At 60.3% G+C, this 57,296-nt stretch carries 52 protein-coding genes (1 of these 52 only partly in view); 30 read left to right on the top strand and 22 right to left on the bottom strand.

Features of this window, described 5'->3' with window-relative positions; translation table 11 throughout:
- On the top strand, positions 1-883 hold the 3' portion of the coding sequence (locus HX873_RS14925; RefSeq protein ID WP_003210688.1) for a biotin-dependent carboxyltransferase family protein. It extends 41 nt beyond the left edge of the window; the window shows 883 of its 924 coding nt (coding positions 42-924); its start codon lies beyond the left edge, outside the window; its stop codon occupies positions 881-883.
- Positions 884-1,019: 136 nt separating this feature from the next.
- On the opposite strand, the gene HX873_RS14920 is transcribed toward HX873_RS14925, so the two are convergent.
- The 3 genes from HX873_RS14920 to HX873_RS14910 all read right to left on the bottom strand — a co-directional run bounded on the left by HX873_RS14920 (position 1,020) and on the right by HX873_RS14910 (position 4,274).
- Positions 1,020-2,198, bottom strand: a complete 1,179-nt coding sequence (locus tag HX873_RS14920) for a VWA domain-containing protein (RefSeq protein ID WP_003210689.1) — start codon at positions 2,196-2,198, stop codon at positions 1,020-1,022.
- Between the two features lie 11 nt (positions 2,199-2,209).
- A complete protein-coding gene (locus tag HX873_RS14915) occupies positions 2,210-3,055 on the bottom strand; it encodes a MoxR family ATPase (RefSeq protein WP_003210690.1) in 846 nt (281 codons plus the stop codon).
- A 142-nt stretch (positions 3,056-3,197) separates the two neighbouring features.
- Complete coding sequence (locus HX873_RS14910) at positions 3,198-4,274, bottom strand: DUF748 domain-containing protein (protein WP_087692565.1); 1,077 nt, start codon at positions 4,272-4,274, stop codon at positions 3,198-3,200.
- A gap of 123 nt (positions 4,275-4,397) precedes the next feature.
- Between HX873_RS14910 and cysK the strand changes: the two genes are divergently transcribed.
- From cysK to HX873_RS14895, 3 genes are all read left to right on the top strand, one after another.
- Positions 4,398-5,372 carry a cysteine synthase A gene (cysK, locus tag HX873_RS14905; RefSeq protein WP_087692564.1) on the top strand — a complete coding sequence of 325 codons (975 nt, stop codon included), beginning with the start codon at positions 4,398-4,400 and terminating at the stop codon, positions 5,370-5,372.
- 186 nt (positions 5,373-5,558) lie between these two features.
- Positions 5,559-6,497 (top strand): aspartyl/asparaginyl beta-hydroxylase domain-containing protein, encoded by a 939-nt coding sequence (locus HX873_RS14900; RefSeq protein ID WP_003210693.1) that lies wholly within the window; start codon positions 5,559-5,561, stop codon positions 6,495-6,497.
- A gap of 416 nt (positions 6,498-6,913) precedes the next feature.
- The gene (locus HX873_RS14895; protein ID WP_023659095.1) at positions 6,914-7,774 is read left to right on the top strand and encodes a DMT family transporter; all 861 of its coding nucleotides are present in this window, start codon (positions 6,914-6,916) and stop codon (positions 7,772-7,774) included.
- Between the two features lie 31 nt (positions 7,775-7,805).
- Here HX873_RS14895 and HX873_RS14890 read toward each other — a convergent pair whose 3' ends face one another.
- Both HX873_RS14890 and HX873_RS14885 read right to left on the bottom strand, forming a co-directional pair.
- Positions 7,806-8,702 carry a DMT family transporter gene (locus tag HX873_RS14890; protein WP_003210695.1) on the bottom strand — a complete coding sequence of 299 codons (897 nt, stop codon included), beginning with the start codon at positions 8,700-8,702 and terminating at the stop codon, positions 7,806-7,808.
- Between the two features lie 72 nt (positions 8,703-8,774).
- A complete protein-coding gene (locus HX873_RS14885) occupies positions 8,775-10,385 on the bottom strand; it encodes a methyl-accepting chemotaxis protein (RefSeq protein ID WP_371315697.1) in 1,611 nt (536 codons plus the stop codon).
- Between the two features lie 426 nt (positions 10,386-10,811).
- On the opposite strand from HX873_RS14885, the gene aceK reads away from it, so the two are divergent.
- The 6 genes from aceK to HX873_RS14855 all read left to right on the top strand — a co-directional run bounded on the left by aceK (position 10,812) and on the right by HX873_RS14855 (position 20,442).
- Entirely contained in the window at positions 10,812-12,533 is a 1,722-nt protein-coding gene (gene aceK, locus HX873_RS14880) for a bifunctional isocitrate dehydrogenase kinase/phosphatase (protein WP_177022938.1), read from the top strand.
- Between the two features lie 70 nt (positions 12,534-12,603).
- Positions 12,604-16,515 carry an ATP-dependent RNA helicase HrpA gene (gene hrpA / locus HX873_RS14875; RefSeq protein WP_177122848.1) on the top strand — a complete coding sequence of 1,304 codons (3,912 nt, stop codon included), beginning with the start codon at positions 12,604-12,606 and terminating at the stop codon, positions 16,513-16,515.
- Between the two features lie 264 nt (positions 16,516-16,779).
- Entirely contained in the window at positions 16,780-17,901 is a 1,122-nt protein-coding gene (locus HX873_RS14870; protein ID WP_003210699.1) for a beta-ketoacyl-ACP synthase III, read from the top strand.
- Positions 17,902-17,926: 25 nt separating this feature from the next.
- Entirely contained in the window at positions 17,927-18,541 is a 615-nt protein-coding gene (locus HX873_RS14865) for an RNA polymerase sigma factor (protein ID WP_177122847.1), read from the top strand.
- Entirely contained in the window at positions 18,535-18,768 is a 234-nt protein-coding gene (locus tag HX873_RS14860) for an anti-sigma factor (protein WP_003210701.1), read from the top strand. The genes HX873_RS14865 and HX873_RS14860 overlap by 7 nt, the downstream gene beginning before the upstream one ends.
- Positions 18,769-19,107: 339 nt before the next feature.
- Entirely contained in the window at positions 19,108-20,442 is a 1,335-nt protein-coding gene (locus HX873_RS14855) for an OprO/OprP family phosphate-selective porin (protein ID WP_003210703.1), read from the top strand.
- Positions 20,443-20,476: 34 nt separating this feature from the next.
- Here HX873_RS14855 and HX873_RS31805 read toward each other — a convergent pair whose 3' ends face one another.
- Positions 20,477-20,632, bottom strand: a complete 156-nt coding sequence (locus tag HX873_RS31805; RefSeq protein ID WP_157222855.1) for a hypothetical protein — start codon at positions 20,630-20,632, stop codon at positions 20,477-20,479.
- Positions 20,633-20,671: 39 nt separating this feature from the next.
- On the opposite strand from HX873_RS31805, the gene HX873_RS14845 reads away from it, so the two are divergent.
- Positions 20,672-21,796, top strand: a complete 1,125-nt coding sequence (locus tag HX873_RS14845; protein ID WP_003210704.1) for a GNAT family N-acetyltransferase — start codon at positions 20,672-20,674, stop codon at positions 21,794-21,796.
- An 11-nt stretch (positions 21,797-21,807) separates the two neighbouring features.
- On the opposite strand, the gene aqpZ is transcribed toward HX873_RS14845, so the two are convergent.
- From aqpZ to HX873_RS14820, 5 genes are all read right to left on the bottom strand, one after another.
- Positions 21,808-22,506: an aquaporin Z gene (aqpZ, locus tag HX873_RS14840; protein ID WP_008437990.1), complete on the bottom strand. Its 699-nt coding sequence runs from the start codon at positions 22,504-22,506 to the stop codon at positions 21,808-21,810.
- 179 nt (positions 22,507-22,685) lie between these two features.
- A complete protein-coding gene (locus tag HX873_RS14835) occupies positions 22,686-24,518 on the bottom strand; it encodes an ABC transporter ATP-binding protein (RefSeq protein ID WP_102605387.1) in 1,833 nt (610 codons plus the stop codon).
- An 83-nt stretch (positions 24,519-24,601) separates the two neighbouring features.
- Positions 24,602-25,165: a peptidylprolyl isomerase A gene (locus HX873_RS14830; protein WP_008437991.1), complete on the bottom strand. Its 564-nt coding sequence runs from the start codon at positions 25,163-25,165 to the stop codon at positions 24,602-24,604.
- A 3-nt stretch (positions 25,166-25,168) separates the two neighbouring features.
- Positions 25,169-25,972 carry an alpha/beta fold hydrolase gene (locus HX873_RS14825; protein ID WP_008437992.1) on the bottom strand — a complete coding sequence of 268 codons (804 nt, stop codon included), beginning with the start codon at positions 25,970-25,972 and terminating at the stop codon, positions 25,169-25,171.
- A 13-nt stretch (positions 25,973-25,985) separates the two neighbouring features.
- Positions 25,986-26,909, bottom strand: a complete 924-nt coding sequence (locus HX873_RS14820; RefSeq protein ID WP_003210710.1) for a LysR family transcriptional regulator — start codon at positions 26,907-26,909, stop codon at positions 25,986-25,988.
- A 49-nt stretch (positions 26,910-26,958) separates the two neighbouring features.
- On the opposite strand from HX873_RS14820, the gene HX873_RS14815 reads away from it, so the two are divergent.
- From HX873_RS14815 to HX873_RS14805, 3 genes are all read left to right on the top strand, one after another.
- A complete protein-coding gene (locus tag HX873_RS14815; protein ID WP_003210711.1) occupies positions 26,959-27,273 on the top strand; it encodes a hypothetical protein in 315 nt (104 codons plus the stop codon).
- Between the two features lie 151 nt (positions 27,274-27,424).
- Positions 27,425-28,024 carry an FMN-dependent NADH-azoreductase gene (locus tag HX873_RS14810; protein ID WP_177122846.1) on the top strand — a complete coding sequence of 200 codons (600 nt, stop codon included), beginning with the start codon at positions 27,425-27,427 and terminating at the stop codon, positions 28,022-28,024.
- A 203-nt stretch (positions 28,025-28,227) separates the two neighbouring features.
- Complete coding sequence (locus HX873_RS14805; protein ID WP_177122845.1) at positions 28,228-29,109, top strand: carboxylate/amino acid/amine transporter; 882 nt, start codon at positions 28,228-28,230, stop codon at positions 29,107-29,109.
- Here the strand turns inward: HX873_RS14805 and HX873_RS14800 are convergent.
- Positions 29,054-29,959 (bottom strand): LysR family transcriptional regulator, encoded by a 906-nt coding sequence (locus HX873_RS14800; RefSeq protein WP_177040345.1) that lies wholly within the window; start codon positions 29,957-29,959, stop codon positions 29,054-29,056. The genes HX873_RS14805 and HX873_RS14800 overlap by 56 nt on opposite strands.
- 153 nt (positions 29,960-30,112) lie before the next feature.
- Between HX873_RS14800 and HX873_RS14795 the strand changes: the two genes are divergently transcribed.
- Positions 30,113-30,757 carry a hydrolase gene (locus HX873_RS14795; protein ID WP_008437999.1) on the top strand — a complete coding sequence of 215 codons (645 nt, stop codon included), beginning with the start codon at positions 30,113-30,115 and terminating at the stop codon, positions 30,755-30,757.
- Between the two features lie 50 nt (positions 30,758-30,807).
- On the opposite strand, the gene HX873_RS14790 is transcribed toward HX873_RS14795, so the two are convergent.
- Entirely contained in the window at positions 30,808-32,106 is a 1,299-nt protein-coding gene (locus tag HX873_RS14790) for a mechanosensitive ion channel family protein (RefSeq protein WP_003210716.1), read from the bottom strand.
- Between the two features lie 193 nt (positions 32,107-32,299).
- Here HX873_RS14790 and HX873_RS14785 point away from each other — a divergent pair, with 193 nt between their 5' ends.
- Positions 32,300-33,646, top strand: coding sequence for a DEAD/DEAH box helicase (locus HX873_RS14785; RefSeq protein WP_063034035.1), 1,347 nt, complete (start codon positions 32,300-32,302; stop codon positions 33,644-33,646).
- Positions 33,647-33,692: 46 nt separating this feature from the next.
- Here the strand turns inward: HX873_RS14785 and HX873_RS14780 are convergent, their stop codons facing one another.
- Entirely contained in the window at positions 33,693-33,968 is a 276-nt protein-coding gene (locus HX873_RS14780) for a hypothetical protein (RefSeq protein ID WP_063032478.1), read from the bottom strand.
- A 154-nt stretch (positions 33,969-34,122) separates the two neighbouring features.
- Between HX873_RS14780 and HX873_RS14775 the strand changes: the two genes are divergently transcribed.
- The gene (locus tag HX873_RS14775) at positions 34,123-34,512 is read left to right on the top strand and encodes a hypothetical protein (RefSeq protein ID WP_003210719.1); all 390 of its coding nucleotides are present in this window, start codon (positions 34,123-34,125) and stop codon (positions 34,510-34,512) included.
- Positions 34,513-34,515: 3 nt separating this feature from the next.
- Here the strand turns inward: HX873_RS14775 and HX873_RS14770 are convergent, their stop codons facing one another.
- The 3 genes from HX873_RS14770 to HX873_RS14760 all read right to left on the bottom strand — a co-directional run bounded on the left by HX873_RS14770 (position 34,516) and on the right by HX873_RS14760 (position 36,562).
- The gene (locus HX873_RS14770) at positions 34,516-35,382 is read right to left on the bottom strand and encodes a DUF6279 family lipoprotein (protein WP_102368339.1); all 867 of its coding nucleotides are present in this window, start codon (positions 35,380-35,382) and stop codon (positions 34,516-34,518) included.
- 66 nt (positions 35,383-35,448) lie between these two features.
- Positions 35,449-36,174, bottom strand: a complete 726-nt coding sequence (locus HX873_RS14765) for a TorF family putative porin (RefSeq protein WP_003210721.1) — start codon at positions 36,172-36,174, stop codon at positions 35,449-35,451.
- A 208-nt stretch (positions 36,175-36,382) separates the two neighbouring features.
- Complete coding sequence (locus tag HX873_RS14760; protein ID WP_003210722.1) at positions 36,383-36,562, bottom strand: hypothetical protein; 180 nt, start codon at positions 36,560-36,562, stop codon at positions 36,383-36,385.
- 323 nt (positions 36,563-36,885) lie between these two features.
- Between HX873_RS14760 and HX873_RS14755 the strand changes: the two genes are divergently transcribed.
- From HX873_RS14755 to HX873_RS14745, 3 genes are all read left to right on the top strand, one after another.
- Positions 36,886-37,722 carry a S1 RNA-binding domain-containing protein gene (locus tag HX873_RS14755; RefSeq protein ID WP_076014775.1) on the top strand — a complete coding sequence of 279 codons (837 nt, stop codon included), beginning with the start codon at positions 36,886-36,888 and terminating at the stop codon, positions 37,720-37,722.
- Between the two features lie 53 nt (positions 37,723-37,775).
- A complete protein-coding gene (locus HX873_RS14750; RefSeq protein ID WP_008438163.1) occupies positions 37,776-38,183 on the top strand; it encodes a DUF2177 family protein in 408 nt (135 codons plus the stop codon).
- Between the two features lie 211 nt (positions 38,184-38,394).
- Positions 38,395-39,837 carry an NCS1 family nucleobase:cation symporter-1 gene (locus HX873_RS14745; protein WP_087694816.1) on the top strand — a complete coding sequence of 481 codons (1,443 nt, stop codon included), beginning with the start codon at positions 38,395-38,397 and terminating at the stop codon, positions 39,835-39,837.
- On the opposite strand, the gene HX873_RS14740 is transcribed toward HX873_RS14745, so the two are convergent.
- Positions 39,749-40,957, bottom strand: coding sequence for an MFS transporter (locus HX873_RS14740; RefSeq protein WP_177122844.1), 1,209 nt, complete (start codon positions 40,955-40,957; stop codon positions 39,749-39,751). The genes HX873_RS14745 and HX873_RS14740 overlap by 89 nt on opposite strands.
- Before the next feature lie 104 nt (positions 40,958-41,061).
- Between HX873_RS14740 and HX873_RS14735 the strand changes: the two genes are divergently transcribed.
- From HX873_RS14735 to HX873_RS14730, 3 genes are all read left to right on the top strand, one after another.
- A complete protein-coding gene (locus HX873_RS14735; protein ID WP_177122843.1) occupies positions 41,062-41,955 on the top strand; it encodes a LysR family transcriptional regulator in 894 nt (297 codons plus the stop codon).
- A 137-nt stretch (positions 41,956-42,092) separates the two neighbouring features.
- Complete coding sequence (locus tag HX873_RS31800; protein WP_003210728.1) at positions 42,093-42,215, top strand: PA1414 family protein; 123 nt, start codon at positions 42,093-42,095, stop codon at positions 42,213-42,215.
- 441 nt (positions 42,216-42,656) lie between these two features.
- Positions 42,657-44,756 carry an FAD-dependent oxidoreductase gene (locus HX873_RS14730; RefSeq protein ID WP_177122842.1) on the top strand — a complete coding sequence of 700 codons (2,100 nt, stop codon included), beginning with the start codon at positions 42,657-42,659 and terminating at the stop codon, positions 44,754-44,756.
- A 61-nt stretch (positions 44,757-44,817) separates the two neighbouring features.
- On the opposite strand, the gene HX873_RS14725 is transcribed toward HX873_RS14730, so the two are convergent.
- From HX873_RS14725 to speB, 4 genes are all read right to left on the bottom strand, one after another.
- A complete protein-coding gene (locus HX873_RS14725) occupies positions 44,818-46,200 on the bottom strand; it encodes a sodium:solute symporter (protein WP_003210730.1) in 1,383 nt (460 codons plus the stop codon).
- 111 nt (positions 46,201-46,311) lie between these two features.
- Entirely contained in the window at positions 46,312-47,817 is a 1,506-nt protein-coding gene (locus tag HX873_RS14720; RefSeq protein ID WP_177028531.1) for a cytosine permease, read from the bottom strand.
- A gap of 21 nt (positions 47,818-47,838) precedes the next feature.
- Positions 47,839-48,264, bottom strand: coding sequence for a nuclear transport factor 2 family protein (locus HX873_RS14715; protein WP_003210732.1), 426 nt, complete (start codon positions 48,262-48,264; stop codon positions 47,839-47,841).
- Positions 48,264-49,214 carry an agmatinase gene (speB, locus tag HX873_RS14710; RefSeq protein WP_003210733.1) on the bottom strand — a complete coding sequence of 317 codons (951 nt, stop codon included), beginning with the start codon at positions 49,212-49,214 and terminating at the stop codon, positions 48,264-48,266. The genes HX873_RS14715 and speB overlap by 1 nt, the downstream gene beginning before the upstream one ends.
- A gap of 240 nt (positions 49,215-49,454) precedes the next feature.
- On the opposite strand from speB, the gene HX873_RS14705 reads away from it, so the two are divergent.
- From HX873_RS14705 to HX873_RS14675, 7 genes are all read left to right on the top strand, one after another.
- Positions 49,455-50,348 (top strand): LysR family transcriptional regulator, encoded by an 894-nt coding sequence (locus HX873_RS14705; RefSeq protein ID WP_003210734.1) that lies wholly within the window; start codon positions 49,455-49,457, stop codon positions 50,346-50,348.
- A 6-nt stretch (positions 50,349-50,354) separates the two neighbouring features.
- Positions 50,355-50,951, top strand: a complete 597-nt coding sequence (locus HX873_RS14700; RefSeq protein ID WP_003210735.1) for a tRNA-uridine aminocarboxypropyltransferase — start codon at positions 50,355-50,357, stop codon at positions 50,949-50,951.
- Between the two features lie 100 nt (positions 50,952-51,051).
- On the top strand, positions 51,052-51,954 hold the full coding sequence (cysM, locus tag HX873_RS14695; protein WP_003210736.1) for a cysteine synthase CysM: 903 nt from the start codon (positions 51,052-51,054) through the stop codon (positions 51,952-51,954).
- A complete protein-coding gene (gene rlmD, locus HX873_RS14690; protein WP_177122841.1) occupies positions 51,954-53,306 on the top strand; it encodes a 23S rRNA (uracil(1939)-C(5))-methyltransferase RlmD in 1,353 nt (450 codons plus the stop codon). The genes cysM and rlmD overlap by 1 nt, the downstream gene beginning before the upstream one ends.
- 136 nt (positions 53,307-53,442) lie before the next feature.
- Positions 53,443-55,686, top strand: a complete 2,244-nt coding sequence (gene relA / locus HX873_RS14685) for a GTP diphosphokinase (RefSeq protein ID WP_008438176.1) — start codon at positions 53,443-53,445, stop codon at positions 55,684-55,686.
- A 153-nt stretch (positions 55,687-55,839) separates the two neighbouring features.
- Positions 55,840-56,673, top strand: a complete 834-nt coding sequence (mazG, locus tag HX873_RS14680) for a nucleoside triphosphate pyrophosphohydrolase (protein WP_177122840.1) — start codon at positions 55,840-55,842, stop codon at positions 56,671-56,673.
- A 25-nt stretch (positions 56,674-56,698) separates the two neighbouring features.
- Complete coding sequence (locus HX873_RS14675; protein ID WP_003210740.1) at positions 56,699-57,244, top strand: DUF2058 domain-containing protein; 546 nt, start codon at positions 56,699-56,701, stop codon at positions 57,242-57,244.
- Positions 57,245-57,296: the final 52 nt, after the last annotated feature.

The raw sequence follows: 57,296 nt of genomic DNA, 5'->3' as shown, positions 1-57,296 counted from the left end.
GTTGCAGGACGCTGGACGTTTTGGCGTAAGGCACTTGGGCGTGACCCAGGGCGGCGCGCTGGATTGGGTGTCGATGTCGTGGGCCAATTGGTTGCTGGGCAATGCCCTGGATGCGCCGGTGGTGGAAATCACCTTGGGTGGCTTCACCGTGCAGGCCGAGGCCTATTGCCTGCTGGCGCTGGCCGGGGCGGACTTGGGCGCGTATGTCGACGAGCGCGCGATCAGCCCGGGGCGCAGCTTTATTCTGCAAAAGGGCCAGCGCTTGCGTTTTACCCAGCCATTCAGCGGTGCGCGGGCTTACCTGGCAGCGCCGGGCGGGTTTGATGCGCCGCAGGTGCTGGGCAGCTGCGCCACGGTGGGCCGTGAAGAACTGGGCGGGCTGGATGGCTTTGGCCGGTCACTGGCCGAAGGTGCGCAATTGACCTATTCGGGCGTGGGCGGTGCGATGCAGGTGTTGTCCGCCGGGCAATTGCCGAAGCTGGATTCCAAGGCGCCACTGGAGGTGATCCTCGGGGCGCAGATCGGTCAGTTTGGCGGGCAGAGTCTGTTTGATGTGTTCAACAGCGAGTGGACCCTCGACAGCCGTGCCGACCGCATGGGCATGCGCTTGCTGGGTACGCCGCTGGAGTATCAGGGGCCGTCGCTGATCTCGGAAGGCATCCCGCTGGGGGCGATCCAGGTGCCGCCGGACGGGCAGCCGATTGTGTTGCTCAATGACCGGCAGACCATTGGCGGCTACCCACGATTGGGCGCGTTGACGCCATTGGCGTTGGCGCGGCTGGCGCAGTGCTTGCCGGGGGAGAAGGTGAGGTTGGCGCCGGTGGTGCAGGAGACGGCGCATCGCCAGCAAGTGGAGTATTTGCAGTACCTTGCCAGAAACTAAAGACCGCCGCAGGACAAAATGTGGGAGCGGGCTTGCTCGCGAAGGCGGTGTATCAGCCAATATATTCGGTGACTGACACTGCGCTTTCGCGAGCAAGCCCGCTCCCACATTTGATCGTGGTTGTCTGGGAAACAACTTACTTCGACAAAAAGCGCATCCCTTCCTCAAGCCCGCGCAACGTCAACGGAAACATCTGGTCCTCGATCAAATCCCGGACAATCCCGGTGGACGCCGTATAGCCCCAGGTATCTTTCGGGTACGGATTAATCCAGATCAGCTTCTTGTACTTCTCCATGAACCGCTGCATCCACACATACCCGGGCTCTTCATTCCAGTGCTCGACGCTGCCGCCGGCCTGGGTGATTTCATACGGCGCCATGGCCGCATCGCCGATAAAGATCACTTTGTAGTCGGCACCGTACTTGTGCAGCAAATCCTGGGTCGAGGTGCGTTCCGAGCCCCGGCGCATGTTGTTCTTCCACACCGATTCATAAATGAAATTGTGGAAGTAGAAATACTCCAGGTGCTTGAACTCGGTCTTGCACGCCGAGAACAACTCTTCGCAAGTCTTCACATGGGCATCCATCGAGCCGCCGATGTCGAACAGCAGCAACAGCTTGATGGTGTTGCGCCGCTCCGGGCGCATCTGGATATTCAGCAGCCCGGCATCGCGGGCCGTATGGTCGATGGTGCCGTCAATGTCGAGCTCTTCCGCCGCACCCTGGCGTGCGAACTTGCGCAGGCGGCGCAGGGCGATCTTGATGTTGCGCGTGCCCAGTTCCACCGAATCATCGAGGTTCTTGTACTCGCGCTGGTCCCAGACCTTGACCGCCTTGCCCTGGCGCTTGCCGGCATCCCCCACGCGTATGCCTTCGGGGTTGAAGCCGCCAGAGCCGAAGGGGCTGGTACCGCCGGTGCCGATCCACTTGTTGCCGCCGGCGTGGCGTTCTTTCTGTTCTTCGAGACGTTTCTTGAATTCTTCGATGAGCTTGTCGAGGCCGCCGAGGGACTGGATCTGTGCGCGCTCTTCGTCGGTCAGCGAGCGTTCGAATTCCTTGCGCAGCCAGTCTTCGGGGATCAGCGCCTGCAGGTGATCGTCGAGTTTTTCCAGGCCGTTGAAGTAGGCGCCGAAGGCCCGGTCGAACTTGTCGAAATGCCGTTCGTCCTTCACCAGGATCGCCCGGGCCAGGTAGTAGAACTCGTCCATGTCGGCGAAGGTCACGCGCTGTTTCAGCGCGTTGATCAGGTCCAGCAGCTCACGCACCGACACCGGCACCTTGGCTGCACGCATTTCATTGAACAGGTTGAGCAGCATGGCAATCGCCCTTATCGGTTACCGCGACGGCTCATGAACGCCAGGCGTTCCAGCAACTGCACGTCCTGCTCGTTCTTCACCAGGGCACCGGCCAGGGGCGGGATGGCCTTGGTGGGGTCGCGCTCGCGCAGTACCGCTTCGCCGATGTTGTCGGCCATCAGCAGTTTCAGCCAGTCCACCAGTTCGGAGGTGGACGGTTTTTTCTTCAGGCCCGGTACTTTGCGCACGTCAAAGAATACGTCGAGGGCTTCGCTGACCAGGTCTTTCTTGATGTCCGGGTAGTGCACGTCGACGATCTTTTGCAGAGTGGTGCGGTCCGGGAAGGCGATGTAGTGGAAAAAGCAGCGGCGCAGGAACGCGTCCGGCAGCTCTTTTTCGTTGTTGGAGGTAATGATGATGATCGGGCGCTTCTTGGCCTTGATGGTCTCGTCGATTTCGTAGACGTAGAACTCCATCTTGTCGAGTTCTTGCAGCAGGTCGTTGGGGAACTCGATGTCGGCCTTGTCGATTTCGTCGATCAGCAGGATGACCCGCTCCTCGGACTCGAAGGCTTCCCAGAGCTTGCCCTTTTTCAGGTAGTTGCGTACGTCGTGCACCTTGTCCACGCCCAGTTGCGAGTCTCGCAGGCGGCTCACCGCGTCGTACTCGTACAGGCCCTGGTGCGCCTTGGTGGTGGACTTGATGTGCCAGGTGATCAGCTTGGCGCCAAAGGATTCGGCCAGTTGCTCGGCGAGCATGGTCTTGCCGGTGCCCGGTTCGCCCTTGACCAGCAGTGGCCGCTCCAAGGTGATGGCGGCGTTGACGGCCAGTTTCAGGTCATCGGTGGCAACGTAGGCCTGGGTGCCTTCGAACTTCATCTATCAATCCTCGAACGTGACGCCGAACGGTGCAGGACCGAAGCGGGCGAGTAATCAGCTTGGCCCGACTATACCGCGCAGCCCCGGCGACTGTGAACGCAGACGGGCTATTCAGTCTCTGAATGGGCAGTCACGTTGAAGATCAATCTGTCGAGGGCTTGGGTTGTTCATAGCGGGCGTTGAAGGCCTGGACAAAACCATTGCGCAAAATCTGCAAAAACGCCTGGAACGCGCTGATATCTTGCTGGTGCACGTTGCCGCTGAGCTCCACGCGGGTGGCGAACTGGTTTTTCTGCTGGTTCTTCAGCACGGTTTCGCTGACGCCAACCACCGCCTCCCAGATCGACCGGAAGATGCCCTTGTCCTTGTTCTCGACATCCTGCTGCCAGTTGAACACTTCGACATTGCGCAGCAAAGGCTTGATGTAGCCGGTCAACTGGCCTTTTTCGGCCTGGGCTTCCACCACCAGGTCGCCGGTGCCGGCATTGAAGTCGAACTTGCCGTAGGCCGAGGCGAAGTCATTCATGCGCTTGAGTTCGATATCCCGGGCCCGGAAGCGGAATTCGAAGTTTTCGAAATTGCTCAAGGGGTCGAACGTGGCGGTGGCTTCCAGCGGTGCCTGGCCCAGAAACAGCGCCTTGCCGTCGAAGCGCGCGTCGCGCTGGCCTTTGACATCCACCACGTTGGTCAGGTTGTAGAAGCTGGCGTTGACCTGGGTCGCGTACATATTGACCGGCGGTTTCGAACTGAAGTTATGGAACGCGATCTTTCCGTCGTCGATGCGTACCTCGTTCAGGGTGATCGGCAACAGTTTGCTCAGTTGGGCCCGCCAGTCGGTGCCCTGACCGGTCTGGGACGCCTGTTTGTTGGTGCCGCCGTCGACGAAGTTCAGCTCCGGCTTGATGAACTGTGCCTCGGCCACCACTGCGTGGTCGTACCACAGCGAATGCCAGCTGACCGACAGGTCGATCACCGGCGCCTTGACGAACGGTACCGGCACCTTGCCGTCGACCTTGACGATCTGCAGGCCGTTGATCCGATAGGCGCCGCGCCACAGTGCGAGGTCGACATCGGTGACCTGGCCGCGGTAATCGCCCATGTCGGCGAGTTTGTCATTCAGGTAATTGCGCACCAGATAGGGCAGGGCGATATCCAGGACGACCAGCAGTACCACGACCCCGACGAGGGTCCAGAGCGGCCAACTGTAGCGACGTTTCATAGGAAAATTCTCCATCCGTGTAGGCGATTGACTGCTGGCGCCGCCGGACGTTCGCTTGACTGGACGCCTTGCAGCACGAGGCATACCCTTGGGGCCTTCCTGAAATTGCCTTAAGGACCCGTCATGAGCCGCATTTTTGCAGACAACGCGCACTCCATCGGTAACACGCCCCTGGTTCAGATCAACCGTATCGCGCCGCGTGGCGTGACTATCCTGGCCAAGATCGAAGGGCGTAACCCGGGGTATTCGGTGAAGTGCCGGATTGGCGCAAACATGATCTGGGATGCCGAAGGCAGCGGCAAACTCAAGCCGGGCATGACCATTGTCGAGCCGACTTCCGGCAACACCGGGATCGGCCTGGCATTTGTTGCCGCCGCCCGTGGTTACAAGCTGTTGCTGACCATGCCCGCCTCCATGAGCATCGAGCGCCGCAAGGTGCTCAAGGCCCTCGGCGCCGAACTGGTGTTGACCGAGCCGGCCAAGGGCATGAAGGGCGCGATTGAAAAAGCCGGCGAAATCCTTGCCAGCGACCCGGCCAAGTACTTTATGCCGGCCCAGTTCGAAAACCCGGCCAACCCGGCGATCCACGAGAAAACCACCGGTCCGGAAATCTGGAATGACACTGATGGCGCGGTGGACGTGCTGGTAGCGGGCGTGGGCACTGGCGGCACCATCACCGGGGTGTCGCGCTATATCAAGAACATCCAGGGCAAGCCGATCCTGTCGGTGGCGGTCGAGCCGATCAGTTCGCCGGTGATTACCCAGGCGCTGGCCGGTGAAGAGATCAAGCCCAGCCCCCACAAGATCCAGGGTATCGGCGCCGGTTTTGTGCCGAAGAACCTCGACCTGTCGATTGTCGACCGGGTCGAACTGGTCAGCGACGAAGAATCCAAGGCCATGGCGTTGCGCCTGATGCAGGAGGAGGGGATTCTGTGTGGTATCTCCTGCGGCGCGGCGATGGCCGTGGCGGTGCGACTGGCGGAGAAGCCGGAAATGCAGGGCAAGACCATCGTCGTGGTGCTGCCGGACTCCGGTGAACGCTATCTGTCGAGCATGCTGTTCGCCGATTTGTTCACCGATCAGGAAAACCAGGCTTGATTCAAATCAGCGCGATGGCGTGGCCCTTATGCATAATTGGCCCGTTATCGCGCACCGCTAGATGCTGATTGTTGGAGTGCGCGGGTTTTTCCCGAGGCCCGGAGTGTTTATCATGGCCGGCTGCTACGTCTGGTTTCCCCTTAACGGGAGGCTAATGGCCAGACGCCTATTTCCAGGAGTTGCTGCATGACCTTTTCTTTGGCCGCCAAACTGTCGGTGTTGCTGCTGTTTATCGGCAGCACGCTGTATGTGCATTTGCGTGGCAAGGCCCGTTTGCCGATGTTGCGTCAGTTCGTCAACCATTCAGCGCTGTTCGCCCCGTACAACGCCTTGATGTACATCTTCTCCGCCGTGCCGTCCAAGCCGTACCTGGACCGCAGCAAGTTCCCGGAGCTGGACGTGCTCAAGGACAACTGGGAAGTGATTCGCGAAGAGGCCATGCACCTGTTCGACGAGGGCTACATCCGCGCCGCGGAGAAGAACAACGACGCCGGTTTCGGCTCGTTCTTCAAGAAGGGCTGGAAGCGTTTCTACCTCAAGTGGTACGACAAACCGTTGCCGTCGGCTGAACTGCTGTGCCCGAAAACCGTGGCCCTGGTCAGCAGCATTCCCAACGTCAAGGGCGCGATGTTCGCCCTGTTGCCAGGTGGCAGCCACCTCAACCCGCACCGTGACCCGTTTGCCGGTTCCCTGCGTTATCACCTGGGGCTGTCCACGCCGAACTCCGACGACTGCCGTATTTTCGTCGACGGCCAGGTGTACGCCTGGCGCGACGGTGAAGACGTAATGTTCGACGAGACCTACGTGCACTGGGTGAAGAACGAAACCGAGCACACCCGGGTGATCCTGTTCTGCGACATCGAACGCCCGCTGAGCAACCGCCTGATGACCCGCATCAACCGTTGGGTCAGCGCGCAACTGGGGCGCGCCACCGCGCCGCAGAACCTGGATGACGAACGCGTTGGCGGGATCAACCAGGCGTATGCCTGGAGCAAGCGCTTCAGCGACAGCTTCAGTGGCGTGGTCAAGCAGTGGAAGCGCAAGCATCCGAAGGCTTATCGCATCCTGCGGCCAGTGCTGGCGGTGGTGGTGCTGACGGCGCTGGGGTATTGGTTATTTGGTTAAGGCGTTTGCAGGCACGAAAAAACCGCTCCGATGAGCGGTTTTTTTATGAGTTGGATTTGTACGGGCGAAGTTATTGCAAAGCATGTCCCCAGCTGGTTATAGTCGGCCGCAGGTGTTTCCAGACACCTTGTTCATCCCTTCATAAAAGATCAGCACATGCCAGCTTCCCTGCGCATAGCGGTAGTCGATTCAGCGGTCAACGCTGCGGTCGTGCCGTGCGGGAGCCAGCAGCCTGCGCAGATCAGTCACTACCCCCCACCTGTCAGTAGCACGCCGGTGTACGCAGTCGTATCACCGCCGGGTGTTGGCATTTCGGGCTGATCAGCTGATGGCTGTTCCCCTGTGCCCGCCTGAAAAAACCTACTGAATTTCAGCTGTTGCTGAGTTGGCTTTTTGCCTGATCACAGGTGGTATCCATGTCTGTTCTTTCGAAACAATCCGTGGCCGCGGCGGCCTCGACGAGCCTGTTTGTCTTGCTGTGGAGCAGCGGGGCGATTTTCTCCAAATGGGGCCTGGCCCACGCTTCACCCTTTGCGTTTCTGCTGATCCGTTTCGCCATCGCCCTGGCGGGGTTGGTGATACTGGTACCGATCCTCAAGCTGAAGTTGCCGCGTCCCGGCAAGCCGATGCTTTACGCGGCGGCTACCGGGCTGGTGCTGTTGGGGGCCTACCAGATTTTCTATCTGCTGGCCCTGGACCTCAAAGTCACGCCCGGCATGATGGCAACCATCATGGGCGTGCAGCCGATCCTGACCGTGGTGTTGATGGAGCGCCGGCGCTCCTGGAGCCGGATGTTCGGCCTCGCGCTGGGATTGGCGGGGTTGATCATGGTGGTGTACCAGGGCATCGGGATGTCCGGCATGTCCCTGGCAGGCATGCTTTTTGGCCTGTTGGCCCTGGCCAGCATGACCTTTGGTTCGATCATGCAGAAGCGCATCACCGATAACCCGTTGGGCACGTTGCCTGTGCAATACCTGGCCGGCTTGCTGTTGTGCTCGGTGTTTGTGCCGTTCCAGCCGTTCCACTTTGAACACAACACCGGCTTTTTCGTGCCGGTGCTGTGGATGGGGCTGGTGGTGTCATTGCTGGCGACGCTGTTGCTGTACCGGCTGATTGCCCGGGGCAACCTGGTGAATGTCACCAGCTTGTTCTACCTGGTGCCCGCGGTGACGGCGGTGATGGACTACCTGATCTTCGGCAACAAGCTGGCAATGTTGAGCTTGCTGGGGATGGGCTTGATCATCGTCGGATTGGCTTTCGTGTTCCGTAAGGGCTGATAAACCCAATGCTGTAGGAGCCAAAAAGCTCCTACAGCTTGCGGGCCAATTTCCCCGGCCGAAGCACCAGCCACAACGCCCCCGCAATCAACAACCCGCCATACAGATGCGCCATGGACAACGGCTCATCCAGCAGCAACGCGCCCCACAACACCCCGAATGGCGGAATCATGAAGGTCACGGTCATCGACTTCACCGGGCCGATGGACGTCAGCAAGCGGAAGTACAGGATGTAGGCAAACGCCGTGCATACCAGCCCCAACCCCAGCAGCGACAACCATACAGGCCAGCCACCCCAGCTGACCGGTGGATGGCTGATGGCACTCCAGGCAAACAGCGGCAGCAGGAACAGCGTGGCCCCGAGCATGCTGCCCAAGGCTGCGAGACGACTGTCCAGCCCGCCCTGTTGATCGAGCCAGCGGCGTGCCAAAAAGCCGGCAAAGCCATAGCAGGTGGTCGCCAACAGGCATGCCAGCGCACCCATCAGCAATTCCATGTCGAAGGCCACCGGCCCGGCGCGGGTCAGGATGCCAACGCCGAACAGGCCCAGGCATACCCCGGCGATTTTCGACGGCGTGAGGCGCTCACTGAAGAACAACCCGCCAATCAGCACGCCCATCAGTGGCGTCGTGGCATTGAAGATCGCCGAGTAACCGGCCGGCAGCACTTGGGCCGCCACTGAATACATGGTTGCGGGAATGCCCGAGTTGATCACCCCGAGCAACAGGACCGTCTTGAACTTGCCCTGGAAATCCCAACTCACCCGCATCATGGCGAGGATCACCAGCAGGCCGGTGGCGGCAATCGACACCCGGAAAAACGCGGTAGGAAGGGTGCCGATTTCCGGCGCGATAATTCGCATGAACAAAAAACTCGCGCCCCAGATAGCGGCCAGCACCAACAGGTGCAGGGTGTCGACAGGTCTCACGGAGGAACTCCAGTTTGATAAGGGCGGAAGTGTTGCCCACCGACCTGTCTGACACAATCGCTAATACATGTTTTACAGCACGAAACGCGTCACCAAGCCATTGAGGTCCACCGCCAGCCGCGACAGTTCCTGGCTGGCCGCCGAGGTCTGGGTGGCACCGGCGGCGGTTTGCGTCGACAGGTCCCGGATGTTCACCAGGCTGCGGTCCACCTCACGAGCCACCAACGCTTGCTGCTCGGCGGCGCTGGCGATCACCAGGTTGCGCTGGCTGATCTGTGAGATTGCCGCCGTGATTTTCTCCAGTGCACTGCCGGCGCTGTTGGCCCGCTGCAAGGTCTGGCCGGCGTGTTCGGCGCTGCTGTTCAGGGCGCCGACGGTGTCCTGGGTACCTTGCTGGATACCGTTGATCATCTGCTCGATTTCTTCGGTGGAGTCCTGGGTGCGTTGTGCCAGGGAGCGCACTTCGTCAGCCACCACGGCAAAACCACGACCGGCCTCGCCCGCGCGTGCCGCCTCAATCGCTGCGTTGAGTGCCAGCAGGTTGGTTTGCCCGGCAATCCCGCGAATCACTTCAAGCACCTTGCTGATGTCCTGGGCCTGCGCCGCCAGGCCCTCGGCCTTGGTCGAGGCACCGAGGACTTCGTCCACCAGGTTCTGGATCGAGCTGATGGTTTCGCTGATCTGGTAGTGACCGTGCTTGCTGTCTTCGTCGGAGGCCTTGGAGGCTTCGGCGCTGGAAACCGCATTGCCCGCCACTTCATCGACTGCCGCGCTCATCTGCGTCACGGCGGTGGCAGCCTGTTCGATCTCGTCGTTCTGCGCTTGCAGGCCGCGGGTGCTCTGCTCCATTACCGAACTCATCTCCTCCGCCGCCGATGCCAACTGCTGCGACGATTCGCTGATGCCACGGATGGTTTCCTGCAGGTTGGCCTGCATGGTGGCCAGCGCGGTGAGCAGTTGCGCCGGCTCATCCTTGCCCTCCACGACGATCGGCCGGCTTAGATCGCCGGAGGCGATGGTGCGGGCCACTGTCAGTGCCTGGCCAATGGGCGCGGTGATGCTGCGGGTCAGCAGCCAGGCCAGCAGTAAAGTTGCCATCAGGGCGGTGACGATGATGGTGCCGACCACCCATTGGGCGCTGGTGTACATCTGCGCCGCCGATGTTGCGGCGTCTTCCACACCTTTTTGGTTGAAAGTGATCATGTCTTCCAGGCTTTTATTGAGGACCATGCCTTGGGGGGCGAGGCGGCTGTTGAGCAGGTCCATGGCGTTTTGCTGCTGGTCCTGGTCGACCAGTTGAATCATCTGGCCGACGATCGTCATATAGCTCGCAACGTTGGCTTTCAACTGTTTGAGCAGGTCGCGTTCCTGCTCGTTGCTCAGCAGGGTTTCGTGACGGTTCAGCAGTTCTTCAAGGTCGCCACGCTGGCGGGTGATCAGGTTTTTGCTGTTGTCACGCACCCGGGACTCATCGGTGGTGAGCAAGCGCAACGCTTCCAGACGGATGCTGGCGACGCAGGCGGCGCTGTCGTGAATGTTTTCAATACTCGGCATCCACGACTCTTCGATGATCAGTGCGCTTTCCCGCAGCTTGGCCATCTGGCCTAAACCAAACAGGCCGACCACGATCAACAGGCTGGCCAAAACCCCAAAACTCAGACTGGCGCGCAGGCCGATCCCCATATTCCTCAATGACATCTCAATGCTCCTTTGGCGGTTAGAACCTGATCCCGGATCGGTCTTCTGACCTTGTTAGGTGGGAGAGGGCGCGCTATATAGCAAAGTGCCACTAGCTAGGGTAGTCAGGGTTTCCCTTACGTTGGATCCAATGGTCGAGAAGCCACCAGTACCGGAGCAGTAGAGCAAAGACTCTTATTTATCCCGGCTCGCACAGGCAGGCCACGTCACACAAGGCCTGTAGATGAAACGTTTAATGCGGGGAGGGTGACGCGCGGGTTTTTTGTTGACCAGTTAGTCGAATTAAATAAAGAGTAAATAAATGTACGAAATGAACACTCTTGTACAAGTCTGAATGAAAAATGATCCTTCTCCTGTTCCCGCACACTGGCTAAGCTCAGCTCACTCCAAATGCCCGCAGAGGTTTCCCGAATGCCGCAGCCAACGCCCGCCCTCGACATTGCGCAGATGATCCTCGACGGCTTCGACGACTACCGCGAGCACTTCCGCCAGATCACCGACGGCGCCCGGGAGCGTTTTGAAAAGGCGCAGTGGCAGCAAGGGCAGGCGGCATCGGCTGCGCGCATCAATCTTTACGAAGAGAAGGTCAGCGAAGTCACGGCGCGGCTGCGGGCGGCTTTCGATGAAGCCGTGTTGCTCGACATTGCCGCCTGGCCGCTGGTGAAAAGTGCCTACATCAGCCTGATCGACCTGCGGTTTGACGATGAGCTGTCCGAGACCTGGTACAACTCGACGTTTTGCGGCCTGTTCAGCCATGACCTGATCAGCGATGGCTGCATGTTCATCCACACCACCCGGCCCAGCCTGCGCCGCGCCCGGGCGGCGCAAACCCGCACCTACAGGCCGGGCGGCAAGCTGGCGGGCATGCTGGAGCAGATTTTCGCCGACTACAGTTTCAGCGAACCCTACGCCGACTTGCCCGCCGACCTGCGCCGCCTGGAGGTGCAATTGCGCGAAAACCTGCCGGACTGGGTGTGCAAGGACCCGGACCTCAACGTCGAACTGTTTTCCTCGGTGCTGTACCGCAACAAAGGCGCGTACCTCGTCGGACGCATCTACACCCGCGACGAACAGTGGCCGCTGGTGATCCCGCTGCTGCACCGCGAAGGGCGCGGCATCCAGATCGACGCGCTGATCACCGACGAGGCCGATGTGTCGATCATCTTCTCGTTCACCCGCTCCTATTTCATGGTGGACGTGCCGGTGCCGGCGGAGTTTATCGGCTTCCTCAAGCGCATCCTGCCGGGCAAGCACATCGCCGAGTTGTACACCTCCATCGGCTTCTACAAACACGGCAAATCCGAATTCTACCGGGCGCTGATCAACCACCTTGCCACCACCGATGACCAGTTCATCATGGCGCCGGGCGTGCGCGGCATGGTCATGAGCGTGTTTACCCTGCCGGGGTTCAACACCGTGTTCAAGATCATCAAGGACCGGTTTTCACCGTCGAAAAACGTCAACCGCGCCACCGTGATCGAGAAGTACCGGTTGGTGAAAAGTGTCGACCGGGTAGGGCGCATGGCCGACACCCAGGAGTTCGCCGACTTCCGTTTTCCGTTGAGCAAATTCGAACCTGAATGCCTGGCCGAACTGCTGGAAGTCGCCGCCGGTACCGTCGAAGTCGAAGGCGATACGGTACTGATCCGCCACTGCTGGACCGAGCGGCGCATGACCCCGCTGAACCTCTACCTGGAAAACGCCAACGAAGCCCAGGTGCGCGAAGCCCTGGAAGACTACGGCCTGGCGATCAAGCAACTGGCGGCGGCGAATATTTTCCCGGGCGACATGCTGCTGAAGAATTTTGGCGTCACCCGCCACGGTCGCGTGGTGTTCTACGACTATGACGAAATCTGTTTCCTGACCGAGGCCAACTTCCGCCACATCCCGGCGCCGCGTACCCCGGAAGATGAAATGGCCTCCGAGCCCTGGTATTCCATCGGTCCGCTGGACGTGTTTCCCGAGGAGTTTCCGCCATTCCTGTTTGCTGATTCCGGCCAGCGCCGCCTGTTCGACGAACTGCACGGCGAGTTGTACAACGCCGACTACTGGAAAGGCCTGCAAGAGGCGATTCGCGCCGGCAAGGTAATCGATGTGTTTCCTTACCGGCGCAAGGGCCTGGACAATGAATGAGGGGAGCGCGCGGCGGCGCTTTTCTGCGACAATCCGCCCCCTGCCTACATAGACGACCTTTGCGTACCTGATGACTGACCAAGCGCCCGCTATCGACCAACTGCTGAAAAACCTCGATCACGCCATGCTCGCCGACCGCCACCGCTTGCGGCGGCAGCTGCTTGAGCTGCGCAAGAAACCCGATGAGGAAAAACTTGCGCAGTGGGTGACGCGGATGCAGGCCTCCTGCGCCCAGGTGACGGCGCGGCGCGCCAGCCTGCCGGTGATTCGCTATGACGACAGCCTGCCGATCGCCGCCAAGCGTGACGAGATCAAGGAAGCGTTGCTCAAGCATCAGGTGCTGATCATTGCCGGTGAGACCGGTTCGGGTAAAACCACCCAGTTGCCGAAAATCTGCCTGGAAATCGGCCGCGGCCAATACGGCCTGATCGGCCACACCCAGCCGCGGCGGATTGCGGCGCGCAGCGTGGCGAGCCGGGTCGCGGAAGAGTTGGCGACGCCGCTGGGTTCCCTGGTGGGTTATCAGGTGCGGTTTGAAGACCAGAGTGATTCCAACACCCTGATCAAGCTGATGACCGACGGTATCCTGCTGGCCGAAACCCAGAACGACCGCTACCTCGAACGCTACGACACGATCATCGTCGACGAAGCCCACGAACGCAGCCTGAACATCGACTTCCTGCTGGGTTATCTGAAAACCCTGCTGCCGCGTCGCCCGGATCTCAAGGTCATCATCACCTCGGCCACCATCGACCTGGAGCGCTTTTCCAAGCACTTCGACGATGCGCCGATTGTCGAGGTGTCGGGCCGCACCTTCCCGGTGGAGACCTGGTACCGCCCGCTGACCCTGGAGCAGGACGAGGAGGGCAACCGCGTCGAGGACGACCTGACCGTCGACCAGGCGATTCTCGCCACCCTCGATGAGATCGCCGCCTTCGAGCGCAGCGAGCGCAAGAGCCCCGGCGATGTGCTGGTGTTCCTGCCCGGCGAGCGCGAGATTCGCGACGCTGCCGACATGCTGCGCAAGGCCCAGCTCAAGCACACTGAAATCCTGCCGCTGTATGCGCGCCTGTCACCGGCGGAGCAGCAGCGGATTTTCCAGTCGCACCCAGGCCGGCGTGTGGTGCTGGCGACCAACGTCGCGGAAACCTCGCTGACCGTGCCAGGCATTCGTTATGTGATCGACAGTGGCACCGCGCGCATCAGCCGCTACAGCTACCGGGCCAAGGTGCAGCGACTGCCGATCGAGGCGATTTCCCAGGCCAGTGCCAACCAGCGTAAAGGCCGGTGCGGGCGGGTCGAACCCGGTATCTGCGTGCGCTTGTACAGCGAAGAGGATTTTATCGGGCGCCCGGAATTTACCGACCCCGAGATTCTTCGCACAAACCTCGCGGCCGTAATCCTGCAGATGCTGCACCTGCGCCTGGGCGAGATCACCGATTTCCCGTTTATCGAGCCGCCGGACGGCAAGGCCATCAGCGACGGTTTCAACCTGCTGCAAGAGTTGTCCGCCGTTGACCGCAACAGCCAGCTGACACCGATGGGCCGCCAGTTGGCGCGTCTGCCGGTGGACCCACGCATGGGCCGCATGTTGCTGGAGGCAGCCAAGCTTGGCAGCCTGCAGGAAGTGCTGATCGTCGCCAGCGCCATGTCGATCCAGGACCCGCGCGAGCGTCCGCCGGAGCGCCAGCAAGCCGCCGACCAGGCTCACGCACAATGGAAGGACGCGGATTCGGACTTCGCCGGGTTGGTGAACCTGTGGCGTGGTTTTGAAGAGCAGCGCCAGGAATTGACCGCCAGCCCGCTGCGCAATTGGTGCCGCAAGAATTTCCTGAACTACCTGCGCCTGCGGGAATGGCGTGACTCCCACCGCCAGTTGAGCCTGATCTGTCGCGACATGCAGTTGACCGTCAACAAAGAACCGGCGGACTTCCCGAAACTGCACAAGGCGGTGCTGTCCGGCCTGCTCAGCCAGATTGGCCAGAAGACCGAAGAGGGCGATTACCTCGGCGCGCGTCAGCGGCGTTTCTGGATTCACCCGTCGTCGGGTATTGGCAAGAAGCGTCCGCAATGGCTGATGACCGCCGAGCTGGTGGAAACCACCAAGCTGTACGCGCGGATGGTGGCCAAGATCGACGCCGACTGGATCGAGCCGTTGGCCGGGCACCTGATCAAGAAAAACCACTTCGAACCCCATTGGGAAAAGAAGCGCGGCCAGGTGGTGGCGTTTGAGCAGATCACCCTGTTCGGGTTGATCATCGTCGGGCGCCGGCCGGTGCATTACGGGCCGATTGATCCGGTGACGTCTCGCGAGCTGTTTATCCGCGAAGGCCTGGTGCGCGGCGAGATCCAGTCCCGGGCCCGCTGCCTGACGGCCAACCAGCAATTGCTGGAGCAGCTCGACGAACTGGAAGCCAAGGCCCGCCGGCGCGATATCCTGGCGGACGAGGAAACGCTGTACGCCTTCTACGATGCGCGCCTGCCGGCGGAGATTCACCAGACCGCGACCTTCGACAGTTGGTACAAGGTCAACAGCCAGAAAGACCCGCAGCTGTTGATCATGCGCGAAGAAGACGTGCTGGCCCGCGAGGCCAGTGAAGTCACCGCCGCCCATTACCCCGACACCTTGCACCTGAGCGACCTGGCCCTGGCCTTGAGTTATCACTTCGAACCCAACCATCCACGGGACGGTGTGACCCTGCGCGTGCCGGCGCCGCTGTTGCCGGCCTTGCCACCCGAGCGCCTGGAATGGCTGGTGCCGGGTGTGATCGAGGCCAAGTGCATTGCCCTGGTGCGCAACTTGCCCAAGGCCCTGCGCAAGAACTTCGTGCCGGTGCCGGATTTCGTCAAGGCGGCGTTGCAACGTATCGAGTTCGGCCAAGGCTCGTTGCCTCAGGCCTTGGGGCGTGAGCTGCTGCGCATGACCGGGGCACGGGTCAGCGATGAAGCCTGGGCCGAGGCTGCGCAGCAGGTGGAGAGCCACCTGAAGATGAACCTGGAAGTGGTCGACGGCCAGGGCAAGTTCCTCGGTGAAGGCCGCGACCTGGCCGAGTTGACCGCGCGTTTCGCCGAGGCCAGCCAAGCTGCGTTGGCGGTGCCGCAGACTGCGAAGAGCCAGCAGCCGGTGGAGGCCAAGGTGTTCGCGGCGGTGGCCGAGAAAACCCAGCAAAACATCGCCGGGCTTTCGATGACGGTGTATCCGGCCTTGGTCGAAGAAAACGGCACGGTCAAGGAAGGGCGTTTCTCTACCGCTGCCGAGGCTGAGTTCCAGCACCGTCGAGCCTTGCAGCGCCTGCTGCTGCAACAACTGGCCGAGCCGGCAAAGTTCCTGCGGGGCAAATTGCCGGGCCTGACCGAGTTGGGGTTGATGTACCGCGAGCTGGGGCGTATCGAAGCCCTGGTGGAAGACATTCTGTTGGCCAGCCTCGACAGTTGCGTGCTGGAAGGCGAAGCCAGCCTGCCGCGGGACGGCGCCGGCCTGGCCGCCCTGGCCGAGCGCAAGCGTGGCAGTTGGACCGAGCACGCCGAGCGCCAGGCGCGCCTGACCCTCGAAATTTTGAAACTGTGGCATGGCCTGCAAAAACGCTTCAAGGGCAAGATTGACCTGGCCCAGGCGGTGGCGCTGAATGATATCAAGCAGCAACTGAGCAATCTGGTGTACCCCGGCTTCGTACGGGAAACTCCGGCGCAATGGTTCAAGGAACTGCCGCGCTTCCTCAAGGCCATCGAGCTGCGCCTGGAGAAATTGCCAAGCCAGGTGCAGAAGGACCGGGTCTGGAGTACCGAGTTGGGCGGTTTGTGGAGCCAGTATCAGAACCGCCTGAACAAACACGCCCAGGAAGGCAAGCGCGACCCTCAGCTGGAGCTGTATCGCTGGTGGCTGGAGGAATACCGGGTTTCGCTGTTTGCCCAGCAGTTGGGCACCAAGGTACCGATTTCCGACAAGCGCCTGAGCAAGCAATGGAGCCTGGTCGAAGCGTGACCGACGTGCGGCAAGCAACTGTGGCGAGCGAGCTTGCTCGCTCGCCACAGGGAAGGTGTTTGTGCGGGATAGGCGCCAAGTGTCCGATGTTGTGGCAAACTTCGCGGTTATAAATGCCGGGATCGTCGAGTTGGGCTGGTGCAGCCGTGGCGCGATGGAATAAAGCGTTTCCAGTTTGAAGGCCGCTGGGCGGCATAAAACTACTTACGGTTTGGTACGACGGTACCAATACCCTTCTGCCTGAACAGATTTAGAGGAACGACCGTGCATAACGTCGTCATCAGCGGCACAGGCCTGTACACCCCGGCCAACAGCATCTCCAACGAAGAGCTGGTGCAGTCTTTCAATGCTTACGTGCAACAGTTCAACCTGGATAACGCCGCCGCCATTGAACGCGGTGACGTGGAGGCCCTGACCGAATCCAGCGCCGCCTTTATCGAGAAGGCCTCGGGCATCAAGAGCCGCTTTGTCATGGACAAGGCCGGCATTCTCGACCCGCAACGCATGGCGCCACGCCTGCCCGAGCGCTCCAACGACGAATGGTCGATCCTCTGCCAGATGGCCGTCAGTGCTGCCGAGCAAGCGTTGCAGCGTGCCGGCAAGACCGCCGCCGATATCGACGGTGTGATCGTCGCCTGTTCCAACCTGCAGCGGGCGTACCCGGCGATTGCCATCGAAGTCCAGGAAGCGCTGGGTATCCAGGGTTTTGGCTTTGACATGAACGTGGCGTGTTCCTCGGCGACCTTCGGTATCCAGAACGCCGCCAACAGCATCCAGCTGGGCCAGGCGCGGGCGATCCTGATGGTCAACCCGGAGATCTGCACCGGCCACCTGAACTTCCGCGACCGCGACAGCCATTTCATCTTTGGCGATGCGGCCACCGCCGTGATCCTGGAGCGGGCCGACCTGGCCACTTCCGAGCATCAGTTCGACGTGGTGAGCACGAAGTTGCTGACCAAGTTCTCCAACAACATCCGCAATAACTTCGGCTTCCTCAACCGCGCGGCGGAAGAGGGGATTGGTGCCCCGGACAAGCTGTTCGTGCAGGAAGGCCGCAAAGTCTTCCGTGATGTCTGCCCGATGGTCGCCGAGTTGATCGGCAAGCACCTGTCGGAAAACCAGCTGAATGTCGGCGATGTGAAGCGTTTCTGGCTGCACCAGGCCAACCTCAGCATGAATCACCTGATCGTGAAGAAACTGCTGGGCCGCGAGGCTTCTGTGGAAGAGGCGCCGGTGATCCTCGATACTTACGCCAACACCAGTTCGGCGGGTTCGGTGATTGCGTTCCACACCTACCAGGACGACTTGCCGAAGGGCGCTGTGGCTGTGCTTAGCTCGTTTGGCGCAGGGTATTCGATTGGTAGCGTGATCCTGCGCAAACGCTGATCATGTTTTGAAATCGAGGTCTTGAATGGCAGCAGCGGACGACGCGCACCTGCTTGAACGATTGCTCAAGGGTGAGCAGCGGGCCTACAAGGAGTTGGTCACCACTTACCAGAGCGCTATGCGCGCGGTGGCCTATGCCATTGTTGGCCAGCGCCATGCCGACGAGGTGGTGCAGGACGCCTGGCTCTCGGTGGTGCGCAACCTGGCGAAATTCGAGGGGCGTTCCAGCCTCAAGACCTGGCTGCTGACCATTACTGCCAACTCGGCAAAGGGCCGCTACAAGCAAAACCGCCGGGAAGTGCTGCTCGATGACCTGCCGTCACCCCACGGCACCATCGGCGATGATCGCTTCGTGCCCGACGATGGCCACTGGGCCGTCGCGCCGTTTGCCTGGCATCAGGACACTCCCGAAGCGCTGCTAACCGAAGACGAACTGCGTAATTGCCTGGAGCACACGCTGGCCAGTCTTTCCGAACTGCAAAGCAGCGTACTGCTGCTGCGTGAGCGCCAGGGGCTGGAGTTGGAGGAGATTTGTAATCTTCTGACGCTATCGCTCTCCAATGTTCGTGTGCTGTTGCATCGAGCACGGCTTAAAGTCTTCGCCACGGTGGAGCATTTTGAGGAAACCGGCGAATGTTGACCTGTAAGGAACAAGTGGCACGTTCCAGTGACTATCTCGATGGGCAACTGACCTTTCGCGAGCGCCTGCTGGTGCGCCATCACCTGATGTTCTGCCCCAACTGCCGGCGCTTTATCCGGCAGATGCGCTTGATGCAGGCGACGCTGAAGATCCTGCCCGAGCCGCCTATCGCCGATGTTGATGCGTTGGCCGAACGCCTGGCCGCCGAGCGCTCCCGCGACCAATAATATCCATCACTTTTCACACTGAAACGAAGCCCGCATCGACAAAAGATGCGGGCTTTTTTTTGCTCAAAAAACAACCAAGATGAAAAATATTTCATTTTTATCAGGTGTTTTTACATTTTGTATCATCTGCCATTTTCACCAGTTTTCAGGGCTGGAGCATTGATTTCCGTAGGCTCTGGCTTATTTCGAATGGCTATTAAAAAGTTCCCGAGTAACAAAATCTTTATGTTCCGGCAACCCGGCTGAAATATCCCCTCGCCAAGATCGCCCCCCAACACCAGCGGCTCTAAACCGCGTGTTTTACCAATGCACAAGACCATCAATTAGGGGAATTCTTCGATGATCCGCAAGCACTTCGCCGGTTTCGCGGCCAGCGCCTTGGCCCTGGCCGTCACCGCCCAGGCTTTCGCCGGTACTGTCACTACTGACGGTGCCGATATCGTTGTCAAAACCAAGGGCGGCCTTGAGGTTGCAACCACCGACCAGAATTTCAGCTTCAAGCTGGGTGGTCGTTTGCAGGCCGATTACGGCACGTTTGATGGTTTTTACACCAAGAATGGCAACTCGGCGGACGCCACGTATTTCCGACGCGCCTACCTCGAATTGGGCGGCACGGTGTACAAGGACTGGAAATACCAGATCAACTACGACTTTTCCCACAACTCCGGCAATGCCGATGATGGCTACTTCGACGAAGCGTCCTTCTCGTACGTAGGCTTCAAGCCAGTGGTGATCCGCGCGGGTCGTTTCGACCAGGACTTCGGCCTGGAAAAAGCCACCAGTTCCAAATGGGTGACCGCCATCGAGCGTAACCTCGGTTATGAAGTCGCCGACTGGATCAACTCCCACGAGAACGGCATGGGCCTGCAGGTCAGCGCCGTGGTGGCTGACATGGCCTACCTGTCCTCCAGCGTGTCGTCCAAGGACATCAACGACAAGGACGGCAAAGGCGTGAAGCAGTTCAACGGCCGTGCCGTGTTTGCGCCGATGCACGACAGCGGCAACGTCTTGCACCTGGGTGTGGACGTGGCGGTGCGTGACCTGAAGGACACCTCGTTCGACTCGCGGATCCGTCCTCGCCTGGACGCTCGTGGCGTTGCCACCAACGGCGGTAACGATGCCGGGGCCAACGGCAACCGTGCGACCTTCGGCGGCGGTGTAGGGCTGGACTCCGGCAACCTGACCGCGAACGACGCCTACGACACCGACACGGTGTTCGGCGGCGAATTTGCCTTCGCCCGCGGTCCGCTGTCCCTGCAGGCCGAATACCTGAACCGCAAGATGAAGGCCGACAGCAGCGCTTATCAGGACGTGAAGGCCACGGGGTTCTACGGCCAGGTGGCCTACACGCTGACCGGCGAGTCCCGGGTCTACAAACTCGACGGCGCCAAGTTCGACACCATCAAGCCGCAGAACAAGCAGTTCGGTGCGTGGGAAGTGTTCTACCGCTACGACAACATCAGCGTTGACGACAAAAACGTAGTGCGTAACAGCGCGACCCGTGAAGTGGGTGACGCCAAGGCAAGCCTGAACACCATCGGTGTCAACTGGTACGCCAACGAAGCGGTGAAGGTGTCTGCCAACTACCTCAAGGTCAGCACTGACAAGATCCAGAACGCCAATGGCGACGACAGCGGCGACGCCATCGTGGCCCGCGTGCAATACGTGTTCTAGGCAACCTGTAATACCGCTCCAAAGCTCTCTTTCCTCATCCGTCAAAGCGCTCCTCATTTGGTTTGCCCCGCCGTTTGGCGGGGCTTTTTTTTGCGCCGTGTCCTGTAGGCGCGAGCTTGCTCGCGAAGAACCCGAGATCACCGCGTTCTGTCAGAATGGTCGCGTTGTCGTTAACGATCATCGCGAGCACGCTCGCTCCTACACAAAGCCGTGACCGTCGGGGAATGGGATGCCGTTACAACGTTTGAATAACCTGTCCGAGATTGCGCCCGATGAATGGAACGCGTTGGTCCCCGTCGATCAGCCGTTTCTGCGCCATGCGTTCCTCAGTGCCCTGGAAGACAGCGCCAGCATCGGCCCGCACTCCGGCTGGCAGCCCGAGCATTTGCTGCACTATGAAGGTGGACGGCTGATTGCCGCGTTGCCCAGCTATCGCAAATGGCATTCCTATGGCGAGTACGTGTTCGACCACGGTTGGGCCGATGCCTGCGAGCGAGCGGGCATTGACTACTACCCGAAATTGCTGACGGCCGTGCCCTTCAGCCCGGTCAGCGGCCCGCGCCTGTTGGCCGCCAGCGCCGAGGACGGTTTCGAATTGCTTAAAAGCCTGCCCGGTTACCTGGAAATCGAAGGCCTTTCCAGCGCCCATATCAACTTTACCGACGCCCTCGCAGACACCGCACTGGCCCGGCAGCCGGGTTGGCTGCAACGCCTGGGCTGCCAGTTTCATTGGCAAAACCGCGGCTACCGCGACTTCCAGGACTTTCTCGACGCGCTGAGTTCGCGCAAGCGCAAACAGATGCGCAAGGAGCGCGAACAAGTGGCGGGGCAGGGCATCGAGTTCGAGTGGCTGCAAGGTCATGAGTTGAGCGAGGCGCAGTGGGATTTTGTCTACGCCTGTTACGCCAATACCTACGCCATACGGCGACAATCGCCGTACCTGACCCGGGCGTTTTTCAGTCTGCTGGCCGAGCGCATGCCCGAGGCGATTCGCGTGGTGCTGGCCAAGCAAGGCTCACGGCCGGTGGCCATGGCCTTCAGCCTGATCGGCGGCAACAGTTTTTATGGGCGTTACTGGGGCTGCCTGGCCGAGTTCGACCGGCTGCATTTCGAGACTTGCTTCTACCAAGGCATGGATTACGCGATTGCCCATGGCCTGCAGCGTTTCGACGCCGGCGCCCAGGGCGAGCACAAGTTGATTCGCGGGTTTGAGCCGGTGATCACGCACTCCTGGCATTACCTGCGACACCCGGGATTGAAGACCGCCGTGGCGGATTTCCTGGAGCGCGAAAGCGTGGGGATCCTGGCATATGCCGAGGAGGCGAGGGCAGCCCTGCCTTATCGGCAGGGCTGAACCTGTCTGGCTCAGGCGGTTTTTTCCGCGCCCAGCCATCGATAGGTAATGCCGCCGACCACTGCACCGAGGATCGGCGCCAGCCAGAACATCCACAACTGCTGGAGCGCCCAACCGCCGACAATCAGCGCCGGGCCGGTACTGCGGGCCGGGTTGACCGAGGTGTTGGTGACCGGGATCGAGATCAGGTGGATCAGCGTCAGCGCCAGGCCAATGGCAATGGGCGCGAAGCCCGTCGGCACACGGCGGTCGGTGGCGCCGAGGATGATCAGCACGAACATCGCCGTCATCACCAGCTCGCACACAAACCCCGCTGCCATCGAATAACCACCAGGTGAGTGCTCGCCGTAGCCGTTGCTGGCCAGGCCCGAAGCCAGTTCGAACCCCGGCTTGCCGCTGGCTATGAAGTACAACAATGCAGCGGCAACGACGCCGCCGATTACCTGGGACACGATGTACGCCGGTAACTCCCTGGCCGGAAATCTTCCGCCCACTACCAGCCCCACCGACACTGCGGGGTTCAGGTGACAACCGCTGATGTGCCCGATGGCAAATGCCATGGTCAGCACCGTGAGCCCGAACGCCAGGGCCACACCGAGCACACCGATCCCGACCGGGGACGATGCGGCCAGTACCGCACTGCCGCAGCCACCCAACACCAGCCAAAACGTACCCAGTCCTTCCGTAACGGAACGTTTGAACAGTGACATGAACACATCCTTAATAGATTGCTCTATCTGATTAACGGGTCTGTGATGCATCCCTGCTGCCTTAAATCAGGGCCCTCCTGGGGCCTGATTGGAGTACAGCAGGATTGTGTCGCAAGACCAGCGGGATAAAGAAAACTGTCAGAATTGTTCGGAATTGAGGTTGCAGTTAACCAACGGAATCAGTCTATTCCGACGAAGCCACCGGTCTGGTGTTGCCACAATCGCGCATACAAACCGCCGTGTGCGAGCAATTCGGCATGGCTGCCGGTCTCGGCGATCTGGCCTTTTTCCAGCACCACCAGCCTGTCCATTCTGGCAATGGTGGACAGCCGGTGGGCGATGGCGATCACTGTCTTGCCCTGCATCAGGGTTTCCAGGCTTTCCTGGATCGCCGCTTCGACTTCCGAATCCAGCGCCGAGGTGGCTTCGTCCATGATCAGGATTGGCGCATCCTTGAGCAGCACTCGCGCGATGGCGATGCGCTGACGTTGCCCGCCGGAGAGTTTCACCCCGCGTTCACCGACGTGGGCGTCGAGGCCGGTGCGGCCCTCGGCGTCCGACAGCAATGGGATGAACTCGTCGGCGCGGGCCTTGTGCACGGCGGCCCAAAGCTCTTCGTCGGTGGCGTCCGGCTTGCCATACAGCAAGTTGTCGCGGATCGAGCGGTGCAGCAGCGAGGTGTCCTGGGTGATCATGCCGATCTGTTCGCGCAGGGTTTCCTGGGCGACGTCGGCGATGTTCTGGCCGTCGATCAGGATACGGCCGCCTTGCAGGTCGTACAGGCGCAACAGCAGGTTGACCAGGGTGGATTTGCCCGCGCCGGACGGACCGATCAGGCCGATCTTTTCACCCGGTTCAATCGCCAGGTTCAAGCCGCTGATGATCCCGCTCTTCTTGCCGTAGTGGAAATCCACCTGATCGAACCGCACCTCGCCATGGGGCACTTCCAGGCGCGGGGCATTTTCCCGGTCGGTCACTGCCAGCGGCTGGGCGATGGTTTTCAGGCCGTCCTGGACCATGCCGATGTTTTCGAAAATGCCGTTGACCACCCACATGATCCAGCCGGACATGTTGACGATACGAATCACCAGGCCGGTGGCCAGGGCGATGGCGCCCACCGAAATCAGGGATTGGGTCCACAGCCACAGGGCAAGGCCGGTGGTGGTGACAATCAGCAGGCCGTTCATGGTGGTAATCACGATGTCCATGCTGGTCACGACGCGGCTGGCCAACTGGGTTTTCTCGGTCTGCTCGACAATGGCTTCCCTGGCGTAGTTCTGCTCGAAATTCGTATGAGCGAACAGCTTCAAGGTGGTGATGTTGGTGTAGCCGTCGACGATCCGCCCCATCAGTTTTGAGCGTGCCTCGGAGGAGATGACCGAGCGCTCCTTGACCCGTGGCACGAAGTACCGCAGGGCCAGGCTGTAGGCGACGATCCAGGTGATCAGCGGGATCATCAGGCGCCAGTCGGCTTCGGCGAACAGCACCAGGGCGCTGATGGCGTAGATCGCCACGTGCCAGATCGCGTCCACGGCGGCCACTGCGGAGTCGCGCAGGGAGTTGCCGGTTTGCATGATGCGCTGGGCAATGCGCCCGGCGAAATCGTTCTGGAAGAAGTTCAGGCTCTGTTTGAGCACATAGCTGTGGTTTTGCCAGCGGATCAGGCTGGTCATGCCGGGGCTGATGGTCTGGTGCACCAGCAGGTCATGCAGGGCGCCGAAGATCGGGCGCAACAGCAGGGCGACCACGGCCATCCAGATCAGCTCGGTGGCGTGGATCTGGAAGAAGTTGGCGGGCGGCGTGCCCTGGGCCAGGTCGATGATGCGGCTCAGGTAGCTGAACAGCGCCACTTCGATCAGCGCGCCGATCAGGCCCACCACCAGCAAGGCGGCAAAGCTTGGCCATACCTGGCGCAGGTAATAGACGTAGAAGGGTAGGACTTTGTCTGGAGGGGCCGCGCTGGGAGGTTCGCGGAAGATGTCGATCAGTTGTTCAAAACGACGATAGAGCATTAGGTCTGACGCCCGCGCGGCGGGCTCTCCTGTTCAAATGCGCGCGACGCCTTGCGGGCCCCGCGCGAAACTCCCTGTAGCCTTCAGTCGATGCGCTTGGCCGACTTGATCAGGACAGGATCGATTGGCACGTTCTGCATGCCCTGTTTGGTGGTGGTCTGCGAGTTGACGATGATGTCGACCACGTCCATGCCCTTGACCACTTTGGCGAACACCGCGTAACCGGCATCACGGCCCGGGTCGAGGAAGGCATTGTCCGCAACGTTGATGAAGAATTGGCTGGTGGCGGAGTTCGGGTCGTTGGTACGCGCCATCGACAGGGTGCCGCGCACGTTATGCAGGCCGTTGCTGGCTTCGTTCTTGATCGGTGCTTCGGTCGGCTTTTGCGACATTTGCTGGGTAAAACCACCGCCCTGCACCATGAAGCCCGGGATTACCCGGTGAAAAATGGTATTGGTGTAGAAGCCCTTGTCGACATAGGCCAGGAAGTTCTTGGTACTGATCGGGGCTTTGACCGGGTCCAGTTCGATCTCGATGTCGCCATTGGTGGTGGTGATCAAGACGTGGGGTGCCTTGGCGGGTTCGGCCGCCATCAGGTTGGCAGCGAACAGTACGGAACCGGCAAAGAGGGCGATTTTTTTCAGCATGGGTCAGTGATCCTGGGTTGTGGTTTCGACTGTCTTGAGAAAATCGAGCAGGGTGTTGTTGAAGCGTTCGGGTTGGTCCAGCGGCGTGGCATGGCGGGAATCCTCGATCACCACCAGCCGCGCATCGGGCAGCAGTTTTACATAGATTTCTTTCTGCGCCACGGGGGTGTAGTCGTGGTCGGCGCTGATGACCAGGGTTGGACAGGATATTTTCGAAAGTTGTTCCTGTACGCCCCAGCCAACAATCGCATCGAAGCTGGCGAGGTAAGCACGTTTGTCGTTTTTTGCCCAGCGTTCGGCCATCTTGCGCCGCAGTTCGGCCTGTTCGGGCTTGGGAAACAGCAGGCTGCCCAGGGCTTTGCCGATGGTGGTCAGGCTGAGGATGCGCGCCAGGCTCCAGCGCTTGGCCCACTGCCAATAGTCGCTGGCGCTGCGAACCTTGACCTGGGGCGCACTGTTGACGATGCACAGGCTCTTGAGCATTTGCGGCTCATCCACTGCCAGTTGAAAGGCGATCATGCCACCCATGGACAGGCCGACCACGTGGGCCGGCGGCAAATGCAGGTGTTCGATCAAGGCCACCAGGTCGGCGGTGAAGCCGGCGATGCTGTAGCGCTCACGGGGTTTGTCGGAGCGGCCGTGACCGCGCACATCCACCACCACCAGGCGATAGTGTTGGGACAGCACGGGCACTTGCAGTTCCCAGTCCAGGCAACTGGAGCCCAGGCCGTGGATCAGGATCAGCGGCGCGCCGTGGCCATATTCCTCGTAATGCAGGGTGCAACCTTCATGTTCGAAATAGGCCACGTGAACTCCTTGTTCAGGCTTGCTGCGGTGCGGCGAATGGCGCGTCCAATGGTGCAGTGTCGAAGGTGCGCAGTAACTCGACGAGAATCTGCGTGGCCGGGCCCAGGGGTTTGTCCTTGTTCGAGTAAAGATAGAAGGTCGGGTTGCGGCTGCCACCCCGTTCCAGGGGCAGTAGCTTGAGCAGGCCTTCCTTGAGTTCGCGTTCGATCAGGTGTCGCGGCAGCCAGGCGAAGCCCAGGCCGCTGCTGACGAAGGTGGCGGCGGTGGGCAGGCTGCCGACGGTCCAGCGCTGCTCGGCGCCGAGCCAGCCGACGTCCCGTGGCTGCTGGCGGCCGGAGTCGCGGATCACCACCTGCATGTGGCTTTCCAGATCCTGGAAGCTCAGTTCGCGGTGCAATTGATGCAGCGGATGTTCGGGGTGGGCCACGGCGACAAATTCGACGTCGCTCATTTCCGTACCGAGGTAACCGGGAATGATGAACCCGCTGATGGCGAGGTCGGCCATGCCGTCCATCAACAGCTCTTCGACGCCGGACAACACCTCTTCGCGCAAACGCACCCGGCAGCCACGGCTTTGCGGCATAAAGGCAGTGAGGGCGCGCACCAGGCGGGCGTTGGGGTAAGCGGCATCGACCACCAGCCGCACCTCGGCTTCCCAGCCTTGTTCCATATGGTGGGCCAGGTCTTCCAGTTGGCTGGCGTTTTTCACCAGTTGCCGGGAGCGGCGCAGCAGCACTTCACCGGCTTCGGTGAGCACGGCCTTGCGCCCGTCAATGCGCAGCAGCGGCACGCCAAGCTGATCCTGCATCCGGGCCACGGTGTAGCTCACCGAGGATTGCGAGCGGTGCAGCGCTTCGGCCGCCTGGGCGAAGCCGCCATGGTCGACCACGGCTTGCAAGGTGCGCCATTGATCAAGGGTAACGCGGGGCGCTTTCAAGATGAGCTCCTCTTGTCCTAAGCTGGCGGTCCTTATTGGAGACTGCCGAATGAGAAAATTCTGTTGTGTGCTGCTGGCGTTGCTGCCGTTGAGTGCGTTTGCATTCAGTACCGATGTGACGAAAGACATTCAGGGCGTGAAGATCGATTACAGCGCGTCGGACGTCGACAGCACTATCAGTTCGATCCAACTCACCAACTACGGCCCCAATGACGCGGAGTGCAAGGTACGCTTTACCAACGGCCCGGAAGCCCCGCGTACGCGCAAGGTCACGGTTGCAGCAGGGAAAACCACCAATACCACGGTCAAATTCAACCGTGCCGTTATCAAGATGCGTATCCAGCTCACCTGCGCACCGAAATAAGGCAAAAGCGGAGCTTGCGTACAGCAATACTCCGCTTATAAACAAATTTCTAGATGGGTTATAGCAGTTTTTTACGCTTTTTAATCGAACGGACCCTGTCTAACCTTCACTCCATCGCCTTACAGCATTCACCGATGGAGCTTACATAATCATGGCCCGTGTTCTGATCATCGAAAGCAGCGCCCGTCAGCAGGACTCAATCTCCCGGCAGCTGACCCAACAATTCATCAGCCAATGGAAAGTCGCCCATCCGGCTGATCAGATCACCGTACGAGACCTCGCCATCAACCCGGTTTCGCACCTGGATGCCAATCTGTTGGGCGGCTGGATGAAACCTGCCGAGCAGCGCAGCACGGTTGAGCAGGCCTCCCTGGACCGCTCCAACGAACTGACCGATGAGTTGCTGGCCGCCGATGTGTTGGTGATGGCCGCGCCGATGTACAACTTCGCGATTCCCAGCACCCTCAAAGCCTGGCTCGACCATGTGCTGCGTGCCGGTGTGACCTTCAAGTACACCGCCACCGGCCCCCAGGGCCTGCTGACCGACAAGCGCGCCTTTGTGCTGACCGCCCGCGGCGGCATTCACGCCGGTGGCAGCACCGACCACCAGGAACCGTACCTGCGTCAGGTCATGGGCTTTATCGGCATCCATGACGTCACGTTCATTCATGCCGAGGGTGTGAACCTGGGCGGTGATTTCCAGGAGAAGGGTTTGAACCAGGCCAAGGCGTTGTTGGCCCAAGTGGCGTGAGATGTTAATCGTCAGATAATCGCCCGCTGTTTAGATAGCTCCACGCAACCCTTCAAGTACGCGTATCGAACCTCCCTTTGCACTTTTTGCTCCTGAGTGCTCCCGCCCGACTGACGCTTTTAGCGAGGTCGGGTTTTTTTTGCCTTGAGTTTCGTAACGCGCGGAAAACCGCTAATGTCGCGCCCATTCAAAATGAGGCGAGCATGGGCTATCTACTTGTTGTGACGCTGATCCAGGCGTTTTCCTTCAGCTTGATCGGCGAATACCTGGCCGGTCACGTCGACAGTTACTTCGCGGTGCTGGTGCGCGTGTTGTTGGCCGGGCTGGTGTTTATCCCCCTGACCCGCTGGCGCTCGGTAGAGCCGGCGTTCATGCGCGGCATGCTGTTGATCGGCGCGCTGCAGTTTGGCGTGACCTACGTGTGCCTGTACCTGAGCTTTCGCGTACTGACGGTGCCGGAGGTGTTGCTGTTCACCATCCTGACACCGTTGCACGTGACCTTGATCGAAGACGCCCTGAACCGCCGCTTTAACCCGTGGGCGCTGGTGGCCGCACTGGTGGCGGTGGCGGGGGCAGCGGTGATTCGCTTCGACCAGATCACCCCGAACTTCTTCATGGGCTTCCTGCTGCTGCAACTGGCCAACTTCACCTACGCCGCCGGGCAGGTGCTTTACAAGCATCTGGTGGCCCGTCATCCAAGTGATCTGCCGCATTACCGGCGCTTTGGCTACTTCTATCTCGGCGCGTTGGCGGTGGCGTTGCCGGCGTTCCTGATGTTCGGCAAGGCCAACTTCCTGCCGGAAGCGCCGTTGCAATGGGGCGTGCTGGTATTCCTCGGGCTGGTCAGCACGGCACTGGGCATGTACTGGTGGAACAAGGGCGCGTGCATGGTCAACGGTGGCACATTGGCGGTGATGAACAACCTGCATGTGCCGGTGGGGTTGTTGCTGAACTTGCTGATCTGGAATCAGCATGAACCGTTGGGCAGGTTGCTGCTGGGCGGGTTGGTGATTCTCGGGGCGGTGTGGATCAGCCGGCTGGGCCTGCGGTCGTCGGCGCCAATTGCGTCAGCAAAAAATCAATGAATGCGCGGGTCTTTTGCGGCACGCGTCGCGCTGACGAATAAACCGCATTGATGGTGATTGCCGGCGCCTGCCATTCGCAGAGCACCGGCACCAGGCGCCCGGCGCTCAGGGCGTCTTCGACGATAAAGTCCGGCAATAGCGCGATGCCCATCCCGGCCTCTGCCGCCTGGGCCAGCAGGTCGCCGTTGTTGGCGTGCAGAGGGCCGGTAACGTTGACCCGCTGGGTTTCCTGGCCCTTGCTCAATTGCAGGCTGACGCCGCTTTGCAGATACCCATAATTGAGGCATTGGTGGTGGCGCAGGTCTTGCGGGGTCTGCGGTGTGCCCGCGCGTGCCAGGTAGGCTGGCGCAGCCACCATGATCCGTGGCGCAGGTGCCAACTGGCGGGCGATCATCGTTGAGTCGGGCATGCTGGCGATGCGGATGGTCACGTCGAACCCGCCGCGTACCGGGTCCACCTGCTGGTCACTGAGCACCAGTTGCAGTTCGATATGCGGATGCTGTTCATGGAACAGCGGAATCAACCGCCCCAGGCGATGCAGCCCGAACGACATCGGCGCATTGACCCGCAACACGCCCCGTAGCTCGCCGATACCATCCCGGGCCCGCTGTTCGGCTTCGTCCAGGGCGGCCAGTACCTCACGTGCTGCTTCAAAATACTCGGCCCCGGCCTCCGTCAAATGCAGGCTGCGGGTGGTGCGCTGAAGCAGTTGCACGCCTATGGCTTCTTCCAGCGCCTGAATCTGTTTGCTGACTTTTGAGCGCGGTACGTCCATGGCTCGCGCGGCGGCCGCGAAGCCGTTCTCGCCGACCGTGACGACAAACGCCCGCATGCATTCAATACGATCCATGATTGTCCCTCTTTTAGAATCAATGATTCTCGATTTTAGGTAATTGTCTCGATTTTATCCATCCCATAAAGTTACTTCCAAGCCGCCAGCCAAGCTTCACAGCGGCGCTGAACGCACCCCTTACCGAATCGAAACCATTAAAAGGAAGTCACCATGTCTATTCGCGAATTGCTCAACCCAGCCAACTCCACCCTGATCCTGATCGACCACCAGCCGCAGATGGCCTTTGGCGTGCAGTCGATCGATCGCCAGACCCTGAAGAACAACACGGTGGCGCTGGCCAAGGCGGCGAAGATCTTCAACGTGCCGACCATCCTGACCTCGGTTGAGACCAAGAGCTTCAGCGGCTACATCTGGCCGGAACTGCTGGACGTGTTCCCGGACCAGCAGCCGATCGAGCGCACCTCGATGAACTCCTGGGAAGACAAGGCGCTGGTGGCCGCGGTGAAGGCCACCGGGCGCAAGAAGCTGATCATGGCGGCCCTGTGGACCGAGGTGTGCCTGAACTTCCCGGCCCTGGAAGCCCTGGCCGAAGGCTACGAGGTGTACATCGTCACCGACGCCTCCGGCGGCACCAGCAAAGAAGCGCATGACATGTCGGTGCAACGGATGATTCAGGCGGGCGCGGTACCGGTCACCTGGCAGCAAGTGCTGTTGGAATACCAGCGTGACTGGGCTCACAAGGAAACCTACGACGCGGTGATGGGCCTGGTCCAGGAGCACAGCGGCGCTTACGGCATGGGCGTGGATTACGCCTACACCATGGTTCACGGCGCGCCGCAGCGTCAGGTCAAGTAAGGTCCAACGCAAAAAAAACGGCACAACTCGGGTTGTGCCGTTTTTTGTTGTTACATCACTGCCTTTTCCGCCGGGGGCAGGTGACTGGCCCCCAGCACCGCCGGCAACATCCCCGCCCGCAAGTCACCGCCGCTGGGCTGCTGGTACAGGCTCAAACCAAATTCCGGCAGCACCGCCAGCAGGTAGTCGAAGATATCGCCCTGGATCCGCTCGTAGTCGGCCCATGCGGTGGTGCGGGTGAAGCAGTAGATCTCCAGCGGGATGCCTTGGGCGGTGGTCTGCATCTGCCGCACCATGCAGGTCATGTTCGGCTGGATCTCCGGATGGCTTTTCAGATAGGCCAAGGCATACGCGCGGAAGGTGCCGATATTGGTCATGCGTCGGCGGTTGGCGGACATCGCCGCGACATTGCCCTGAGCTTCGTTCCAGGCCTTGAGCTCGGCCTTCTTGCGGCTCATGTAGTCGGTCAGCAGGTGTACCTGGGTGAGCTTCAGCTCTTCGTCGTCGCGGATGAAACGCACGCCGCTGGCGTCGATATACAGGCTGCGCTTGATCCGCCGGCCACCGGAGGCCTGCATGCCGCGCCAGTTCTTGAACGACTCGGACATCAGGCGCCAGGTGGGAATCGAGACGATGGTCTTGTCGAAGTTCTGCACTTTGACGGTGTGCAGGGTGATGTCGACCACGTCACCGTCGGCGCCGACCTGGGGCATTTCGATCCAGTCGCCGACCCGCAGCATGTCGTTGCTGGTCAATTGCACGCTGGCGACGAACGACAGCAGGGTGTCCTTGTAGACCAACAGAATCACCGCCGACATTGCACCCAGACCGGAAAGCAGCAGCAGTGGCGAGCGGTCGATCAACGTGGCGACGATGATGATGGCGCCAAACACGAACAGCACCATTTTCGCCAACTGCACGTAGCCCTTGATCGAGCGGGTGCGGGCGTGTTCGGTGCGGGCATAGATGTCCAGCAGGGCGTTGAGCAGTGCACTGATCGCCAGCACCATGAACAGAATGGTGAACGCCAGGGCGACATTGCCGATGAACAGGGTGGCGGTCTTGCTCAGGTCCGGCACCAGGTACAGGCCGAACTGGATCACCAGCGACGGCGTCATCTGCGCCAGGCGGTGGAAGACTTTGTTGTGCCGCAGGTCATTGAGCCAGTGCAGCGCGGGTTGCCGGCCCAGCAGCTTGACGGCGTGCAGGATGAGGTAGCGGGCCACTCGTCCGAGCAGCAATGCCACTACCAGCAACACCATCAGCGCGAGGCTGGAATGCAGCAGCGGGTGTTCGTCGAGGGTGCCCCAAAGGTCTTTGACGTTGAGCCAGAGCTGTTTGATATCCATGGGTAAACGCGATTCTTCTGTAAGACGTGACGGGCCGATTAGAGCATTTAAGTACGTCAAAGTTGTGGTTGTGGACAAATCCCCTGACAAAAAAGCGCCTGATTAACCCAGTTCGCGTAAAGAAACTCGGCCTCGGCGCCCGAAACCGTTACCCTATGCAGCTGTTTTTTTGTATTTCTTCGAGGTAGCACCCGTGTTTTCCCAATTCGCCCTGCACGAACGCCTGCTCAAAGCCGTGGCCGAGCTTAAATTTGTCGAGCCAACGCCTGTGCAGGCAGCGGCCATCCCGCTCGCGCTCGAAGGGCGTGACCTGCGGGTGACGGCTCAAACCGGGAGTGGCAAGACTGCCGCTTTCGTCCTGCCGATCCTTAACCGTCTGATCGGCCCGGCGAAAGTCCGTGTCAGCATCAAGACCCTGATCCTGCTGCCGACCCGCGAACTGGCCCAGCAGACCCTGAAGGAAGTGGAGCGCTTCTCGCAGTTCACTTTCATCAAGTCCGGCCTGATCACCGGCGGCGAAGACTTCAAGGTCCAGGCCGCCATGCTGCGCAAGGTGCCGGACATCCTGATCGGCACCCCGGGCCGGATGATCGAACAACTGAACGCCGGCAACCTGGACCTCAAGGAAGTTGAAGTCCTGGTGCTCGACGAAGCCGACCGCATGCTCGACATGGGCTTTGCCGACGACGTGCAGCGCCTGGTGCAAGAGTGCGTCAACCGCCAGCAGACCATGCTGTTCTCGGCCACCACCGGTGGTTCGACCCTGCGCGACATGGTCGCCAAGGTCCTGAACAACCCTGAGCACCTGCAGGTCAACAACGTCAGCGACCTGAACTCGACCACCCGTCAGCAGATCATCACTGCTGACCACAACGTGCACAAAGAGCAGATCCTCAACTGGTTGCTGGCCAACGAGACCTATCAGAAGGCTATCGTGTTCACCAACACCCGGGCCATGGCCGACCGCATCTACGGTCGCCTGGTGGCTCAGGAGTACAAGGCGTTCGTCCTGCACGGTGAGAAAGACCAGAAGGACCGCAAGCTGGCCATCGACCGCCTCAAGCAAGGCGGCGTGAAGATCCTGGTCGCCACCGACGTTGCCGCCCGCGGCCTGGACGTGGATGGCCTGGACATGGTGATCAACTTTGATATGCCCCGCAGCGGCGACGAATACGTGCACCGTATCGGTCGTACCGGGCGTGCCGGCAACGATGGCCTGGCGATCTCGCTGATCTGCCATGGCGACTGGAACCTGATGTCGAGCATCGAGCGCTACTTGAAGCAGTCGTTCGAGCGCCGCACCATCAAGGAAGTCAAAGGCACCTACGGCGGGCCGAAGAAGGTCAAGGCATCGGGCAAGGCCGTTGGCGTGAAGAAGAAAAAGGTCGACGCCAAGGGCGACAAGAAGAAGGCCGGTGCCAAGTCGCCGACCAAGCGCAAGATTGCCAACCGTCCAAAGACCGACAACCTGTCGTTGGTCAGCAAGGACGGCATGGCGCCTCTGAAGCGCCGCAAGCCGGAAGCACCGGCTGCCGAGTAAGGCTTGAGCCATAAAAAAACCGGACAATGTCCGGTTTTTTTTCGCCTCAGTTTTTGGCCTTGGCCGCTGCTTCGTCCATTTCCTTGAGGCGCTGGTCGATCAGTTGGCACTTGTCGGGCAGGTCCGCGCTGGCGGTTTCCAACTTCATGTTCTGCAATTCTTCGTTGATCTCCTTGGCCTTCTCCGGGTTCTGTTGGGTGAGCTTGGTCACTTCCTTGGCCAGTTGTTCACGTTTGGCGGTGGCTTCTTCGAGCGTGCAGGCCCAGGCGGGCAGGGCGGCAAGCAGCGTGGCGGCGACGGCCATATTCAGCAGGGTTTTCATGATTCGGACCTCCATGGCGGTGATGAACGGTTGAGGGCCGTGAGCACTGAAAAGTTCAGCGAAATCGCGTCCGTCCGCTAGGCTGAACGGACGACGGGTCCGGCATGTCACACCTTTGAAGGGCCTATTTCGTGTGCCTTCAGGAGGAATCAGGATGACGACTTACGATTGGGATTTGATCGAACGACTGCTGCATGAGGTACAGAACGGTGGCGCCAGCTTCGCCCCACGCAAATACGCCGAGGAAGAAGCGACTAAAAGGGCCGCCGCCGGAGAGCCCATCGGTAATCTCGATGAATTTAAAAAGCTCGCGGCGGATTACGAGGCGTTGTTGTTCAAGCACGGCTTTATTGAGTCGCGGTCAGAGGAAGAGTGCGGCAATGGTGAGAACTTCAAATTGACCCAGCGCGGCTCACAGTTGCTGAGCCTGATCGACAGCTGTATCCCCGGTGATAATCACCCGCGTCAGGTGCTGGACGAGCAGGCGGATGCTCTGGATCCGGCGACGTTTGATGAACTGGCTTCCAAACCACAGATTGCCTGATGACTATGGGGTGCCAGCCTTCAGGCATTTAAGGGCCTTGAAGTCGCTGCGCACCTTGTCGATCTTTTGTGTCAGCTTCTGGCGTTGTTGCACGGTGCTTTCCGCCATCAGGTCGACGATCAGGCTGCGGGCAGCGGCTTCGGTCTGGGCGTAGGCCTGGCGATATTCCGGCGTCCACAGGCTTTCGCGATTCACCAGCAGTTGCTCGATCTTCTGTGGGAAATCGCTGCTGTGGCGGTCTTTGACGGCTGCGATAAATAGTGTTTGCCAGTGGGCGCGGTTGCCAATCCATTGTTGGTTCTGCTCACCCAAGGCGATCGACCAGGCGGTGACGCGATTCTGCTGGCTGGCACTTAACGGCCCGAGCCACGCATCGAGGCGCTTGTTCATGCGCTCGGCGCGTTCCTTGATCTGCTGCTCGAGGGGCGGTTTCAGGTATTCGTCCTGACGCTTGCGCAGGTCCTTGGCGAACGCTTGCTCCATATCCTTTACTTGCTGATCGTCCAGCCCCTGCAGTAGCTCGACGGCGGACGGCGTGATCGCCCGGGCGCTCTCGGCAATAGCTTGTTTGGCTTCGGCGGTACGGGTTTGCAGGGCGGCGTCGGTCACCTGGTTGGTGTCGACCATCTGTTGCAGGCGATCGAGCCAGTCCAGGTAGCCCGGCAACTGGGTGGTGCAATGCCAGGCCAGGTGTTCCTTGAGTGTGTCGTTGAACCAGCTCTTCTGCCCGGCGTTCATTTCCAGGTAGTCGCTGAGGGTCCAGGGGATGATCACATCCAGATTGCGATAGGCCAGGCCCACCCGATTGCAGCCGGCAAGCACCAGGCTGAGGGTCAGCAACATCACCAGAAATTTTAACCGACGCAGCATGAGCGAGTCCTTGCGCAGACGAGAGTATTGCATCTGAACCCGTCAGGGCAGCGACAGTTCAGCCCATCAATAAAACGCCCGCTCGGCCTTCAGGGTCAACAGCCCGTCGCATTGCGAGTTGTGTCCGGAGTAGGCCGAGCAATCGCCGCCGCTGAGGCTGGAGTCGCTGTAGATCAGGTTCAGGTCGACGCCCATCCATGGCCTGGAAAATTGTACCGACCAGTCGCTGAAGCTGCGGATCGAGCTGCCATCGGCCACCGAGACCGGGGTGCCGAGCTGGTGGGTGGTGTATTTCATGCTGACGCCGATGCCGAACGGCTTGGTGCCGCCGAGGTCGGCGAACAGGGTGCTGTCCTGCCGGTCCGGGTCGTTGCTGAAGGAGGCGCCGAAGCGATTGCCCAGCAAGGTCAGGCCGCCGTAGAACTCCTGGCTGTCGAGGGGGCTCAGCTTGGGATAGCTGTAGTGAATCATCCCCAGTTCATAACCCAGGGTCTGGTCGAAGGGGCGTTTGAAACCCAGGTAGGAGTCGACTTCCAGGTTGCTGGTCGGGGAAATGCCCATGCTCGGTGAGAATTGGCCGAGGTACAGGCCGCTGCCGTGGCTCAGGTCCAGGCCGCCATGGAACGAGTCGCTCCCGGGCGCCGTGGGCTTTACCAGGCCTTGAGCCATGCTTCGGCTGGGTGTCGTGCCCAATTTCAGGTCGAAATCACCCAATTCACGCTGGAAAACCTGCGCTTCGGCGAGGGGGCTGGCCAACAGGGCACCGGCCAGGAATATGCAGGATTTGAGCATGCTTCACTCCATGAAAAGCGAGGAGCAGTAACGGGAAATATCAGGCAAATGCCCGATCTAGACGTGTGCAAGCATACCGGCGATGGTTCGCAGATGAGGCCCGTTCGTCGATTGGCGTAATAAAGGGGTGTATCAGGGGGTAGTGCGGGCTCTAGTCCTAGCGCCTTGAAAGGCAAAGCGCATAGGGACCAGGTGTAATGCGCGAGTCTTACTTTTTACCCAGGGTGATCTGCTTGGACGGGCCGAAAGTCTGGCCGCTTACGCCTTTGGCAATCTGCTGGATTTCGCCGCCCTGCTTGAGGAATGCAGCAATTTGGCTGTTGATCGATTCGCTGGTTTCAACGGCGGGAGCTGGCTTTGCTTTGCTGTTGGATGCTTTTACGCGCATGGCGGCCACTAACCTGTAGAGAATTAACTTGGCCATGCATCGTACATGAAATGCTTGACAATTGCTTGGCAAATATCCCCCTGAAATATACGCAGGGTTTATGATTCGCCTGGATTATTAAGTGAAATACTCACCTAACTTGCTGTTTTAACTCGAATCACTCGAGGAAATCCGGCCGTGGGTACTGGCTGGATTCAGCCCGATGACCTGACGAGCGGGGCGCTTCTCGGCAAACCCATGATTTTTCAGGCCTGTACGCCGGTACGCGGGACCGCCGTCGTCAACTCGGGTAGAATGCCGCCCACGCAATGAGGGTATTTGAGATGGCTTTAGTCGGGCGCTACAACAGCTTGCAAGTGGTTAAACACACTAACTTTGGTTTGTACCTGGATGGTGATCAAGAGGGCGAAATCCTCTTGCCCAACCGATATATCCCCAAAGATATTCCCAGTGAAGATGAAGACTGGCTCAACGTTTTCATTTATCTGGACAGCGATGACAAACTTATCGCGACCACCGAAAAACCAAAAGTACAGGTGGGTGAATTTGCCAGTCTGAAAGTGGTTGAAGTCAACAGTATCGGTGTATTCCTCGATTGGGGCCTGCCCAAGGATCTGCTGCTGCCTTACTCCGAAGAAAAGCGCCAGCTGACCGCCGGTGAGTATTGCGTGGTACACGTCTACCTCGACAAACACACCAAGCGCATCACCGCCACCGCACGCCTTGACCGCTACCTGGACAAGACCCCGGCCACCTACAAGGTCGGCCAGGAAGTTGACTTGCTGGTGGCCGAAGCCACCGACATGGGCTTCAAGGCCATTATCAACAACAAGCACTGGGGCCTGATCCACAAGAACGAAGTGTTCAAGTTCCTGCGCCCGGGCAAGGAAGAGAAAGGCTTCATCAAGGAAATCCGCGCCGACGGCAATATCAGCCTGAGCCTGCAGCCTGTGGGTGAAGAAGCGGCCTCCAGCCTGAACTCGAAGATCCTCGCCAAGTTGCGCGACAACAACGGCACCTTGCCGGTCAGCGATAAAAGCGACCCGGCACTGATCAGCAGTTTGTTCGGTGTCAGCAAAGGCAACTTCAAGAAGGCCATCGGCGCCCTCTACAAACAGGGTCACATCGTGATTCACGCGGATCGCATTGAACTAAGCTGATCGCGGTTTGCTCTTCTGTAGGAGCACGCTTGCTCCTGCAGAAGGCCGCCTCAATGTCCAGAAAAACGCTTTTCGCCTACCTCGGTACGTTGCTTGCCTTTCTGATGCTTGACGGCCTGTGGCTCGGTGTCCTCATGGGCCCGACCTACAAAGCGCTGCTCGGCCCGTTGATGCTTGACCAGCCGCGCCTGTTCCCAGCCGTGGCGTTCTATCTCCTCTATGTATTCGGTTGTGTGGTGCTTGTCGTCCTGCCTGCGTTGGCGAGCGGCGGCTGGCAGCGTGCCGCGCGGCTTGGTGCACTCCTGGGATTGGTAGCCTACGGCACCTATGACCTGAGCAATTGGGCAACCCTGCAGGGCTGGTCCGCCGGTTTGGCCTTCATGGACATCGCCTGGGGCACCTTCCTGACTGCCGTTTGCTGCACCGTGGGCTATCAATGTGCGCGCAGGGTGCACAATTGATTGTGTACAGGATTGCCCTGCACCATCGCTGAGCGAATCACCACCGTTCAATCGTCTCTACGCCGCCTGAAGAGCCAAGCTCCACGGGGGATTGTGCCGAGTTTTATTGCATTGGCACGCATTCTGCTCATCAACTCGTATACAAACCATGCCGCCTCCCGTACGCACTCCCGTCGCGGGTGGCAGGCCGGTATTTACGAGGAGCCCTGCGATGACCGAACAATTGCCCAAAGGCTACAGCCCGCGCCTGTACAACCAGGACCTGGGACCGCTGCCGCAAAAATGGAACTGGTACAACATCTTCGCCTTCTGGATGAGCGACGTGCACAGCGTCGGCGGCTACGTATTCGCCGCCAGCCTGTTCGCCCTGGGGCTGGCCAGTTGGCAGGTATTGATCGCCTTGCTCGCCGGGATTTGCATTGTGCAATTGATCGCCAACCTGGTGGCCAAGCCGAGCCAGCAGGCGGCAGTGCCGTACCCGGTAATCTGCCGGTTGGCCTTTGGGGTATTCGGGGCGAATATCCCGGCGGTGATTCGTGGCTTGATCGCAGTGGCCTGGTACGGGATCCAGACATACCTGGCGTCCAGTGCATTGATCATCGTGGTGCTGCGCTTTTTCCCACAGATGGCGGTATACGCAGAACCGCACTTTGCCGGCCTGTCGTACCTGGGCTGGTTCGGTTTCCTCAGCCTGTGGACGCTCCAGGCGCTGGTGTTCTGGGCGGGCATGGAGTCCATCCGTCGTTTCATCGACTGGGCGGGGCCTGTGGTCTATGCGGTGATGTTTGCCCTGGCAGGCTGGATCGTCTGGAAGGCTGGCTGGGCCAATATCAGCTTCACCCTGGCGGAAAAATCCCTCTCAGGCTGGCAGGCGTTTGGCCAAATCATCGTGGCAACCGCGTTGGTGGTGTCGTACTTTTCCGGGCCGACCTTGAACTTCGGTGATTTCAGCCGCTACTGCCGCACGATGAAAGACGTGCGTCGCGGAAATTTCTGGGGCTTGCCGGTAAATTTCCTGGCGTTCTCCCTGGTCACCGTGGTGATCGTCTCGGGCACCTTGCCGGTGTTCGGCGAAATGCTCCACGACCCGATTGCCACCGTTTCGCGCATCGACAATGACATGGCTGTGTTGCTGGGGGCGTTCGCCTTTGTCACTGCGACTATCGGCATCAACATCGTCGCCAACTTCGTCTCGCCGGCCTTTGACTTCGCCAACGTGGCACCGAGCAAAATCAGCTGGCGTGCCGGTGGAATGATTGCGGCGGTGGCCTCGATCTTCATCACCCCATGGAACCTGTTCAACAACCCGCTGATGATCCACTACACCCTCGATATCCTCGCCGCGTTTATCGGGCCGTTGTTCGGGATTCTGCTGGTGGATTTCTACCTGATCAAAAAACAGAAGATCGACGTGGATGCGCTGTTCGATGACAGCCCGAGCGGGCGCTACTACTTTGACGGCGGCGTGAACTGGACGGCGGTCAAGGCACTGGTGCCCGCGACGCTGGTAGGCGTCGCGATCACCTTCACCCCGGTGCTGCAGGGCATGGCCAATTTCGCCTGGTTTACCGGCTGCTTCCTGGGTGGGCTGTTTTTCCTGGTGTTGGCGCGGCGTGAACAGGTTCGCGCGCCTGTGTCGATGGTTGCCGGCTGACCAGCACCGATCCGGCCACCAACAAACCGGCGCCTGCTACCACCAGCGCCGGTTGCAGGCCGCCGCTGAGGTGGCTGCTCACCGACGCCAGCAACGGACCGCTCAATTGGCCGATCGCAAAGCTGGCGGTCAGCAACCCGGTGCTGCGCTGGTAGCCGTGGGGGGCGACCTCACGCAAGCGCGCCATCACCAGTTGCATGCACGCCAGGAATGGCCCACCGCACAGCAACACCCCCAGCGCCAGCCCCCAACCGTTGCCCAGCAGGCAGGCAAACACGCCGGCCGCTTGCAGCCAAAGGGTTGTCATCAGCCAGCGACGGGTAGTGTCCGGGTCCTTGCGGCGCAAACTTGCCGCCACCACGCCAATCGCGGCAGCCAAGCCAAAGCAGGGCCAGAACAGGTCTGCTTGCCATGCGCCCTTGAATTGCGCGCTGGCCATCTGTGACAGGAATGTCGCCGGGATGATGTAGCCAAGGCCATACAACACGTAGATCCAGCACAGGTGTGTGATGCTGCCGTTGCTGGCCACGTCGGTGTGGCTGGCAGCGGGCGAGTCGGCAGCGGAAGGCTTGGGCAGGAACGGCAGGATTGCCAGCAGCATGACCAGGGCGACTACCCCATACACCAGCCACAAGGTTGCAGAGTCTTGCCCCAACAGGTTGGAGCCCAGCGCCAGCAACCCGGTCAACAGAATTCCCAGCCCCGGCCCCGCAAATACCAGCGCACCCAGGCGTGGGCGCCCGGCCGCAATGGCCAGCGGCTGGCTCAGGCTGGTAATCATCACCAGCGCCCAGGCACTGGCTACACCGGTACCAAAGCGCAACAACAGATGCGGCCAGAACCCGTGGGCCCAGTACGACGCCAGGGTCAGCAGCACACACAGCCACAGCCCACCGTACAAACGCCCGCGTACATGATGATGGCTGCGGGCAAAGATCGAATCCACCGCACCGACGAAATAACCCAGGTAGTTGGCCGCCGCAATCAGGCCGGCGCCGGTCAGGTTGATCTGCCCTTCACTGAGCAAATGCGGCATTTGCGGGGTGAGCGCGAATCGACCTATGCCCATGGCCATCATCAGGGCGATAAAGCTGGCGAGTAAGCGGATCAGCGGTGACATGGTGGTTTTTCCTGGGAGCAGCGAGTGACCATCAGGCTAAAGCGGATTGACTTTCTTTAAAAATGAATAATAGTGAGTAACTTGTTCAGTTTTGGAGAATGGTGATGGAGTTCAGTCAATTGCGGATTTTCCAGGCCGTGGCCGAGGAAGGCTCCATCACCCGTGCCGCTGAGCGCTTGCACCGGGTGCCGTCCAACCTGTCGACCCGGCTTAAACAGATGGAAGAACAACTGGGCGTCGAACTGTTCGTGCGCGAGCGCCAGCGCTTGCAGCTTTCTCCTGCAGGCAAAGTGCTGCTGGACTACAGTGCGCGCCTGCTGGCCCTGCATGACGAAGCCCATGGCGCGGTGCAAGGCGGGCAACCGGCTGGAGACTTTGTGCTCGGCAGCATGTACAGCACGGCGGCGATTCATTTGCCCAAGCTGCTGGCGCGTTACCACAAGGCGTATCCGATGGTGAACCTGCAGGTGCAGTCAGCTCCCAGCGGTGAACTGCTGGAAGGCTTGATCACCGGGCGCCTGGACGCCGCATTGGTGGATGGACCGTTGACCCTGGCCACCCTCGACGGCGTGCCGCTGTGCGAAGAGCGCCTGCTGCTGATCTGCGAGGCGGATCATCCGCCGGTGCGTGGGCCGCAGGATGTTGCCGGCCGTTCGGTGTTCACTTTCCGACGCAGTTGTTCTTATCGGGCGCGCCTGGAAGCCTGGTTTTCCAACGATCGCGTGGCCATGGGCCGGGCCATCGAGATCGAGTCCTACCAGGGCATGCTGGCTTGTGTAATCGCCGGTTCCGGCGTGGCGTTGATGTCGGAATCGATGCTCGACAGCCTGCCGGGCAAGGACAGCGTGTCCATTCATCCGCTGGCCGAGCCTTTTGCCAGCGCCACCACCTGGTTGATGTGGCGCAAGGGCATGCTCGGCGCTAACCTCAATGCGTGGATTGACCTGCAGCAGGAGGGCAAGGTGCTACCGGAAACCGAAACCCGAGCGATTGCTTGAACGATCCGTCAGGATTTTGATCAATTCAGTAATAGTTCGTTGTGGTTTCGTTCAAGCAATACGTAAGACTTAAGACTACTATCTGTAGGAAGCGGCCACAGAATTCCAGCCGCTCGGCATTACCCCAAGGGGGCACCATGAAAGAGAAACTGCAAAACTGGCTGCACGACCTCGGCGTCGCACTCGGCTTGATCGAGCCACCGCTGCAACCGGTGCCAATCCGCACCGATGACGAGCAGCGTCGCCCGCGTCGCAGGTAAGTCCTGGAAAGCGCTCAAGCATGTTTGTTTGGGCGCGGCCAGGAGGTTTGCCTATGTATTGGAGTCATGATTGATCATGACCCGTTGCTGTGTACTTCAATTCTTCGTCTGGCTTTGGCCGGACGTTTTCATTTTCGGGGTTTGGTGATTTTCTCAAGACACCTGCTTTCGGAATAATCCTTCAAATATTTAATTTAACAATGCCACGGTAATACCGATTGGTAGTCCGGACGTGTGCGCGTCAGTCGAGTTTTGCCATTAAGTATCGGAATTGGACTACCTGTTTGTCAGAGTCGACGGGCTTATTTGATTATTAGGGTAGGCGTAGGTTGAGTTTCATCACGAAAAGATTTGTAGCGTTTGCAGTTCTTGCAAGCCCCCAACTTCATTGAGTTGCGCTCTCCGGAGTAGGAGCCAGTCAGAACTGTTGGAGACAAAACCATGATGTTCTCTTCCGTTCCGCCAGTCGCCGCGTCACTCATTGCCACCACCGAAAACATCTTGCATATCGCCCCTGCATCGCGTGGCTGGAAAGCTGATGCACCCGGCAACGTGGTGTTTTTCCCGCCGACGTTAACCAAGCAGGCTCTGCTTATACAGATTGCACTGCTGCGCCCATCAACGCTCGTTGTCGCAGACCAGGTTATTGATGCCGACGTCATCAACCAATGGCGTATATCCCACCCATTTGGCGAACTCTATTTGGTCCGCAGAGGTACAAGTCTGGATAAGATCCGATTGGATCTGTGCGAGCGCAACAATGTTCGAGTGATTAACACGCCAGGGGTCAATGCGCCGCATGTTGCTGCCTATATTGCGCACTGGCTGACGCTGGCCGATGGCTCCTTGCCCCATGACATCTGTGTACTGGGATACGGTAATGTAGGGAAAGAGCTTGTTAAGTTGTTGCTTGCTCGAGATCCGGATGTTCGGATTAAGGTGTTGGATCGACGCGATCGAGTGTCGGACAGTTTCGGGAAAGCCTCTTCCGATTGTAGGGTTTCATTGGTTGACGACTGGCTTGAGGCGCTCGAGGGGGCCAATGCAGTCGCCCTATGCTTATCCCTGAATGATGAATCCATTTATCGCATTGATCGGACCCTCATTCAGTGCCTGCACAGAAAGGCTCGCCTTGTCTGTGTCGCCAAGCCGGATGTCTTTAGCGACGATGCGTTGCAGACCCTGGCAGTCTCCGAAGATATCCAGCTCATATTGGACTACGGCCCCAGGACACTGGATGCGTTTCGGGTGCGCACACAAGCGCTCGGCTGCAGTGTCTCCACGTGGTACAAGCCGGCGACGCTGACCACACAGGCGGCCACCACCGAAGCCTGCCATTGCGACCTCGACTATGCGGTCTCGGTGCAACTGAGCTTGATGGCCTTGCGCGGCCTTGTCCGGCGCAAACTCGCACACTCTTTGGCGATCCCCTCTCGGCAAGCCGATGCCGGTGCGCCGCGTGTGTCGATCATCGGCAGAGGTATCAACGGGCTGCTCCAAGCCGTGATGTTCCGCCTGGCAAATTATCAGGTCACGGTTTACGGAGGAAATCAGCAGCGCGATGGTGCCAGTCACAAGCAGGTGAACATGCGTCATCTGTCAGCAACGGAGACGACTGCAAAACCGCTGCCTAACGATTACCTGACTCCCGCAAATCAGTACCTGGCCATTGAGTGCAATCGCGCAGGCATCGAGCTGTTTGAAAAATTCCTGGCCGACAACCCATCGCTGGCACGATTTGCACGATCGCGAATTGTACGAGCCTATGTGGACGACTCCAGTGGCACGGAGGCCGCGATCCGCGAGCAACGGGATATTGAAAACAGGCCTTGGCCGAGTGGCAAGCCGGGGCGAGAGCTTGCAGAGATCAGTCAGCTGCAATTCCAGGCAATGTATGGAGTTCCCGAGGTCGGGCGGGCGATTGAGGTGTCGGGCTACGATCTGGAATTTATCCATTTAATGGATGAGATGGTGACGCTTTTGCAGCGCTCAGGGGTTGAGTTCCTGCCACGGCACCTGAGTCCGGTCCAAATTGCCGATCTGAGTAGAGAGCACTTTGTCGTCACGGCCATGGGGGTGGACGAGCCAGAGGTCATCCCGATCATTGGCTGGTTTTTCAAGCTGCGCGCCGTTGATGATGAAGGTGTAGACATGCGCGGACTCAAGCTGCAGTACGACCTGCCAATCGGCGTCATGAATTGCCGCCTGGACGGGAACTGCATCCTTGTCTCCGCCGGGCAGGTGCCGCCCGATTCGACGCCGCAGTACAAGGAGCAGATACGGGCGGCGTGCCTGGCTGCCGTTTCTCGACACTTTCCAAAGTCCTGCAGCCGCGCAATCGAACGTGGCGACTTGCAACAAATCGAATGTGCCAGGCCCGGCACCGCAGATGGACTTTCAATCGTGCATTGGTCCGCCTACAACCGCATTGTCGCGGGGGCAACTTATGCCGGGGGCACCACGCAGGGATTGGTATGGGCCTCTTTGGTCCAGGAAGTCATCCAGGCCAGAGCGCCGGGGGTTTCGGCAGTATGGGAATAAAAAAAACGGGTGCGACATCCGACGTCGCACCCGCTGAAGAAAGCTACTTTCAACTATTCGTTCAGATCGCCCGAGCCGCAACAGCCTCCGGACGACGGGACAGCAAACTCACCAGCACAAAACTCACCAGGCCCACGCCCAGGCTGTAGTAGATCGGTGTATTGGCGTCCAAACCATCCTTGATCATGAACACCAACGCGGTCACAAAACCCAGGGTCATGGAGGTGATCGCCCCGGAAGTCGTCGCACGTTTCCAGAAAATCGCCCCGATCAGCGGGATCAACATGCCGCCCACCAACAGGTTGTACGCCAGGGTCAGTGCGCTGATCACATCACTCACCACCAGCGCGATACCCAACACAGCGATACCGGTCAGCAAGGTAAACAGACGGTTGATCTTCAAGCTTGACTGCTTGCCACCACGCAGGCGCGGCAGCAGGTCTTCGGTCAATACGGTGGAAGCGGCGAGCAAGCCGGCGCTGGCGGTGGACATCATCGCAGCCAGTGCAGCGGCGATCACCAGGCCGCGGATACCGTCGGGCAGCGAGACTTTGACGATGGCGGCGAACGCATTGTTGACGTTGTCCAGGTCCGGGATCAGTACGTGGGCGGCCATGCCGATCAGCGCACAGGCCAGGCCGTAGAGGATGCAGTAGAAACCGGCGAAGGTGCCTGCGTACTGGGCGACCTTTTCGTCACGGGCGGTGAACACCCGTTGCCAGATGTCCTGGCCGATCAGGATGCCGAAGAAGTAGATCATGAAGTAGGTGATGATGGTGTCCCAGCCGATTTCAGTGAAGCTGAAATTCGACGCGGGCAGCTTGGCCACCAATTCATCCCAACCGCCGACGCGGTACAGACAGATTGGCAGCAGGATAAACATCAGGCCGACCGTCTTGATCACGAACTGCACGATGTCGGTCAGGGTCAGCGACCACATGCCGCCAATGGTCGAGTACACCACCACCACGCCACCGCCTACCAATACCGACATCCAGAACGGCAGGTCGAATAACACTTGCAGCACGGTGCCGATGGCCAGGATCGAGGTCACGCCGATCATCAGCGCGTAGGCCAGCATGATCACCGCACTGGCCTGGCGGGCCATGGGGTTGTAGCGTTTCTCCAGGACCTGGGTCACGGTGAAGATTTTCAGTTTCAGCAGCGGCTTGGCCAGGAACAGGTTCAGCGCAATGATCCCCGCGCCCAGCGCGGCGCACAGCCAGAAACCGGAAATACCATGTACATAGCCCAGGCGCACGGTGCCGACGGTGGACGCACCGCCCAGCACCGTGGCAGCCATGGTGCCCATGTACAGCGTCGGGCCGAGGTTGCGGCCGGCCACCAGGTAGTCTTCATGGGTCTTGGCGCGGCGCATGCCGTAGTAGCCGAGCACCAGCATGCCGGCGGCGTAGATGAGGACGACGAATAGATCTAAGGCCATGACGGCGAGTCTCCGATTATCTTTTTTATGTGGGGCTAAAGGGGGCTGTGTGGCGAGGGAGCGTGCTCCCGCTGGGCTGCGCAGCAGCCCCAATCCATTCCATGCAATTCATCAGGCGGCCTCGCGACTGCTGCGCAGTCGAACGGGAGCAGGCTCCCTCGCCACAGTCGGTCCGTAGACGGCAGCCGGTTCAGGGAACACGCGAAGCAGTGTCAGGTACACCAGCGAGGCCAGGCCCAGGGTCACCGGCAAGCTGATGTCGATGCCATCGGCGAGGTTGCCCAGCGGCCCGACAAACTGCCCCGGCAGGTTGACGAAGCACAGGCCCACCAGCGCACTCGGGATCCAGGCCCCCAGGCCGCGCCAGTTCCAGCCATGGCTGAACCAGTAGCGCCCGCCGGTTTCGCCGCGAGTGAACACTTGCAGGTCATCCGGGCAGTAGTAACCCCGGCGCACGATCAGGCCGATGATCATCATCACCATCCACGGCGTGGTGCAGGTGATGATCAGCACGGCGAAGGTCGACACGCTCTGCACCAGGTTGGCGGCGAAACGTCCGATAAAGATGAAGGCAATCGACATCACCCCGATCAGCAGCGTCGCCTTGACCCGGGACAGCAGGCGCGGGAACACGCTGGACATGTCCAGGCCGGTGCCATACAGCGAGGTGGTGCCGGTGGACATGCCGCCGATCACCGCGATCAGGCACACCGGCAGGAAGAACCAGCTCGGTGCCACCGCCAGCAGGCCGCCGACATAGTTGTTGGCCGCGATGTAGTCCGGTGCCTTGACCGCCACGATAGTCGCGGTGGCCAGGCCGAACAGGAACGGGATCAAGGTGGCGATCTGCGCGAACACCACCGCCAGCATGATCCGCACCTTCGAGGTTTCCCGCGGGATGTAGCGCGACCAGTCACCGAGGAACGCGCCGAAGGAAATCGGGTTGCTCATGGCCACCAGTGCTGCACCGATAAACGCCGCCCAGAAGCCGGTCTGGCCGAGGGCAACGGTGCCGGCGAAGTGGCTGTCGAAGGCCGGCGCGAAGGCGAAGATCCCCAGCAGGAACAGCAGGCTCGCCGCCCACACTGCGATGCGGTTGACCCACAGCATGAAGCGAAAGCCGTAGATGCACACCGTCAGCACGAGAATGGCGAAGACGCCGTAGGCCAGGCCCAGGGTCAGGTCGGTTTCCGGCAAGCCCACCAGACGTTTCGCACCGCCCACCAGCGCATCGCCTGAACTCCACACCGACAGTGAGAAGAACGCAATAGCGGTCAGCAGCGACAGGAACGAGCCGACAATCCGCCCGTGCACACCAAAATGCGCACCGGAAGACACGGCGTTGTTGGTGCCATTGATCGGACCGAACAGACCCATGGGGGCGAGGATCACCGCACCCACCAGCACGCCCAGCACAATCGCCCAGACGCCGGCCTGGAACGACAAGCCAAACAGCACCGGAAAGCTCCCCAGCACGGCGGTGGCGAAGGTGTTGGCACCGCCGAAAATCAGGCGAAACAAATCCTTCGGCCCGGCGGTACGTTCGTGGTCCGGGATCTGTTCGACGCCGTTGGTTTCTATGTTGCGAATACTGTTTTCGTTGTTTTTATTATTCATGATCTGCTCCGATCACATTGGCTAATGGGGCGGCAGCCCTTCCGGCATAGCGGACAAATGTTCGTGACAGGCCAGCCACAGGCCTTCTTTTTGTTGTGTGCGATCCCCTTGCCGCTTGAAGACAATGGTCTCGCGTTCCTGGCTAAAGAATTGCTCCCCGTTCATGCGCAGCTCGGTGGCCACGTCATGCACAAATACCGCGACGTCACCGTGCAGGCTGACGAAAGCGTTGCTTGAGGTGCAGGAAAGCACCTCAAATCCCTCGTCCCGGCGCCAGCTGTCCCACAACACCTGGTAGGCATCGCGACTCAGCAGCGGCTGGGGGAGGGTGTAGAACACGAAGCTGGCGTCGGCACTGAACGCACCGAAGTAGGCGTCGCGATCATTGCGGGCGAAGGCCGACACCAGGTCGGCCGCGGCTTTTAATACCTCGGCCTGGGCGCTCATCAGCGGTGCGCCACGCCCGGCAATACGCAGAGCATTTCGTACAGCAGGTTGGCGCCCAGCAGCGAGGTGTTGCCGGTGGTGTCGTACGGCGGCGAAACTTCTACCAGGTCGCAACCAATCAGATCCAGGCCTTGGCAGCCGCGGATGATTTCAATCGCCTGGATCGTGGTCAAGCCACCGATTTCCGGGGTGCCGGTGCCGGGCGCCCAGGCTGGGTCGATGCCGTCGATATCGAAGCTCAGGTACACCGGGCCACCGCCGACTTTCTCGCGCACTTCAGCCATCAGGGGCGCCAGCGAGTGATGCCAGCATTCTTCGGCCTGGACCACGCGGAAGCCCTGTTTGCGGCTCCAGTTGAAGTCTTCGGCGGTGTAGCCCTGGGCGCGCAGGCCGATTTGCACCACGCGGTCGCAATCCAGCAAGCCTTCTTCCACCGCGCGGCGGAAGGTGGTGCCGTGGGCGATTTTCTCGCCGAACATGTGGTCGTTGACGTCGGCGTGGGCATCGATGTGCACCAGCCCGACCTTGCCGTGTTTCTTGTGGATCGCCCGCAGGATCGGCAGGGTGATGGTGTGGTCACCGCCCAGGGTCATCGGGATCACATTGTGTTCGAGGATCTCGTCGTAGGCTTCTTCGATGATGCGCACGGCGTCCAGCAGGTTGAAGGTGTTGATCGCCACGTCGCCGATGTCGGCAACCGACAGCGAGTCAAACGGCGCGGCGCCGGTGGCCATGTTGTAAGGGCGGATCATCACCGATTCGGCGCGAATTTCCCGCGGCCCGAAACGGGTGCCGGCACGCAGGGAGGTGCCGATGTCCAGGGGCACGCCGACGAAGGCGGCGTCCAGGCCCTTGGCCGATTGCAGATGGGGAAGACGCATCATGGTGGCGATGCCGGCGAAGCGCGGCATTTCGTTGCCGCCCAGTGGTTGGTGGAAAATCTTGTCCACGGGATTGCCTCATCGTTTTGTTTATTAGAAGCCGATTCTGCGAAATGCATGGGAAGGGAAGAATCGGCAGGGGCAAATACTTAGTTCAGATTTTTCTAAACTAATGCCTGAGGTAAACTCGGCTGCAACTGTAGGAGCTGGCTTGCCAGCGATGCAGGCGCCTCGGTGTAGCGGGCGCACCGAGTGGATTGCATCGCTGGCAAGCCAGCTCCTACAGGTTTTGTGTTACTTGGAGATCTTATGGCCAACGCCTTGCCCGACCTGAAACTCCTGCGCATCTTCGTCAGCGTCGTGCGGCACCAGGGTTTCGCCAATGCCCAGCACGAACTCAACCTGTCGACCTCGGCCATCAGCACTTACATGAGCCAGCTGGAAGCCGCGTTGGGCCTGGTGCTGTGCCATCGCGGGCGGGGCGGGTTCAGCCTCACCAGCAAGGGCGAGTTGTTCCATCAGGAAACCCTGCGCCTGCTGGGCGAGCTGGAAGGCTTCGAGCAATACGCCGCCGCGCTCAAAGGCGAACTGCGCGGCACCCTGAAACTCGGCGTACTCGACTCCACCGTCAGCGACAAGGCCTTGCCGTTTGCCGAAGTGATCGGCGCCTACAGTCAGGAACACCCGGCGGTGCATTTGCACCTGTCGGTGATGAGTCCTTACGAGTTGCAACTCGGCGTCCAGGATAATCGCCTGGACCTGGCCATCGGTGCGTTTTCCAACCGGATGAGCGGGCTGATCTATATGCCGCTGTACCGCGAACAGCACTGGCTGTATTGCAGCACCCGTCACCCATTGTTCAACGAGCGGCGCATTCCCGAACAAGTCATCACCCAGCAACGCATGGTCGGTCGTGGTTACTGGAGCCAGGCCGAACTGGCGCGTCACGGCTTCAAGCACAGCGCCGCCACGGTGGAAAGTATGGAGGCGCAATTGATCCTGGTGCTGTCCGGCGCCTACATCGGCTACCTCCCGGAGCACTACGCCCAGGCCTGGGCCGACAAAGGGGATTTGCGGGTACTGCTGCCGGCAACCTTTGGTTACCAGGCGCCGTTCTCGATGATCATGCGCCGGGGCCGCAGCCGCGAACCCCTGATCCAGACCTTCCGCGATTTACTCAAAGCCCAGCTCAACCAGGCCTGAAAACCCATGTCCAGACCCCAATGCTCCCGCTGCCTGCGGCCCACCACTCACTGCCTGTGCGCGCTGATTCCCCGGCTGGATAGCCGAACCCGGGTGTTGCTGTTGCAGCATCCGAGTGAGGTCAATCACGCCTTGAATACCGCGCGGTTGGCGGCGCTGGGCTTGGTGAATGCGCAGTTGGTGGTGGGGGAGGTGTTTGAGGATTTGCAGGCGTTGTTGAATCCGCCGGGTTATCAGGCGCGTCTGTTGTTTCCGGACGAAAATGCCCAACCCTTGCAGGCCTATACGCCATCCGACGAACCGTTGCTGTTGGTGGTGCCGGACGGTACCTGGCGCAAGGCGCGCAAGTTGCTGCACCTCAATCCTTTATTGGCGGCGCTGCCTCGGGTGACGCTGGCGGAAGGCGCCGTGTCCCGTTATCGGCTGCGCAAGGCACCGGGGCCCGGGGCGTTGTCGACGGTGGAGGCCATCGTGCAGGCGTTGCAGGTGCTTGAAGCGCCCACCTCATTTGAGCCGCTGCTGAAACCGTTCGAGGCATTGATCGAAGGACAGATTGCCGCGATGGGCGATGAAGTGTTCCAGAGAAACCACGGCCCCGCCTGAGTTATTCCATTAAGCGATAAGCACCACACTTTGCGTGATATGGCCCGCCAGCCTTTCCCGGTATGATAGTCGCCCCCGCAGTCTGGATTGCGAATACGCCATGACCTTGCAGTACCCCACCATCGCCGATTGCGTCGGCAACACCCCGCTGGTCCGCTTGCAGCGCCTGCCGGGCAACACCAGCAATACCTTGTTGCTCAAGCTCGAAGGGAACAACCCGGCCGGCTCGGTCAAGGACCGCCCGGCGTTGTCGATGATCACCCGCGCCGAGTTGCGTGGGCAGATCAAGCCCGGCGACACCCTGATCGAAGCCACCTCCGGTAACACCGGGATTGCCCTGGCCATGGCCGCGGCGATCAAGGGCTACAAGATGGTCCTGATCATGCCCGACAACGGCAGCGCCGAGCGCAAGGCGGCGATGACCGCCTACGGCGCCGAGTTGATCCTGGTCACCCAGGAAGAAGGCATGGAAGGTGCCCGCGACCTCGCCGAGCGTATGGCTGCCGAAGGCCGTGGCCTGGTGCTGGACCAGTTCGCCAACGGCGACAACCCCGAGGCGCACTACACCACCACTGGCCCGGAAATCTGGCGCCAGACCCAGGGCACCATCACTCACTTCGTGAGTTCGATGGGCACCACCGGCACCATCATGGGCAACTCGCGCTACCTCAAGGAGCAGAATCCCGAGATCCAGATCGTCGGCCTGCAACCGATGGAAGGCGCAGCGATCCCGGGGATCCGTCGTTGGCCCGAAGAGTACTTGCCGAAGATCTACAACGCGGCTCGCGTCGATCGCATCATCGACATGGCCCAGCGTGAAGCCGAAGACACCACCCGCCGCCTGGCCCGTGAAGAAGGGATCTTCTGCGGCGTGTCGTCCGGTGGCGCCGTGGCCGGGATGTTGCGCTTGTCCCAGGAGTTGGAAAACGCGGTGATCGTCGCGATCATCTGTGACCGTGGCGACCGTTACCTGTCGACCGGCATTTTCGACGCGCCCAACTGATGGCCAAGCACGAGAGAGGCCTGCGCTTCCAGCCGACGGGCGGCAGCCGGGGCCCACAGATTCCTGTAGGCAAGAAGCAGCGCCTGACCATCGAGCGCCTGGCCAACGACGGCCGCGGCATTGTGTTCTTTGAAGGCCGCACCTGGTTTGTCGTGGGTGCGCTGGCCGGTGAAGAGGTGGAAGCGCGGGTGTTGGGCGCCCACGGCAAAGTGGTCGAGGCGCGCACCGAGCGCGTATTTACCGCCAGCGAACTGCGCCGTCCGGCACCCTGTGTGCACGCCGGCCGTTGCGGCGGTTGCAGCCTGCAACACTTGCCCCATGACGAACAACTCGCCCTGAAACAGCGCATGCTCGCCGAGCAATTATCCCGTGTGGCAGGTGTCGAACCCCAGGAGTGGGCCGCGCCTTTGAGTGGGCCGGAATTCGGTTATCGCCGCCGCGCCCGCGTGGCCGTGCGCTGGGATGCCAAGGCGAAGAAACTTGAAGTCGGCTTTCGTGCCGTGGCCAGCCAGGACATCGTCGCCATCGACGATTGCCCGGTGCTGGTACAGGCCTTGCAACCGATCATGCAGCGTTTGCCCAACATGCTGCGGCGCTTGAGCAAGCCTCAGGCGTTGGGGCATGTGGAATTATTCAGTGGTTCGTCGATTGCCGTGTTGTTGCGACACATGGCGCCCTTGTCCGAAGCGGACCTGACGATCCTGCAGGAATTTTGCACGTTCCATGAAGCCCAACTGTGGCTGCATGGTGAGGGCCAGCCGCAACCGGTCGAACCAGACCAGGCCTTGGGCTATCGTCTGGAACCGTGGGATTTGCAGTTGGCGTACCGCCCGGGAGACTTTGTGCAGGTCAACGCCGGGGTCAACCAGGCGATGGTCGCCCAGGCGCTGGATTGGTTGGCGCCAAAGTCCGACGAGCGGGTGCTGGATTTGTTTTGTGGCTTGGGCAACTTCGCCTTGCCGCTGGCCCGCCAAGTGCGGGAAGTGGTGGCGGTGGAAGGCGTGCAGGCCATGGTGGACCGGGCGGCACAGAATGCCGTCAGCAATAATTTGCATAATGTTCAGTTTTTTCAGGCCGATTTGTCCCAGCCTTTGACCGACGCGGAATGGGCCAAACAGGGCTTTTCTGCGGTACTCTTGGACCCACCCCGCGATGGTGCCCTGGAGGTTGTGCGCAAGCTCGCTACCCTGGGGGCTGATCGCCTGGTGTATGTGTCCTGCAATCCGGCAACGCTGGCGCGGGACACGGTCGAGTTGGTCAAGCAAGGCTACCGGCTAAAACGTGCCGGGATCCTCGACATGTTTCCCCAGACGGCCCATGTCGAGGCCATGGCGTTATTTGAAGCGGGCTAGGATGCCCGTTTAATCCGACTGGCCTGCATCTCCTGGGCCTGTGACCTGCCAGGGAGCGTGCACAAGCTTTTTTTGTAAAGCAGGTCAGCGATGATTTTGACGCACTAAAAGGTGCGTCGTAGGGAAGGTAAGCAAGATGGTACAGGTGAGAGCACACCAGCCGATCAACACCGACGGCAGTATCAATCTCGAGGCATGGCTGGATCATGCCATCAGTGTCGACCCGGCACTGGACCGTGAAGCCTTGAAAGCAGCCTGCGAGTTCGCTCGTGAGTCTGAACAGCAAGACAATGCGGCGAAGAACCTGTGGGCCGAAGGCACTTCAAGCTTTCGCACCGGGTTGGAAATCGCCGAGATCCTCGCCGATCTCAAGCTCGATCAGGATTCGCTGATCGCGGCGGTGCTGTATCGCGGCGTGCGCGAAGGGCACATTCAGCTGCCCACCATCAGCCAGCGTTTCGGCACCGTGGTGGCCAAGCTGATCGACGGCGTGCTGCGCATGGCGGCGATCAGTGCCAGCCTCAGCCCGCGCCAGTCGATGGTGCTGGGCACCCAGGGCCAGGTGGAAAACCTGCGCAAGATGCTGGTGGCGATGGTCGACGACGTGCGCGTCGCCTTGATCAAGCTGGCCGAGCGTACCTGCGCGATTCGGGCGGTGAAAACCGCCGACGACGAAAAGCGCAACCGCGTCGCCCGCGAGGTGTTCGACATCTACGCGCCGCTGGCCCACCGCCTGGGCATCGGCCATATCAAGTGGGAACTGGAGGACTTGTCCTTCCGTTACCTCGAACCCGATCAATACAAACAGATTGCCACGCTGCTCCATGAGCGGCGGCTGGACCGTGAGCGCTTTATCGCCGACGTGATGAGCCAGTTACGCACGGAATTGCAGGCCACCGGCGTTGAAGCCGACATCAGCGGCCGGGCCAAACACATCTATTCCATCTGGCGCAAAATGCAGCGCAAGGGCCTGGCCTTCAGCCAGATCTACGACGTGCGCGCCGTGCGTGTGCTGGTGCCGGAAATGCGCGACTGCTACACCGCGCTGGGTATCGTGCACACGCTGTGGCGGCACATCCCCAAGGAATTCGACGACTACATCGCCAACCCCAAGGAAAACGGTTACCGCTCATTGCACACGGCAGTGATCGGCCCCGAGGGCAAGGTGCTGGAAGTACAGATCCGCACCCACGCGATGCACGAAGAGGCGGAGCTGGGCGTATGCGCTCACTGGCGCTACAAGGGCACCGACGTCAAGGCCGGGTCGAACCAGTACGAAGAGAAAATCTCCTGGTTGCGCCAGGTGCTGGAGTGGCACGAAGAGCTGGGCGACATCGGCGGTTTGGCCGACCAGCTGCGGGTAGATATCGAACCTGACCGGGTCTACATCTTCACCCCCGACGGCCACGCGATCGACCTGCCCAAGGGCGCCACACCGCTGGATTTTGCGTACCGGGTGCACACCGAGATCGGCCACAACTGCCGTGGCGCCAAGATCAACGGGCGCATCGTGCCGCTCAACTACAGCCTGCAGACCGGTGAACAGGTCGAGATCATTACCAGCAAGCACGGTACGCCGAGCCGCGACTGGCTGAACCCGAACCTGGGCTACATCACCACGTCCAGGGCGCGGGCGAAGATCGTCCACTGGTTCAAATTGCAGGCGCGCGACCAGAACGTCGCCGCCGGCAAGACCTTGCTCGAGCGCGAATTGGCACGCCTGGGCCTGCCGCAGGTGGACTTCGACAAGCTGGCCGAAAAGGCCAACATGAAGATCGCCGAAGACATGTTCGCCGCCCTCGGTGCCGGCGATCTGCGCCTGGCGCAGTTGGTCAACCTGGCCCAGCAACTGGTTGAGCCGGAGCGTGGCAGCGAGCAGCTGGAACTGATTCCACGCAAGGCCACCGGCTACAAGCCGGGCAAGCGCGGCGATATCCAGATCCAGGGCGTCGGCAACCTGATGACGCAAATGGCCGGCTGCTGCCAGCCATTGCCGGGCGACGCCATCGTCGGTTACATCACTCAGGGCCGCGGGGTGAGCATTCACCGCCAGGACTGTGCCTCGGTGTTGCAACTGGGCGGGCGCGAGCCGGAGCGGATCATCCAGGTCAGTTGGGGCCCGGTGCCGGTGTTGACCTATCCGGTGGACATCATCATTCGTGCCTACGACCGTTCCGGGCTGCTGCGTGATGTGTCGCAGGTGCTGCTCAATGAGCGGATCAACGTGCTGGCGGTCAACACCCGCTCGAACAAAGAGGACAACACGGCGCTGATGTCCCTGACCATCGAGATTCCGGGGCTGGACGCGTTGGGTCGGTTGCTGGGGCGTATTTCCCAGTTGCCGAACATCATTGAGACCCGGCGTAATCGCACGCCATGAGTAGCTGGACGAGCGCGGACTGAACTGTGGGAGCGGGCTTGCTCGCGAAGGCGGTGTGTCTGTCAAATATCAGGCAACTGACACGACGCCTTCGCGAGCAAGCCCGCTCCCACATTTGATCCTCAGCGTTCCCACTTCTGCGGAAAGAGACTGATGTATTCACTTGAAGACCTGCTGCACCTGATGAACCGCCTGCGCGACCCGCAATACGGTTGCCCGTGGGACATCAAACAAACCTACGCCACCATCGTCCCCCACACCCTGGAAGAAGCCTACGAAGTCGCCGATGCGATCGAGCGCGGGGATTTTGATCACCTGCAAGGTGAGTTGGGCGACCTGTTGTTCCAGGTGGTGTATTACAGCCAGCTGGCGCGGGAAGAAGGGCGCTTCGAATTCGCTGGGGTGATCGACAGCATTACCCGCAAGTTGATTCGCCGTCACCCGCATGTGTTTCCCACGGGAGACTTGTACGCGCCGCTGGATATTCCGCAGCTGAGCGAAGAGCAGGTCAAGCAGCGTTGGGAAGAAATAAAGGCCGAGGAGCGTGCGGAAAAATCCGACGCACCGGAGCAACTGTCCTTGCTGGATGATGTACCCACGGTCTTGCCGGCGCTTTCCCGCGCCGCCAAATTGCAAAAGCGCGCCGGGCAGGTGGGTTTCGACTGGCCGGCCGCGTTGCCCGTGGTGGATAACGTGCGCGAAGAGCTGGATGAAGTGCTCGAAGCCATGGCCGATAACGACCCGGCCGCCATCGCCGATGAAGTAGGTGACCTGCTGTTTGCGGCGGTCAACCTGGCCCGTCACCTCCAGGTCGACCCGGAAGCAGCCTTGCGTTTAGCCAACGCTAAATTCGAACGACGTTTCCGATTTATCGAACAGGCATTGCGCGAGACCCACCGTCCCATAGAAGATTGCACCCTCGAAGAGTTGGACGCCCTGTGGGGCGAAGCCAAACGCCAGGAAAAGAATCTGTCCAGCTGCGGCTGAGCCGTTGCCCAAGTGAGTAAGCACCATGAGCATTTCCCTTCGCGACCAGTTGCTCAAAGCAGGTCTGGTCAACCAAAAGCAGGCCAAGCAGGTCGGCAAAGAGAAACAGAAACAGCAGCGCCTGGTGCATAAAGGCCAGGCCGAAGCGGACGACAGCCAGGCGCGCCTGGCCATCCAGGCGCATGCCGAGAAGGTCAAGCGCGACCAGGAGCTGAACCGTCAGCAGCAAGAAAAGGCCGAGGCCAAGGCCCGCGTTGCGCAGGTCAAGCAATTGATCGAAACCTCGCGCCTGCCCAAGCTGACCACCGAGGACTACTACAACTTCGTGGATGACAAGAAGGTCAAGCGCCTGTCGGTCAACACGCTGATGCGTAACAAGCTGAGCAACGGCTCCCTGGCGATCGTGCATCACGGTGGCGGTTACGAGGTGATCCCGCGCGAAGCCGCGCTGAAGATCCAGGAGCGGGCGCCGGAGCGCATCGTCCAGATGAACGTGCTGACCGAAAGCCAGGTGCCGGATGAGGATGATCCGTACGCCGCCTACCAGATCCCTGATGACCTGATGTGGTAATGCGTTAGAAACACACATTGTGGCGAGACGGCTTGTTGTGGCGAGGGAGCTT

Source organism: Pseudomonas sp. P7758 (assembly GCF_013386485.1).
Taxonomy (GTDB): domain Bacteria; phylum Pseudomonadota; class Gammaproteobacteria; order Pseudomonadales; family Pseudomonadaceae; genus Aquipseudomonas.
The sequence above is the reverse complement of the archived record's forward strand: the minus strand, read 5'-3'. Positions and strand labels throughout refer to the sequence as shown.

Coding starts and splice junctions, on each gene's coding strand:
- HX873_RS14920 (WP_003210689.1), bottom strand. CDS start 2,198: ATGCTGCTCAACCTGTTCAATGAAATGCGTGCAGCCAAGGTGCCGGTG.
- HX873_RS14915 (WP_003210690.1), bottom strand. CDS start 3,055: ATGAAGTTCGAAGGCACCCAGGCCTACGTTGCCACCGATGACCTGAAA.
- HX873_RS14910 (WP_087692565.1), bottom strand. CDS start 4,274: ATGAAACGTCGCTACAGTTGGCCGCTCTGGACCCTCGTCGGGGTCGTG.
- cysK (WP_087692564.1), top strand. CDS start 4,398: ATGAGCCGCATTTTTGCAGACAACGCGCACTCCATCGGTAACACGCCC.
- HX873_RS14900 (WP_003210693.1), top strand. CDS start 5,559: ATGACCTTTTCTTTGGCCGCCAAACTGTCGGTGTTGCTGCTGTTTATC.
- HX873_RS14895 (WP_023659095.1), top strand. CDS start 6,914: ATGTCTGTTCTTTCGAAACAATCCGTGGCCGCGGCGGCCTCGACGAGC.
- HX873_RS14885 (WP_371315697.1), bottom strand. CDS start 10,385: ATGGGGATCGGCCTGCGCGCCAGTCTGAGTTTTGGGGTTTTGGCCAGC.
- aceK (WP_177022938.1), top strand. CDS start 10,812: ATGCCGCAGCCAACGCCCGCCCTCGACATTGCGCAGATGATCCTCGAC.
- hrpA (WP_177122848.1), top strand. CDS start 12,604: ATGACTGACCAAGCGCCCGCTATCGACCAACTGCTGAAAAACCTCGAT.
- HX873_RS14865 (WP_177122847.1), top strand. CDS start 17,927: ATGGCAGCAGCGGACGACGCGCACCTGCTTGAACGATTGCTCAAGGGT.
- HX873_RS14860 (WP_003210701.1), top strand. CDS start 18,535: ATGTTGACCTGTAAGGAACAAGTGGCACGTTCCAGTGACTATCTCGAT.
- HX873_RS14855 (WP_003210703.1), top strand. CDS start 19,108: ATGATCCGCAAGCACTTCGCCGGTTTCGCGGCCAGCGCCTTGGCCCTG.
- HX873_RS14845 (WP_003210704.1), top strand. CDS start 20,672: ATGCCGTTACAACGTTTGAATAACCTGTCCGAGATTGCGCCCGATGAA.
- aqpZ (WP_008437990.1), bottom strand. CDS start 22,506: ATGTCACTGTTCAAACGTTCCGTTACGGAAGGACTGGGTACGTTTTGG.
- HX873_RS14835 (WP_102605387.1), bottom strand. CDS start 24,518: ATGCTCTATCGTCGTTTTGAACAACTGATCGACATCTTCCGCGAACCT.
- HX873_RS14830 (WP_008437991.1), bottom strand. CDS start 25,165: ATGCTGAAAAAAATCGCCCTCTTTGCCGGTTCCGTACTGTTCGCTGCC.
- HX873_RS14815 (WP_003210711.1), top strand. CDS start 26,959: ATGAGAAAATTCTGTTGTGTGCTGCTGGCGTTGCTGCCGTTGAGTGCG.
- HX873_RS14810 (WP_177122846.1), top strand. CDS start 27,425: ATGGCCCGTGTTCTGATCATCGAAAGCAGCGCCCGTCAGCAGGACTCA.
- HX873_RS14805 (WP_177122845.1), top strand. CDS start 28,228: ATGGGCTATCTACTTGTTGTGACGCTGATCCAGGCGTTTTCCTTCAGC.
- HX873_RS14800 (WP_177040345.1), bottom strand. CDS start 29,959: ATGGATCGTATTGAATGCATGCGGGCGTTTGTCGTCACGGTCGGCGAG.
- HX873_RS14795 (WP_008437999.1), top strand. CDS start 30,113: ATGTCTATTCGCGAATTGCTCAACCCAGCCAACTCCACCCTGATCCTG.
- HX873_RS14790 (WP_003210716.1), bottom strand. CDS start 32,106: ATGGATATCAAACAGCTCTGGCTCAACGTCAAAGACCTTTGGGGCACC.
- HX873_RS14780 (WP_063032478.1), bottom strand. CDS start 33,968: ATGAAAACCCTGCTGAATATGGCCGTCGCCGCCACGCTGCTTGCCGCC.
- HX873_RS14775 (WP_003210719.1), top strand. CDS start 34,123: ATGACGACTTACGATTGGGATTTGATCGAACGACTGCTGCATGAGGTA.
- HX873_RS14770 (WP_102368339.1), bottom strand. CDS start 35,382: ATGCTGCGTCGGTTAAAATTTCTGGTGATGTTGCTGACCCTCAGCCTG.
- HX873_RS14765 (WP_003210721.1), bottom strand. CDS start 36,174: ATGCTCAAATCCTGCATATTCCTGGCCGGTGCCCTGTTGGCCAGCCCC.
- HX873_RS14760 (WP_003210722.1), bottom strand. CDS start 36,562: ATGCGCGTAAAAGCATCCAACAGCAAAGCAAAGCCAGCTCCCGCCGTT.
- HX873_RS14755 (WP_076014775.1), top strand. CDS start 36,886: ATGGCTTTAGTCGGGCGCTACAACAGCTTGCAAGTGGTTAAACACACT.
- HX873_RS14750 (WP_008438163.1), top strand. CDS start 37,776: ATGTCCAGAAAAACGCTTTTCGCCTACCTCGGTACGTTGCTTGCCTTT.
- HX873_RS14745 (WP_087694816.1), top strand. CDS start 38,395: ATGACCGAACAATTGCCCAAAGGCTACAGCCCGCGCCTGTACAACCAG.
- HX873_RS14740 (WP_177122844.1), bottom strand. CDS start 40,957: ATGTCACCGCTGATCCGCTTACTCGCCAGCTTTATCGCCCTGATGATG.
- HX873_RS14735 (WP_177122843.1), top strand. CDS start 41,062: ATGGAGTTCAGTCAATTGCGGATTTTCCAGGCCGTGGCCGAGGAAGGC.
- HX873_RS31800 (WP_003210728.1), top strand. CDS start 42,093: ATGAAAGAGAAACTGCAAAACTGGCTGCACGACCTCGGCGTCGCACTC.
- HX873_RS14730 (WP_177122842.1), top strand. CDS start 42,657: ATGATGTTCTCTTCCGTTCCGCCAGTCGCCGCGTCACTCATTGCCACC.
- HX873_RS14725 (WP_003210730.1), bottom strand. CDS start 46,200: ATGGCCTTAGATCTATTCGTCGTCCTCATCTACGCCGCCGGCATGCTG.
- HX873_RS14720 (WP_177028531.1), bottom strand. CDS start 47,817: ATGAATAATAAAAACAACGAAAACAGTATTCGCAACATAGAAACCAAC.
- HX873_RS14715 (WP_003210732.1), bottom strand. CDS start 48,264: ATGAGCGCCCAGGCCGAGGTATTAAAAGCCGCGGCCGACCTGGTGTCG.
- HX873_RS14705 (WP_003210734.1), top strand. CDS start 49,455: ATGGCCAACGCCTTGCCCGACCTGAAACTCCTGCGCATCTTCGTCAGC.
- HX873_RS14700 (WP_003210735.1), top strand. CDS start 50,355: ATGTCCAGACCCCAATGCTCCCGCTGCCTGCGGCCCACCACTCACTGC.
- cysM (WP_003210736.1), top strand. CDS start 51,052: ATGACCTTGCAGTACCCCACCATCGCCGATTGCGTCGGCAACACCCCG.
- rlmD (WP_177122841.1), top strand. CDS start 51,954: ATGGCCAAGCACGAGAGAGGCCTGCGCTTCCAGCCGACGGGCGGCAGC.
- relA (WP_008438176.1), top strand. CDS start 53,443: ATGGTACAGGTGAGAGCACACCAGCCGATCAACACCGACGGCAGTATC.
- mazG (WP_177122840.1), top strand. CDS start 55,840: ATGTATTCACTTGAAGACCTGCTGCACCTGATGAACCGCCTGCGCGAC.
- HX873_RS14675 (WP_003210740.1), top strand. CDS start 56,699: ATGAGCATTTCCCTTCGCGACCAGTTGCTCAAAGCAGGTCTGGTCAAC.